Here is a 57149-nt window from a genome sequence, read left to right as displayed (position 1 = left end):
GATTGCCGAATCGATCCAGCGCCGCTTCGACGACCTGGACTACCTGTTCGACATCGGTGAACTGGACCTGAACATCTCCGGTTGCATGAACGCCTGTGGTCACCACCACGTCGGCCACATCGGCATCCTCGGGGTGGACAAGAAAGGCGAAGAGTTCTACCAGGTGTCCCTTGGTGGCAGTGCCAGCCGTGACGCCAGCCTGGGTAAAATCCTTGGCCCGTCCTTTGCCCAGGAAGCCATGCCTGACGTGATCGAAAAACTGATCGACGTGTACATCGAACAACGTACCGAAGACGAGCGTTTCATCGACACCTATCAGCGTATTGGCATCGACCTCTTCAAGGAGCGCGTCTATGCAGCGAATCATTAAGAACAACGAGGTCGTCGACGAAACCTGGCACCTGCTGCCCAAGGATTTCAACATCGACGAGATCAGCAACTGCGACGACCTCATCGTCCCCCTGCAGCTGTGGCGCGAACACAGCCGCATGCTCAAGGCCCGCGATGGCGGCCTGGGCGTCTGGCTGGATGCCGATGAAGAAGCCGAAGAAATTGGTGAAGACGTGGAGCAGTTCAAGGTCATCGCCTTGAACTTCCCGGCGTTCACCGACGGCCGCAACTACTCCAACGCCCGCCTGCTGCGTGACCGTTACGGTTTCAAAGGCGAACTGCGGGCGATTGGTGATGTACTGCGCGACCAGTTGTTCTACCTGCATCGCTGCGGTTTTGATGCGTTTGCAATTCGTCCCGACAAAGACCCGTACGAAGCCCTTGAAGGTCTCAAGGACTTCTCGGTGACCTATCAGGCCGCCACCGACGAACCGCTGCCGCTGTTCCGTCGCCGCTGATGGTCAAACCTTGAACCCCTTTCAGGGGTTCAAGGCTCCTTCCTGTAATGAGTCAAAGACTGGCCCGCTCCTCCAGCGCGTTGAAAGCTGCCATCGGATGATCGAACCGCCCGCTGCTGCGACTTAGTCGACTCCACATTTCGTCCGAAGTACCCGCCTCCTCCAACAATCGCCAGACCCTTGTCTGTAGCGACAAGTAACTGATTTGAAAGTCGGCCGTCAGACTCAATCTGTCCATGACGGCTAAAAACCGAGTGCCAGAAGGCTTGCCCGCCAGTTGCTGCCAAAGCGCAAGCCGGGACTGTTGCAACGCTGCGTCACAGTCTCGTAGCCATACTGTCGGCGATCCATAGTCGGCACCGGGCGCGCCCAGCCATAAATTGATTCCTGTTGCCTCTCGATGACTGATCAGCCGGCGAAGCGTGTCTTCGTCGGTCAGCGGATTCCCCCATAGCAGCACGCGATCGTCTGCAACCGCCTGGTTTATGACCGCGGGAGGAACTCGGGTGATCTGGTTATCACGTAAATCCAGGGACGTCAGATAAGGCTCATCCTTGATACCGATCGGGCATCGGCTGATGTAGGTATTTCTCAGGTTGAGCTGACGTAGATCGTTCAAGCCCAACACCAAAGGGGGCACACCCAGCGGGTTGTCGCTCAAGTCCAGCGATTGCAGGCGAGTCAGGTTACGCAGCCGGGACGCGGCGCTTTCACTGAAAACCAACTGTGTAGCACTCAGGTTCAGCGAGCGAAGGTGTTTCAATTGTTCGATGGCGGGCGGCAGCGAGTGACCTGTATCTCCCGCCACGAAGTAGTGACGCAAGTCCACGTTTTCCAGATTCAATATCTCAAGGTTTGGAAAGCCCTCGAGAAACCCGTTCAAGCTGTCTTCCTCGGTCAGATGGAAGCCCTTCATCAACAACTCGGTCACGTCGTCGAACCGCACATTCAACGCAGGCAATCGGTGATAATTTTCAAAGTTCATATCCAGCGTGGTATTTGGGGAGCCACCACGCTTTTGCCATACGGCGACCAGTTCTCCAGAGAGTTCCGTCCTCAGGGTTCGCTCGTCCTCCATTTCGTCCATCAGCAGCTGGACGTTGTAGGTCGAGATTTGTGCAGGGCTAAAGCCCTGCGCCGCCTCATCGCCAGCAACCAGAAAAGGAAGGTCCATGTCATCGACATCCTGGGGAACCTGATCTATCCAACCGCTCAAATCCGTGTTGAGTTGCTGTAATTGCTGGTTTAACCCATCGATGTAGGCTTGCGCAGCATTACCCGCTCGTTGCAGGGCTTCATCGGCCTGCGCAACAGTGAAGTCGGGATAAATATCCATGAGTTGCAACCTCATCATCTCGTGGGTCAGGGCGGTGCCTTGGGAGGTCGACGGATAACCTCCACCCCTCAGCCCCCGAGCCTCGAACGACAGCCCGCTGTCCATGCGTTGCAACCCGAGCAGGGTTTGCGACCGAGGCAGCGCCACTGCACCGATCTTGAGTCGTAGCTCATTGGCGGGGTCATCGGATATCAGGTGCAGGGACGAGCGTTCGTCGTCTGACAGGGCTCCGAGGATCGCCTCGTAGAGGTCAGATTGCCTGCCTTGCTGTTGATAGCGATCTCCATCCCTGATGATGCTTCGACAGTGAGCGTCATCGAGCGAACCACTGCGATCCAGCACCTGGCCGGCAGGCGAACGGTCAAGAATGTCTATTCGAAGATCTCTGGGCCATCCCGGCAGATGCTGGAGCGAATGCAGTGCCAGCGTGTCTGTCTCGGGATTGTGGAACGAGCGAAGGTAAAAGCCTTCGTAGGCACGATTGAGCCGGACATGTTGTTGATACTGCCGGGTCTTGCTGTCCAGACGCTTGATCACCTGCCTGACCTCGACAGCATCTGGCGCCTTGCGGACATCTACGCCGTAGCGGTCGAGCATTTGCTCAATGGCGCTTTTTGGCAGCCCTGGATACTCCCGCTGAAACAGCCGGACCCACTCATGCTCCGATTGCTGCAGCGAGGCATAACGACTGCTGAATAACCCGGTTTTCCCGGCCCCAACCAATTCCTGATCGAGTTTGAAGCGACTGATCGTGTCGGCCAGCAATGGCGTCGGGGGCCGACCGGTGTGTATCAAGCGCAGCAGGTCGTCATCGACCGCACTGACCTTGCCGATCTGCGTCAGGACTTCATCGCTGAATGACGCCACCGAGGGGCCGATGCCGCGGATCAGTTCCAGCCGCGACAGACCGGAAGGCGCTGCCACACTTTCCTGCGTCGAGGTGACGACGATGTGTTCACCTCGTGAAAGCGTCTCGGACGCTGCGCCTTCAACTCGGACATCCCGCCCCGCGCCTGCCAGTGGCAGCGCATTGAGCAAGCCAAATACCGTGCGGGTGATGCCCTCTTCGCGCTGGCTCGACGTGTCACCGTTCACGGCTTGATCCAGCCCATAACCGGCGTCTATGAGCCCGGCCAGCGCCAACAACCCCTCTCCCCCCGGCACAAACAGGGCCAAAGGCCCGAACCGGTTTATCCATTGCACCACCGGTTCGACAACCGCGCTCAAATTGTCGCGGTTGACTTGCGCGTCGTCCCGGATGGTTTTGACGCTTTCCCGGGCGGCCTGCTTCATGGTCAAAACCAGCTGTGCAAACGGATCGGTCGCGGGTGGCTGATCGTCGAAACCGATGTACTCGGCGGGATCCCAATAACCATCATTGTTGAAGAACCCGGCATTGCTGGTCAGCCAGTGCTTTCGGGGGTAAATCCCCATGCCGTCCAGCGCCGTCAGTACGCCGGCGTGGAACGTGCCGTCCTGTCGGTCATCGTCGGCAAAATGGGCAGCCAGTGCCTGCTTCGTGGCACCGGCATGGCTCTGTTTCACCACCCATTGGTGCAACTGCGAAACGTCGGCGAAGTCATGCAAGGGTGAAGAGTTGCCCGGGATGTACATCAACACCCGGGGGCTGGCGGCGACACGAAAGGTCCAGATGTCGATTGCGGTGTAGCGATAGAGTGTTAATCGGCTGGCCGTGACCCGAGGTGGAATTCGGGTCGGCGCTCGAAGCGCTTCGATTGTCAGCGTTTCCCACGCCTGATCCACCGGCAAACCTGCGGCCTGAAAAGCGAGCGCCAGGCCTTTTTCACTCAGGCGTTGTTCATGCCGCTGCAGCCAGGCGCTCATGAGAAATGCGGCTTTGACCGATGTCCTCAACGCATAGGGTTTCGGCGCAAAGAGCGTCTCGTCGGACGGCCAGGCCTTATCGAGATAGGCCTTGTACAAACCCGGCAAATCCAGCTCCCAAACCCACTGTTTGAAGTCGGCGGGTTTAAGCGGATTTGCGTTGCCGGCCCATAGGTTTGCGCCTTTGTTTGGCGATAAATGCCTTCATAAGTCTGGTGATTGCCGCTGCCGTGGTCAGCGAACTCATCGACATTCTGCACGATCCGGACAGACGGCCCGATGTCCGGTGGTGTGTATAGGCCGAACGCGGTTTCCGCGAAACGTCCGTCACCCACGGTCTGATAATTGGACAGCAGCGCCTGTAACAGCGCCTGCGAATGTGCCACTTGCCCCTGTTGAATGCCGTCCTGGGCAGGATGCCCCTTGTAGTTGTAATCGAGCGTAACCAGCAAGGCTGTCTGCGGATCAATGTCCGCTCCCCACTTTTCCTTGATCAAGTGTGCGCCAAATTGATCAGGGGTTTGCGGCAGTGCGATGTTCACGGCGGCGGCGAGTTCGCCACGCATTCGTAACATTGGCGACGGGCTCGGGCCAGCATCGTTTTGGTCAGGGTGGTCGGTCATGTGCAATCCGTTGCAATCATTTGGAACACCACCCTACCCAGCCTTCAATCAATCGGATGCAGGAGCAAGTCGACAGCCGGCTTAGGAGATTTCGTCACCTCAGGAAGGAATTTGCACGGATCTGAAGCCAAAAAAAACCGGGACTTGAGCCCCGGTTTTATTTGTTTAAAACGATGATGGGATGTCGATTACCAAAAGCGTTGCTGAGTCAAACGGCTCCACCAGGTCAGCAAAACACGATCGACCGAACCGCTGGCGGCCATGCCGATGCGCTCTTGCAAACTTTTGCGCTCGGAATAGTGCAGATGAAAGAGCTCCGCATTTTTTGCCCGCTCGGCAAGGTATTCATCGCTGGTTTTGAGTTCGTCGACCAGTTGTTTGTCGAGGGCCGCGACACCGAGCCAGATTTCACCGGTGGCCACTTCATCAATGGCCAGTTGCGGGCGATAGCGCGCGACGAAGTTCTTGAACAACTGATGGGTAATGTCCAGGTCTTCCTGGAATTTTTTCGCGGCCCTTCTCGGTGTTTTCGCCAAACACAGTCAGGGTGCGTTTGTATTCACCGGCGGTCAGCACTTCGAAGTCGATGTCGTGCTTTTTGAGCAGGCGATTGACGTTGGGCAGTTGGGCCACCACGCCAATGGAGCCGAGAATCGCGAATGGCGCACTAATGATCTTCTCGCCGATGCAGGCCATCATGTAGCCGCCGCTGGCCGCGACTTTGTCGATGCAGATGGTCAATGGCACGCCAGCATTGCGGATGCGCGCCAGTTGCGAGGACGCCAGACCGTAGCTGTGAACCATGCCGCCACCGCTTTCCAGGCGCAGCACCACTTCATCCTTGGGCGTGGCAAGGGTCAGCAGCGCGGTAATTTCGTGGCGCAGATTCTCGGTGGCCGACGCTTTGATATCACCGTCGAAATCCAGCACGAACACGCGCTGTTTGGTCTCGGGGGTTTTCTTTTGCTTTTTCTCGGATTTGGACTGGGACTTGCGAAGGGCCTTGAGCTGGTCCTTGTCGAGCAAGGTTTGCTCCAGGCGTTCGCGCAACCCTTTATAGAAATCATTGAGCTTGCTGACTTGCAAATGACCGGCCGACTTGCGCCGCCCCTTGCTGCGCAACGCCGCAAAACTGGCCAGGACCACCAGAATGGCGATCACCAGTGTCACGGTCTTGGCCAGAAAACTGGCGTACTCAGACAAAAACTCCACAGTGACTCCTTCATTACTAAGCGCGGCTTGAACACGCGCGGGATACCTCCAGCATACCCATGCGCCAGCCCGGCGACCAGCCGTGCAACCTCTGGTAACAGGCCCGTAACGGCCATTTCAAACAAGCGTATGTTTTTTCATTGACAGCTCCGCGCCATCCTCATAACCTCGCCAAACCTTCAACGTACCGGGACGACGCGGACGTGGGCAGTATCTATTTGATTCGACATGGCCAGGCCTCCTTTGGTGCAGACGACTATGACGTCCTGTCGCCGACCGGTATTCGCCAGGCGGAAATCCTCGGCCAACACCTGGCCGAGCTGGGTATCAGCTTCGATCGCTGCCTCTCGGGCGACCTGCGCCGTCAGCAGCACACTGCCAATAGCGCGCTGGAACAGTACGCCGCATTGGGCCTGCCGGTGCCGACCCTGGAAATCGATTCCGCCTTCAACGAGTTCGACGCCGACGCGGTCATTCGCGCGCTGCTGCCGGCCATGTTGGAAGACGAACCCGAGGCTCTGGACGTCCTGCGCAATGCCGCGCAAAACCGCGCCGAATTCCAGCGCATCTTTGCCCTGATCATCGAACGCTGGCTCACCGGCACCTATGACACACCGGGCCTGGAAAGCTGGCTGGGCTTCGTTGAACGCGTACAGGCTGGCTTGCAGCGAATCCTGGAAAGCGCCGACAGCACCCAGAAAATCGCCGTGTTTACCTCCGGTGGCACCATCACCGCCCTGCTCCACCTCATTACACAAATGCCGGCCAGACAGGCATTTGAGCTGAACTGGCAAATCGTCAACACCTCGCTCAACCACTTGAAGTTCCGTGGTCGCGAGGTGGCTTTGGCTTCCTTCAACAGTCATGCGCACCTGCAGTTGTTGAAGGCCCCGGAACTCATCACGTTTCGCTGAGTCCGGATTATTGTGACCCTGGCTGTAATCACCCAGCTCTAATTACCCAAGAAAGGATCGAACCATGACCTCCGTAGCTGATGCCGTACAAGCAATGAAAGCCAAGTTCAACCCAGCCGCTGCTGCCGGTCTGGACCTGGTTTTCGGTTTCCGCATCGACGACACCAAGAACTTCTCGTTGATCGTCAAAAACAGCACCTGCGAGCTGCAAGAAGGCGAAAACCCTGACGCCCAGGTCACTCTGGTCATGGACGGCGAAACCCTGGAAGGCATCGTTGACGGTTCGACCGACGGCATGCAAGCGTTCATGGGCGGCAAATTGCGCGCTGAAGGCGACATGATGCTGGCGATGAAACTGTCCGAGCTGTTCCCGAGCTAAGACTGCGCTCCCGACCTTCGGGAGCCCGTCTCGCTACCAACGAATCCCGTCCCTTGTGGCGGGATTCGTCGTTTTCCGCCCCGAGAAAACGGCTACCTGCACATTCACCGTCTATATTCCTTGTGGCCGCATGCGTCAGGCAGCGGCTGATTGCCCCTCGACCCAATTGCGCGGAGCACGGCCATGACCCCGCCTGACGGCTCTGACGGTTTTAACCGCCGACGTGTACTGCAAGGCCTTTCGGCAGGCGCTGTCGGTGCCTGGATCAGCCCGTTATTCGCAGGGAGTAAAACCATGCCCGACGCCCCGGCCGACCTCATTCTGTACAACGGACGCCTGCACACCGTCGATCGCAAAAAACCCCAGGCCAGCGCCGTCGCAATCAAGGACGGGCGCTTCGTGGTGGTCGGCAGCGATGCACAGGCCATGGCCCTGCAAGGCCCCGGTACGCACATCGTCGACCTGCATGGTCGCACGGTGATTCCCGGTCTCAATGACTCGCACCTGCACTTGATCCGTGGCGGCCTCAATTACAACCTCGAACTGCGCTGGGAAGGCGTGCCGTCACTGGTCGATGCCTTGCGCATGCTCAAGGACCAGGCCGATCGCACCCCCACGCCGCAATGGGTACGGGTGGTCGGGGGCTGGAATGAATTTCAGTTCGCCGAGAAACGCCTGCCGACGATTGATGAACTGAACAAAGCGGCGCCGGACACACCCGTGTTCGTCCTGCACCTCTACGATCGCGCCCTGCTCAACCGCGCCGCGCTGAAAGTGGTCGGTTACACCCGCGACACTCCGAACCCGCCTGGCGGTGAAATTGTTCGTGATGCCAACGGTGATCCCACTGGCATGCTGATCGCCCGGCCCAACGCGATGATTCTCTACTCCACCCTGGCCAAGGGGCCCAAGCTGCCGCTGGAGTATCAGGTCAACTCGACCCGCCAGTTCATGCGCGAACTCAATCGCCTCGGCGTCACCAGCGCCATCGACGCCGGCGGCGGTTATCAAAATTATCCGGACGACTATCACGTCATTCAGCAACTGGCCAAAGACCAGCAGCTCACGGTGCGCATCGCTTACAACCTGTTCACCCAGAAACCCAAGGAAGAACTGACCGACTTCAAAAACTGGACCAGCACTTCGCACTACGGCCAGGGTGACGATTTCCTGCGGCACAATGGTGCCGGGGAGATGCTGGTGTTTTCGGCGGCGGACTTTGAAGACTTCCTCGAACCGCGCCCGGATCTACCGCAAACCATGGAGCAGGAACTGGAACCGGTGGTCCGGCATCTGGTGGAACAGCGTTGGCCGTTCCGCCTGCACGCGACGTACAACGAATCCATCAGCCGCATGCTCGACGTATTCGAGAAGGTCAATCGTGATATTCCTTTCAATGGTTTGCCATGGTTTTTCGATCATGCGGAAACCATCACCCCGCAGAACATCGAACGGGTAAAAGCCTTGGGCGGCGGCATTGCGATCCAGGACCGCATGGCCTTCCAGGGTGAATACTTCGTCGACCGTTACGGCGCCAAGGCCGCTGAACATACGCCACCGATTGCACGCATGCTGGCTGAAGGCATCCCGGTCGGCGCGGGTACCGACGCCACGCGCGTATCGAGCTACAACCCGTGGACCTCACTGTATTGGCTGGTCAGCGGCCGCACCGTCGGCGGATTGGAGCTGTATCCCCAAGGCTTGAGCCGCGATACGGCACTTGAGCTCTTTACCCACGGCAGCGCCTGGTTTTCCTCGGAACAAGGCAAGAAGGGGCAAATCAAAGTCGGGCAATTGGCCGACCTGATTGCGTTGTCGGCGGACTACTTCCACATCGAAGATGAAGCGATCAAATGGATCGAGTCGGTGCTGACCATTGTCGACGGCAAGATTGTGTATGGCGTCCAGGAGTTCGAAAAGCTCGGGCCACCGCCGATCCCGGTGGTGCCTGAATGGTCACCCGTCACCAAGGTGCCGGGGCACTGGAAACCCGTGGCACCGCTGGCGGCGCAAGTGCATCAATGTGTTGGCGCTTGTGCAGTGCATGCCCATAGCCATGAACGTGCCCGACTGTCGAGTGCGCCGGTCAGCGACTTTCAGGGATTCTGGGGAGCGTTTGGCTGTTCGTGTTTTGCGTTTTAAGCGCAGACTCGCCACCGGTGAGGTGTAAACCTACAATGGCCGCACCTTCCCCGTCGGCCGCCCCATGGACATTGATCTCGCCCGCACCTTTCTGGAAATCGTCCGCCACGGCAGCCTCGCCGCGGCGGCCGAGAAGCTTCATGTCACCCAGACCGCGATCACCGCACGCGTGCAGAAACTTGAAAGCCAGCTCGGTAGCACGCTGTTTGTGCGCAACCGCGCCGGCGCGCGCCTGACGCCCAATGGCGAGGCCTTTGTGGTGTACGCCAATCAACTGGTCGAAACCTGGGAAGCGGCGCGCCGGGACTTGCCCTTGCCTGAAGGCTACCGCGATGTGCTGCACATCGGTGGCGAGGTCAGTCTGTGCAACCCATTGATGCTCAGTTGGGCCGGCGAGCTGCGCGAGAAGATTCCCAGCCACGCCCTGCGCATGGAAATCCGCGACGGCGAAAACCTTCTACGTCAGCTGGAACTGGGCGTGCTCGATGCGGCGCTGGTCTATCAGCCAGAGTACTGGCCGCGCCTGCAAGTCGAGCAGGTACTGGAAGAAAAACTGGTGCTGGTGCGCTTGGCGGGCAAGCCCGATCCCTACGTGTACATCGACTGGGGCCCGGATTTCCGTCGCCAGCACGATGCGGCCCTGCCGGAAAAAGCCAAAGCCGCCCTGAGCTTCAACCTCGGCCCACTCGGTTTGCAGTACATCCTGGAAAACGGTGGCAGCGGCTACTTCCGCACGCGCGTGGTCCAGAGCTATCTGGAAAGCGGTGTACTGGAAATCGTGCCCAAGTCCCCGGAGTTCAGCTACCCGACCTACCTGGTGTATTCGCGCGATCGTGACTCGGCAACCCTGCAACAGGCATTCGATTTGCTGCGCGAAGTGATCCAGTCCGATGAAGACTGGTCGCAGCGCTGGAATCCGCTGACCTGAACACACCGGATCATGGCGTTTGTGTCCTGTAGGTTGCTCCAGCCTCTGCGGGCAGATCAGCTAATCTGCTGGTTATAACAATAACCAGAGGTGACCGCAGTGAGGCAGACCACCCAGGCATTCCGAAGCCGCTATCGCGCCGACATTCATCCGCTGTACAACCCCTGGCTGCACGGCGTCTTTGTGCTGGTGTTCGGATTGCTGGCCATCGGCGGATTCTGGAGCACCGTGCATCAGGTCAAGCCACTGGAATGGCTGGCGGTGCCGATTACGCTGTTGTTTTTCAACCTCGGTGTGTATGGGGTGCACCGACATCTGGGCCATCACAAAAAGCGCTTTGCGCGGATGTTCTACGCCCGCCATGCCGGCGACCACCACAGCTTTTTCGCCCCCGGCCACATGACCTATGACAGTGCCCGGGACTGGCGGGTGATCCTGTTTCCAGCCTGGCTGATCGTGGTGCACACCGTCGTCATCACCCTGCCCCTTTGGTGGCTGCTGGCGCAGTTCGACAGCAACGTCGCCGGTCTGGTCGGCGGTTGTCTGGTCCTGGGTTACCTGACCTATGAAGTGTTTCACGCCTGCGAGCACTTGCCGCCCGGCAACCCGATCACGCGTCTGCCGTGGATTCGCCAGATGCGCCGCCTGCATGAACTGCATCACCGCCGCGAGCTGATGCAGGAGCGCAATTTCAACATCGTGTTTCCGCTGATGGATTACCTGTTCGGCACCCTCTACTGGGAACCGGATCAGCCCTCCCTGCCCTTTTCGAGAACGCCCATGACCCGCATGCAGCACCAGATCGCTATCGCTGGAAATCCGATGGACGTGCTCGCCTATGCCAGCACCGTTACCCGTTGGCCGGAGTGGCATCCGTCTTCCCTCAAGGTTGACGGTCCGGCCGGCCCGCTGCACGCTGGATCGCGGTTTGAGGAAGACATCCGGGCTGGGGGTCGCGACGGGCATTTGAGTTGGGAGGTCAACGAATACCTGCCGGGACGCCGCTGGAGTGCCTGGGCGCAGGGCGATCACGGCTTGTCGCTGACGGTGACTTACGAATGCGCAGCGGACGGTGACGACACGCAATTTATCCGCACGCTGGATTATCAATTCGCCGGCCTCGGAATGCGCATTGCCAATCACTTGCTGCTCAAACGGCGCATCGAACGTGAATCCGCCGAATCGATGCTGGCCTTGCGAGAGATGGCGCAAAAACAGCTGACCGCCGCCGGAGCCCACGCGTGAGCAGAATCAAGTTTCGACATGGACTGTTGCTGTTACTCATTGCCCTTGGCGCCTTCCTGTTGCTGTGGCCAACCAAGGTAAAACCGGTCGCTTGGAACCCGCCACCGGCCCCTTCCCTTACCAGCGGCGTCTACGCCGACAATCAGCGCCTCAAAGGCGTGGAGCGTGTCGGTCCGGCCGACATTGCGGGGCCGGAAGCCCTGTTGCTCGAGGGCGATACGCTGATCACCGGCTTGCATGACGGTAAGTTGATTCGTACGAGCATCGACGGCAAAGACACCAATGTGCTGGCCGATACCGGTGGCAGACCCTTGGGCCTGGCGCGCCACCCCAATGGTTTGCTGGTGATCGCGGACGCCGTTAAAGGGCTGCTGTCCCTGGACGCTCAAGGCCGGTTGATTCCGCTGTCCACTACGGCGGGCGGCGTGCCTTTTGGTTTTACCGATGACGTGACCATCGACAAGTCCGGGCATTACGCCTATTTCAGCGACGCTTCCAGCCGCTGGGGCTACGGCAAGGATGGCGAGGCGATCATCGAGCACGGAGGCGATGGCCGTTTGCTGCGGTATGACTTCCAGACCGGGAAAACCGACGTGCTGCTGGACAAGCTCGAATTTGCCAACGGTGTGACACTGGGGCCGGACGACGCTTTTGTACTGGTCAACGAAACTGGCGCCTACCGTATCAGCCGCTTTTGGCTGACCGGGCCGAAAGCCGGCACGCATGACCTGTTTATCGACAACCTGCCAGGGCTGCCGGACAACCTCGCGTTCAACGGCCAGAACCGCTTCTGGGTAGCGCTCTATGCACCGCGCAATGCGCTGCTCGACCGCACGGCGCCTCACCCTCACGTGCGCAAAATGATTGTCCGGGCGATGACGCTGCTGCCTAAACCGGTGGAAAAGCGCGCCTTCGCCCTAGGGCTGGATCTGGACGGCAAGGTGATTGCCAACCTGCAGGACGCCAGCAGCGGTAACTATTCACCGATCACGACGGTGCGTGAGTATGGGGACTGGCTGTACTTCGGCTCGCTGAAGGCCACAAACATGGTGCGACTGCCGCTCACCACTGCCCTCCAGAAATAACAAAAATCAATATGTGGGAGCCGGGCTTGGCCGCGATGGCGGCCAGCCTGATACATCAATGTCGCCAGTGCCGTCGCCATCGCGGGCAAGCCCGGCTCACACAGGGTTTTGTGTGGGTTATTCGGAATCTGGGGCGTCAGCGGTTTCGTCGTGCTTGCGCGCAGTGTCGTCATCCTCTTCATTCGGATGGGTCGTGATGCGGTTCGGGCTCAACGGCTGGGGATGCGTCGGAATCGGGTCATAGCCGCCCTGCTCTTCGCTGGGGTATTTGGCTTTGCCGGGGATAGGGGGACGGGTCATAAGGCACCTCTCAGGGAGTCGATAACGATGACTACTGACTTTCGAGGTGCCGGTTTTTACGTCGTTCCAAATTTTGCGTCACCGGTCGTCGGTGGCTCGATTCGGCGCCTCAGGACTTCGCCTGCAATTGTGCGACGATCTTGTCCTTGACCTGCACGCGCTTCTCCTTGAGCTTCTTCAGCACATCATCGCTGGGCGCATCGGATGTCGCGGTCTCGGCCTTCACCACATCGGCGTCCGCCTGGGAATATTTGTTGATCAGCGAATCCAGTAACGGATCCTTGGTGCGTTTTTGCTGGATCTCTTCCTTTGAAAGCTTTAAGTCCTGATACAGGTCATGGGACACCGGCATGGAACACCTCCGTTTGATGATCGGTAGCAAACGCGATCAATTGCGCTTACCAACTATCAGAATGGCCTCGGATACCGGGTTCTGTCGACCACCTGTCAGACCAGCGGTGCCCGTTCGTCGTCCTGTCGCAAATACGGTAAAGCCTGAGCAAAGGAGTTCAACCATTAAGGACGGTGCGAACCATTCGGGTAAGCGCTTGGGGCCCGTAGGGCTTGCTCAGCAAATGCGTGTCGGGGCTGAGTAGGTGGTTGCGCGAGATAATGTCGCGGGTATGGCCCGAGGCGAACAACACCGCCACCGGGGGAATTTGCACTTTGGCCCACGCGGCCAGGTCCGCGCTTTTGATCAGGCCAGGCATGACCACGTCAGTGAAAATCAACTCCACGGCCGCCCCCTCCAGCAAGATCTGCATCGCCTGGTCGCCGTTGGCGGCCGTCAAGACGTGGTAACCCTCTTCGCACAACAACTCCACCGCCGAGGCGCGTACCGCTTCGTTGTCTTCAACCACCAGAATAGTTTCATGGCCGCCGCGGTGCTGCGCATCAAGCGGCGTCGTTTCGCTGGGCAACGGGCGCAGGCTGCGTGGGAAATACAACTGAACCCGAGTGCCCTGCCCCTCAGTGCTGGAAATCTCGATGTGCCCGCCGCTCTGTTTGACGAAACCGAACACCATGCTCAACCCCAGCCCCGTTCCCTGGCCATCGGCCTTGGTGGTGAAAAACGGTTCGAAGGCCTGGGCAAGCACCTGCGGTGGCATGCCGATACCGGCGTCTGTCACCGAAACGCAGACGTAGTCGCCGGCAACAATGCCCTTGCCCGCACAAAACGTTGAGTCGAGGACGATGTGTTCGGCACTCAGACCGATGGTCCCCTCACCTTTCATGGCGTCACGGGCATTGATTGCCAGATTGAGAATGGCGTTCTCCAGTTGATTGCGATCAACAAAGATGTGCCAGGGATCCTGCGGGGCACTGACGTTGATCTGAATGGTTTCCCCCAACGCCCGCTGCAACAGCTCCGCGAGGCCGTCGAAAATCTGCCGTGGATGGCACACCGCGGGTGACAGTGGCTGGCGACGGGCGAACGCGAGCAATTGCGAAGACAATTTTGCGCCACGTTCGACGGCGGCAATCGAGGCATTGACCCGGCGCTGTACGTTGGCATTGTCCGGTTCATGCCGCGCCAGCAAGTGCAGGTTGCCGGCGATCACCTGCAACAAATTATTGAAGTCGTGGGCGACGCCACCGGTGAGACCGCCGATGGCTTCGAGTTTCTGTGATTGGCGAAGTTGCTCTTCGGCGGCCAGCCGCGCGTCGACTTCATCCGCCACACGTTGCTCCAGGTTACGCGTGAACCTGAGCAACGAATCTTCGGCAGTCTTGCGTTCATGGATGTCGATCAAGACGCCGGGAAAGCGGAACGGCTCGCCCTGCTCATTGAACTCGCAACCGCCGCTCGCCTGCACCCACAGGTAACTGCCGTCCGGGCGCAGGACACGATATTCGGCATTGAACGACTCACCGGTTTCTACCGATTTATTAACCTGCTCCTTTACCCAACCGAGATCGTCGGGATGGATCTGCGCTTCGGCAACCTCCGTGGGCAGGTTGCTCAGGTCCTGATCGGCGGGATAGCAGAAGGTGCGGGCAAAGCGCTCGTCGCCAGACAGCTTGTTGGCCTTGATGTCCCAGACGAACGAACCCAGCAAGGCTCCGGCATTGAGCGCCAGGCGAACCCGTTCGTTGTCGGCGCGATAGGCATCTTCGGCGGTCTGGCGGCGGCGTTCGGACATCACATGTCCCGTGGTCTCGACCACCATCGCCATGACACCGGCCGGCTTGCCACTATCGTCGGCCACCGGGCTGTAATAGAGGTCCAGCCAGACGTCTTCGGGAACGCCGTCGCGCAGCAACACCAGTTCTTTATTGCTATAGGACAAGGTGCCGCCCGCCAGGCAGGTATTGACCACATGCCGATTGAACTCGGCGACTTCCGGCCAGCCCATTTCCACCGGGGAACCCAACAGATAGGGATGGCGGCCACCGGCGAATCGGGAGTAGGCATCGTTGTAGATCATGTACCCGGCGCGGCCCCACAGCATCACCATCGGCAGGGGTGAAGCCAGCATCAATTGCACAGAACTGCACAGGCTTGCGGGCCAGGTGTCGAGGCTGCCCAGTTCGGTCTGGCACCAGTCGAAGGCGCGAATACGCCCGGCCATTTCACCGTTCCAGCCAGCACACCCGTGGCTTTCGTCTAGAAACTGCATCGATTGGCTCTATCCCGGTCATTGACACCCGTTTGTTTCGAGCATTGCGCACGCAATTCGTTTCATAGAGGTATAGCTGATTCAAATCCTCCGGGCACTTGTGGCGAGGATGCCCCTCTAGCCAAAGGTCAGCGGAAATCCCGGCTGTGCACGGTGATGCCGTCGAGCAATGCACTCAGGTCGCTCAAGCGTCCGGCAATCAGGTGGCGGACCTCGCCTTCCTTTTCCCAGCGGCCATCGACCTTGAGCAGCTGCGAGCCGACCAGCACCTGGCGTTGCCGCTCGGCCAGGTCGCGCCAGACCACCACGTTGACATTGCCGAACTCGTCTTCCAGGGTCACGAACGTCACGCCACTGGCAGTGCCTGGCCGTTGCCGCCCCGTCACCAGGCCCGCGATGCTGACCGGCCGCCCGTGTTCCACCGCCATCAGCTCTTGCGAACTGCGGCAGCGCCGGGCTTTCAGTTCACCGCGCAGCAACGCCAGCGGATGCGGCCCCAGAGTGGTGCCGACACTGGCGTAATCCGCTTGCAGGTCTTCGCCGACCGTGGGTTTGGGCAATGCCACCGCGTCCTCCTCCTGACTTGGCAGGCCGGCAAACAAACCGAGTTGCTTTTGCACCCCCGCCACCTCCCAGCGAGCACGATGCCGGTCACCGGCCAACCCCCGCAACGCACCGGCATCGGCCAGTTGTTCCTGGGCGCGGGCATCGAGCCGTGCGCGCTGACCAAGGTCGGCGATGTCGACAAACAGCCCACGCGAGCGCGCCACTTCAATACGCTGGGCATCGTCTTCGCGAAAGCCCTTGATCATCCGCAACCCCATGCGAATCGCCGGTTGCGCGCCGGTGATCGGCTCCAGGCTGCAATCCCAGTCACTGGCGCGCACATCCACCGGGCGAATCTGCAAATGATGCCGGCGTGCGTCCTGCAGAATCTGATCCGGGCTGTAGAACCCCATCGGCCAGCTGTTGATCAGCGCACAGGCGAAGGCCGCCGGTTCATGGCATTTCAACCAGCAACTGGCGTAGGTCAGCAAGGCGAAACTGGCGGCGTGGGACTCGGGGAACCCGTAGCTGCCAAACCCTTTGATCTGTTCGAATATCTGCGCGGCGAATTCGGCCGTGTAGCCGTTTTTCATCCCGGCGGCCAACCGATCCTTGTGCGGCTCCAGCCCGCCATGGCGTTTCCAGGCGGCCATGGAACGCCGCAACTGATCGGCCTCGCCAGGGCTGTAGTCGGCGGCGACAATGGCGATCTGCATCACTTGTTCCTGGAACAACGGCACGCCAAGGGTGCGTTTGAGCACCTCCTTCAATTCTTCGGAGGGATAGCTTTCGGGTTCTTCCTTGTTTCGACGGCGCAGATACGGATGAACCATTCCGCCCTGGATAGGGCCGGGGCGAACGATCGCCACCTCGATCACCAGATCATAGAACTTGCGCGGTTTGAGCCGGGGCAACATCGACATCTGTGCCCGGGATTCGATCTGGAAGACACCGATGGTGTCGGCACGGCCAATCATGTCGTAGGTGGCCGGGTCCTCGGACGGGATCGTCGCCAGGCTCAGGTCAAGGCCTCGATGGCGACGCAGCAGATCGAAACAACGGCGGATCGCGCTCAGCATCCCCAGCGCCAGAATATCCACTTTGAGCAACCCGACCGCGTCCAGGTCGTCCTTGTCCCACTGAATGATCGTGCGCTCGGCCATGGCGGCGTTTTCCACCGGCACAAGGCTGTCCAGCGGTTGCTCGGAAATGACGAAGCCACCGGGGTGCTGGGACAAGTGCCGGGGGAAACCGATCAACTGTTGTGTCAGGCTCAGGACTCGACGTAGCACCGGGCTTTCGGGGTCGAACCCGCCTTCGAGCAGGCGCTCCACGGGCGGCGTTGCATCACTCCAGTGGCCGCAGCAATCGGCCAGGGCGTTGATCTGATCCGGCGGCAACCCCAACGCCTTGGCCACGTCACGCACCGCGCCGGCCGCGTGATAGGTGCTGACCACCGCCGTCAACGCCGCGCGCGTACGGCCGTAACGCGCAAACACGTACTGCAAGACTTCTTCGCGACGTTCGTGCTCGAAGTCCACATCAATGTCCGGCGGCTCGTTGCGCTCCCTGGAGAGAAAACGCTCGAACAGCATGTTCATCCGGTCCGGGTCGATCTCGGTGATGCCCAAGGCGAAACACACCGCCGAGTTGGCCGCCGAGCCCCGGCCCTGACAGAGAATCTTTTCGCGCCGGGCGAAAGCGACGATGTCCTGAACCGTCAGGAAATAGCTTTCGTAGCCCAGCTCGGCGATCAGCTTCAGTTCCTTGTCGATCAGCCCGCGCACCTTCTCGCTCGCCCCTTCGGGCCAGCGTTCGCGAAGGCCGCGCTCGGTCAGTTCGCGCAGCCAGGACGCGGCGCTGTGCCCTTGCGGCACCAACTCCCGCGGATACTGATAACGCAACTGGCCAAGGTCGAAGGTGCAGCGCCGGGCAATGGTCAGCGTTTCATCGAGCAAGGCTGGCGGGTAGATCGATTGCAACACATCAAGGCTGCGCACATGCCGCTCGCCATTGGGGTGAAGCCGCAGCCCGGCCTCGGCCACCGGCAGGTGATGACGGATGGCCGTCATGGTGTCCTGCAAGGCGCGGCGGCCACGGGTGTGCATGTGCACATCGCCGCTGGCCACCGCAGGTATCCGCAACTCCCGCGCCAGGGTCAACAGCGCCTCCAGGCGCCGGGTATCGTCCTGGCCGCAATGCAACTGGACGCTCAGCCACAGGCGTTCGGCGAAGGTCTGTTGCAGCCAGAGGCCCGGTTCGACGTCATCGACAGCGTCTGGCACCCACAACGCCAACAGCCCCGGCATCGGTTCGCTGAAGTCTTCGCGCAGCACGTGGTACTGGCCTTTCTGCGTGCGGCGGCGCGCCCGGGTAATCAGGCGACACAGGGTCTGATACCCCTCAAGGCTCTCCACCAGCAGCACCAGTTTCGGGCCGCCCTCGATGCGGATTTCGCTGCCGATAATCAGCGGCAGCTCCACCGACTTGGCGGCTTGCCAGGCGCGGACGATGCCGGCCAGCGTGCATTCATCGGTAATCGCCAACGCTTGATAGCCGTGCTTTTTGGCGCGTTGAAAGAGTTCAAGGGCACTGGACGCGCCGCGCTGGAAGCTGAAGTTCGACAGGCAGTGCAACTCGGCATAGTCGATGCTCATGCAAACCAGCCTTGCAGCCACAGAGGACCGCTCTCGCCGACCGCACGATAAGCCCAACCCTGCTGGCCGGAACGGGTTTCGATCAGGTAGTAGTCGCGGCGCACGTCGTCACCGTCCCACCAGCCCGACTCGATGCGTTCCGGGCCCATGAGGATGCGCGTCGAACCTTCGTGGATCGCCTGCGGTTCCGTCAGCAACCAGCCCGGACGCAGCACACCTGGCAACCCCGTGCAGCGTTGGTTGTCGGCCCGCGCCTGCCACGCGCACTCCGGCCGGTGGTCGGCCTGAAAGCGTAAACCCTGCACCGCCTCATCCCCGAGCCGCGCACGCAAGCGTTCGCGCAGTTGCTCCCACGGCAAGGACTGCTGCGGCCGGTCGTCGAACAGTTCCTGGCGCTGGGGAACGAAGCTGGGCAAGTCTTCGGCGCACAACCGAAAACCGCGCACCGGGGCCTCGACCTGCACCTGCTCCAGCCGCCCCCGGGCCAGTTCGAAGAGCATCGCCGGATCGCGCTCGGCGCTGAGCAGGCCTACCTTGATCACCGAGTCCGGCAAACCGGCGTGTTCCAGGTGCAGGTCGAAACGCTGCACGCCACTGTCCCGACCGCAGAGAAATGCCGACAGATCACCAGTCAATCGGCGTAACGGGAACAGCAGCGCCTGATGCGACTGCACGTCGAAGTTGAGCTCGATGCGCACGTCGAAACGGTCCGGCGGCAGGTAGAACGCCAGGGCCAAGCGCCGCTCACCGAACAGCGCGTCCAGGTGCTTGAGCACCTGGGCTTCGAAACGCCGGGCCAGACTTTGTCGTGGCAGCGCCTGCACCTGACTCAAGGTGCGCAAGCCCATGCGCGACAACGCCGTGGCCACTGCGGGCTCCAAGGCGATGCGGTCGACGGGCAATTGCCCGAGATGGTGCTGCAAGGCGTCGTTGTCCGGCACCACCAGCCCGTCATACACGTTGGCCAGTACCCGCGCAGCCACCGGGTTGGGCGCCGCGACAATCCGATGGCGAAAACCCAGCTCGCCGAGCTCGGCGCGCAACCGCGCCTCAAACGTTGGCCAGGGCCCGAACAGCCCCAGGCTGGATTCGATTTCAAACACCACGGCACGCGGGTAATGGACGCTCACCTGGGAGCTGAACCGATAGGCCCACGCCGCCAGAAACTGTTGCCAGTGCTCGATCTCGGCGGCGTCGTATTCGGCCGTGGCAAAGCCTTTGCTCAAGGCTTGCGCGGCGGTCATCGACTGGCCTGGGCGCAGGCCCAATGCCCGCGCCGAGGCGTTGACCGCTTGCAACACCCGACGCTGCGCCGGGCCGGTCAGCAGGGCCAGCGGCGCCTCGGGATCGGGGCGCTGACGCAGCACCGCGTCCAGCGCCAATTGCGGGAAGAGAATACAGACCCAGCGCATGGCAACCTCAATGCCCCACGGGGAAGGCAATCGGCGCCGAGCGCGCCAGCCCGCCCCGGCACTTGAGCACGCGCAATTGCGCGGGGTTGGCGTCGATGGCGATGCGCAGGGCGGCGGGCGACGGGTTGATCGCTTCATGGAGCGAGCGGTAGGCGAACGCCAGGGTCGAACCGGTTTCCGCCGCCACCTGCAAGCGACGCAACGCCCGGTCATCGGCCTTGTGCGGCCAGCACAATACGGCGCCGCAACTGCCTGAACGCAGGCATTGCTCCGCGGCCCACAAGGCATCGCGCTCGCTGGCCTGGATGATCGACAACTGGCGCAGATCGACCCCGGCGTTCTGCCACGCTTGCGGATACGGCACATACGGCGGCGCCACCAGCACGATGCGCTCGCCCGCCGCCGACAACCGCGCCAGCGCTGGCCACACCAGTTGCAATTCACCCACCCCCTGCCCGGCCAGGAGGATTTCGGTCAGCGCCGCTTCCGGCCAGCCTCCGGTGGGCAGCGCCGCATCCAGCGCGGCATGCCCGGTGGGTTGCGGGCTGACGGCCGGTGGCGCAGGCCGGCCCTTCCAGACCTGGCCGCCATTGAACAGCGTATCCAGCGCAACGACGGCGCCCATCACCCTTGCCTCACCAGACCGCAGAACACCCCTTCGATGGCGAGGTCCTGACCGGGCTGCACGATGATCGGCTGATACGCCGGGTTGCGTGGCAACAGGCGAACCGTGTCGCCGACCCGCTCGAAACGCTTGATGGTGACTTCACCGTCCAGCCGCGCCACGACGATCTGGCCGTTGACCGCCTCGGGGTTGCGCCGCACGCCCACCAGATCGCCATCGAGAATGCCGTCCCCGATCATCGAATCGCCCTGAACCCGCAGCATGTAATCCGGCACCCGCGAAAAGATTGCCGGGTCGAGCAGCAAACGGCTGTGCACCTCGGCGTCGGCACCGATGGGCGCACCGGCCGCCACCCGGCCGAGTACCGGAATGTCCAGCAACTCGGGGCGCGCCGGTTGCCCGAGCAGGCGAATGCCACGGGCCTGATGCGGGTTGACCTCGATGAAACCGGCCTCGGTCAGCGCCAGCACATGCTTGCGCGCCACGCTGCGAGAGGCAAAACCGAACGCCTCGCTGATTTCAGCAAGGCTCGGGGACTGACCGTGCTCCGCGATTCGGTCGCGGATAAACGTCAGGATGGCGGTACGACGGGGAGTAAGGTTTGTCATGGAGTACATTTGTACTCTTTTGGCATTTCCATGACAAGGACTTGTAGGCGCCGTGTAGGAATTATGTGTAGGAGCCCTGTAGCAGCTGTCGAGTGAAACGAGGCTGCGATTGGGTCTGTAGAAGATCGCAGCCTCGTTTCACTCGACAGCTGCTACAGGGGCCCGGTCAGTGTGTAAATGAAAACTCAACTGCCGCCGTCTTCATTCAAGCCGCGAGACGCCAGAAAACCTGCGATGTAGTCGATAAACGCCAAGACCTTCGCGGTTGCCCGGCGGTGGCTCGGGTACACCGCCAGAATGTGCGGGCCAAAGCTGTCCGGGTCGATGTCATAGTCGGCCATCAGCCGCACCAGCCGGCCGTCGGCAAGGTATGGCGCGGCGCTCCACAACGGCGTGTGCAGCAAACCGCGCCCGGCCAGCGCGTTGGCCAGCAACAGGTCGTAATTGTCGCTGCGCAGTCGCGGTGAAACCGGTTGAGGCAGGCTCAGACGCTGCCCGTCGCGTTCGACCCACCAGAATTCGCGACTGAGCAACGGATGGCGGTACAACAGCCATTCGTGGTCATCCAGGGTTTGTGGGGTGACAGGCAGCGTTTTACGCGCCAGATAAGCCGGGCTGCCACACAGGGCCAGGCGATTACTGCCGACAACGCGAGCAATCAGCCCCGGCAAGTCGTCGTGGCCTTCGCGCAAGGCGAGGTCGTAACCGCTTTCCAACAAATTGACGAACTCATCGCACAAGTCCACTTGCAGATTGATCTGCGGGTATTGCTCCAGAAAGCCGCCACACACTTGATCGAGAAACGCCTGTCCATAGGCCAGCGGCGCGGTGATTTTCAGATTGCCGCGCAGGCCATGCTGCAATTGCTCGATTTCCTCACCCGCCTCCTCCAGCCGCTGCAACACCTGGCGCGCGGTTTCCAGATAAAGCCGCCCGGACTCGGTCAACAGAATCCGTCGAGTGCTGCGCTCGAACAACCGGGCGCCGAGCTCGGCTTCCAGGTGATTGACCGCTTTGGTCAGGGCCGACGGGGTTTTGCCCAGCTGCTCGGCGGCACGGCTGAAGCTGCCGAGTTGCGCCGTGACCACGAACATTTTCAACGCACCCAGCTTGTCCATACTTTTTCCATTCCGGCAAAAACGTTTTTCGTGAGGAAGGCGTTCTGCTGCGCACAAGCAGCCACTAATCTGGCCATCAGACGCAATAACAAGGAAACATTCAATGAAAAGATTCATCCCGAATCTATTGATGGCCGCAGTGAGTTTTGCCTCGATGGAAGCCATGGCAGCCACCGACCTGGTGCTGATCAATGGCAAGATTTTCACCGCTGACCGCACCCAACCGAAGGTGCAGGCGCTGGCAGTACAAGACGGCAAGGTGCTGCAAGTGGGCAGCGATGCGCAGATCAAAGCCTTGATCACACCGGAAACAAAAGTGGTGGATCTGGGCGGTAAAACCCTGATGCCCGGTCTGATCGACACCCATTCCCATGCGATTTTCGGCGGCCTGGAAATGGTCGTGGCCAACATGGAAGACGAGGTGGTCGAGCTCGACGAACTGGAAAAACGCCTGCGCGGCTGGCGTGACGACGGTAAGGCCAAACACGGCGATGTACTGACCGTGGCCGGCATGAGCTCGGTTTACTGGGCGCAGGCCGAGGCCCTGGGCAAGAAATTCAACACCGGTGAATGGGCCGATGTGCCCGTGGTGTTCACCGGCAGCGACCACCACACGGCCTGGGCCAACGACTTCATGCTCAAGCGCGCCGGTATCGACGCCGCGTTGCTCAAGTCATTGCCCGCCGCCGAAGTCGACACCATTGGCAAGCGCGCCGATGGCACCCCCAACGGTTTCCTGGTGGACGCCGGTTGGGACCGGGTGTCCTCGAAAATGCCGGTGCCGAGCACCGCCGATATGCTCAAAGCCGCCCAATCGGCCGTGCGCTACAACAACAGCTTCGGCATCACGGCGTGGATGGACCCCGCCGCCAATGCCGCGCCCGGCGAACCGCTGTTCGCACTCAAACCCACGGAAAAAACCGTTGGCGTGCTCCCGGCCTATAAGGCGCTGGCCGAAAGCGGTGACATGAGCGTCCACGTGGCCGCCCTGCTGGTGGCCAACTCGAAAAGCGTGCCGGCCGATCTCGATACGCTGGACAAGGTTCGCCAGCAATTCCAGGGCATCCCGAACCTGACCCTGCCTGGCGTGAAGATTTTCGCCGACGGCGTGATCGAATTCCCGGCCCAGAGCGCGGCAATGATCGACCCTTACAGCAACTCGCACAAACAAGGTGAATTGCTGATCGATCCGAAGCATTTCGGCGAACTGGTCAGCGCCATCGACCAGCGCGGCTGGCTGGTGCACATCCATGCGATCGGCGATCGCGCGGTGCGTGAGGCGCTGAACGGCATCGCTCAGGCACGCAAGGATCGCCAGAGCGGCGTGACGCACTCGATCACGCACTTGCAAATCGTCAATCCGAAAGAGTTTGCGCGGTTCAAACCGCTCAACGTCATCGCCTCGATGCAACTGCTGTGGGCCTCGGCCGACGACTACACCACGGACATGATCAAGCCTTACGTCAGCGCCCTCGCCTTCCGTTACCAATACCCGGCGCATTCGCTGCTCAAACAAGGCGCGACGATTTCGGGCGCCAGTGACTGGCCGGTGTCCTCGCCCAACCCGTGGAACGCCATGGCCCAGGCCATCACCCGCGTCGGTCCGCTGGGCGTGTTGAATGCCAAAGAAGCTGTCGACCGCGAAACGATGTTCTACGCCTACACCGCGAACGCCGCGCGCACCATCGGCCTGGAAAAACAGATCGGTTCGCTGACCCCAGGCAAGCAGGCTGACTTCATCGTGCTGGACCGTGACGTTTTCACCGTCGACAACAAGGCCCTGCACGACACAAAAGTGCTGCAAACCTGGTTTGCCGGCCGCGAAGTCTACGCCCCCACCCTCTAATAAAAATCCACGGTCACCCCTGCCCGACCCCGCGCTCAACGCCGGGGCCCGGCGCAGCTTTGCGTAAAAAAACTGCCCATAAAACAATCACAACATCGGGACTTTATTCATGAAAGCTTTCACCCTGTTCGCCCTCGGATCCCTGAGCCTGCTGCCATTGAGCAGCCAGGCCATTGTCCTCAATGATGACTTTTCCGTACTGGTGGACCTGACCCTGGCGAGCGATTACCGCACCCGCGGCATTTCACAAACTCAGAATGATCCCGCCGTGCAGGCCGGCGTGACCCTCACTCACAGCACGGGGTTGTACGTGGGGGCCTGGAGTTCGAACGTCGACTTCGGTGGCGGCCTGAAAACCCGCCAGGAAATCGACTACTACGCCGGCTGGTTTTGGGAAGCCACCGAAGACGTCAACCTGGACATCGGTTACCTCAAGTACTCATACCCGAAAGAAAGCCAGTTCAACCAGAGTGAGGTCTACAGCATTCTCAGCGTCTACGGGGTGAAGTTCGGCGCCTACTATTCCGACGATGCGCCGGGCATCGAAAGCGAGCAGAACTCGCTGTACACCTATGTCGGTTACGAAACCCAATTGCCATACGACACGGGCCTGAAACTGCGCTACGGCAACATGGACTTCAAGGACCCGCACCTGTACTCAAGTTCGGGCCACGCCGAAGATTCGTACCGCGAATGGGAAGTCAAACTGACCCACGAACTGGCTGGCGTGGTGCTGGGCTTGAGCTACGTCGACACCGACCTGTCGAAAAGCCAATGCGCCAGCAACTGGGGGTTTGACGACGTGTGCAGTGCGACCGTAGTGGCGAGTGTCAGCAAGTCCTTCTGACTGCGCACATCCCCCCTGTGGGAGCGGGCTTGCCCGCGATGAGGCCATTACATTCAACATCTATACCGAATGTCAGTCCGCCATCGCGGGCAAGCCCGCTCCCACATTAAATTTCAATAGACTCGCAAATGAGTTGTGCCAGGTAGGGCCACGGGTATATCCCGCGTTCGTGGCCGTCGCTGAACACCAGTTGCAGGCCATAACCCTGGGCATTGAGTTCAACCACACGAATGCGCGGATCAACCTTCACCGTCAGCCCTTGCAGCCGAAACGCCCGGCACTGCGAGCACGGGCACTGACGCCGCAACTCGGCATGTCCCAGCCACTGTTCACGCCCATCCGGCCAGTTCAATCGCAGCTGCTGTTTCCCCTGGGAATTGACCACGGCCAACGGGTTCATTGCAGTTGACTCAAGGCGATGCGCACGGCTTTGCGCACTTCCGGGTCGCCGTCGTCTTGCGCGGCCTGCAAGGGGGCGATGGCGCCTTTGTCGTTCAATTCGCCAAGGGCCAGCGCCGCTTCCTTGCGCAGGTTGCTGATGCGGTGGCCGAGGGATTCGATCAGTGCGTCGAGGGCCGGGGCGTAACGCAAGCGGCCGAGGCTGCGGGTGGCACGCAGGCGGACTTGCCAGTAATCATCGCTCAGGGCTTCGACCAAGGCGTCGCCGGCATCCCTGTGACCGACTTTGCCCAGTGTGGTCGCGGCTTCTTCGCGCACTTGCCAGGCGTCGTCCTGTAATGCCTGGCAGAGCGCCGGCAGCACTTGCGCGTCGGATGCCAAACCGAGGGCCCCGGTGGCGGCGCGGCGGACTTCGGTGTCCGGGTCCTGACTGGCCAATCGGGCCAGGGCCGGCAAGGCATCGAGTTGTTTGAGCCAGCCGAGTACGCCGACTGCTTCGCGCCGGACACTGGCGTCCTCATCGTTCAACGCCACGATTGCAGCACCGGCGGCATCAGGAAACCGCAACTCACGCAACGCCCTGAACGCGGCAATGCGCACGCTGATCGCGGCATGCGCCGTCCATGGCAAAATCACCCTGCCCGCCGCTTCGCTTTTGAGCAGGCTAAGGCTTTGTGCAGCGGCCGATTGCACGGTCAACGAGGGATCGGTCAGCGCCTGACACAGCGCTTCGACCACGGGTTCTTCCTCCCAGGCTTCGAGCAAGCGGGCGGCCTCGGCGCGGACTTCTTCGGTGGGGTCTTCGGCCAGTCGATTCACCAGCCACAGTAAGCCATCCGGTTCTTCAAGGTCGGCCAGTTCAATCAGCGCGATGCGGCGCACGCCGGGATCGTCATCGGTCAGGCGCGGTTGCAGGGCAAGGATGTCGTCGTTATCGGTTACATCGAATAGAGAGGTCATAGGGCAAATCGCGGCAGTTTTTTTTCAGGAGGGAGTCCGAGAGGGTTCAGGCGCGGTAGCTGCCGACCGTCTTCGTGACGCAGTAATTCGAGGCAATGGCGCTTCAAGCGGGAAAATTCGGGGCTAGTCACCAGTTCGGTGGTGCGTGGCCGAGGAAAGTCGAGACGCACGTCTTCGATGATGCGGCCCGGTCGAGTGCTCATGACCAGCAGGCGATCGGCGAGGAACAGCGCTTCGTCGATGTCGTGGGTGACGAACACCACGGTGGTGCGGATCCGCGTCCAGATGTCCAGCAGCAGTTCCTGCATGTTCAGCCGAGTCAGCGCGTCGAGCGCACCGAAGGGTTCGTCCATCAGCAACAGGCGCGGGCGATTGATCAGCACCCGGGCGATTTCCACCCGTTGCTGCATACCGCCGGAGAGCTGATCCGGCCAGCGTTCGGCAAAACCTTCCAGCCCCACCAACGCAAGAATTTCATCGGCGGCGCGATGCCGTTCGGCCTTGCCGATGCCACGCATTTTCAGGCCGAAGGCGACGTTGTCACGCACGGTTCGCCAAGGAAACAACGTGTGATGCTGGAACACCATGCCGCGCTGCGGCGACGGGCCCGACACTGGCGCACCATCGACCTTGAGACTGCCGGCACGCGGTTGCAGGTGCCCGGCCAGTGCGCCGAGCAATGTCGACTTGCCGCAACCGGACGGCCCGAGAATGCACACGAACTGCCCGGCTTCAATCTGGCAATCCAGACCTTGCACGGCTTCGAAAGCGTGTGCGCCGTCGCCGAGAACGATAGACAACTGGCGGATGTCGATCCGCCCTTCCGGGGTTTGCATCACGCTCATCAGGCTTTTCCTCGTGGTCGGTGCCAAGGCGTGAACAGCCCGCCGAGGCGTTTGATCAGCAGGCTGCTGCCCATTCCCAGTACACCGATCAGCAACATCCCGACCACGATGTCGGCATAGTTCTGGATGGTGTACGACTCCCAGGTGTAATAGCCGATGCCGTATTGGCCGGAGATCATTTCGGCGGTGACCAGGCAAAACCATGAAGTGCCCATGCCGATGGCCAGGCCTGTGATGATGCTTGGCGCGGCGCCGGGCAGGATTACTTCCAGCAGGATCGCCCGCCGCCCTGCCCCCAGGCTTCGGGCCGAGGCGATCAGGCGTGGGTCGACGCCTTCGACGCCATGCACGGTGTTGAGCAAAATCGGAAACAACGCCCCGGTGAAGGTGATGAAGACCATCGACAGTTCCGAGGACGGGAACATCAGGATCGCCAATGGAATCCAGGCAACGGCGGGAATCGGGCGCAGGACCTCCAAGGGTGGCAGCAGCACATCCTCGGCCCATTTCGAGCGGCCGATGGCCAGGCCCAGGGCGATGCCGACGATCAGCGCGGTGAGGTAACCGGCGAAGACCCGGCTGAGGCTGCTGCTCAGGTGTTGGGCGAATTTGCCGGAGTCGCCGAGGCTCAAGGCAGCGTTAATGACTGCCAAGGGTGTTGGCACATTGGCGAAGGTGACCAGGCCGAGGTTCCAGTGGCCACTGGCGGCGAGTTGCCAGAACAGCAGGCACACCAACAGTGAAATGGCCCTGGGGAGCCAGCGTAAATAGGATCCGTACACAATAATTCCTCTCCATCGAGATCCCTGTGGGAGCGGGCTTGCCCGCGATGAGGCCTGATCAGTCAACATTGACGTTGTCTGACCCACCGCTATCGCGGGCAAGCCCGCTCCCACAGGGAATTGCACTGTTCTGAAATTAGCGTGCGGCAACGGCCTGGGTGGTGGCTTCGCTGAAGTCGAGGACTTTGCCGCCCTGGGCCGTGGCGAACTGCTGGGCTTGGCCTTTGAGCAGGAAGGCGCTCAGCTGCCCTTGCGCATCACTGGCAAACCACGCCTGATCCGCCAGCAACTTGATCCCGCTGTCGCTCGCCTGGGCATACACCGCGCGGATGTTTTTGCCTTCCTGCTTGAGGCTGGCCAAGGCGCTGAATGCCGCTTGCGCCGAGGCGTATTGGCGGACTTTCGGCTCTCCGCGCACCCAGATTTCCGCCACATGGCTGACGTCAGTGATCGCCTTCCCGTTCGCTGCATCCACGGCTTTCAGAGGTGTCTGCGCGTAGTTGGCCAGTTGCGCGGTGTAGTCGAGGTTCGACGCCTTGAAGGCGGCGCGGATGTATTGATCGTCGATAAAGGTGTTTAGATCGAGACCGCGATCCGCCTTCTTCAACAGCTTGAGGGTGTCGATAGCGGTGCCGACCGCCTGACGGTATTCCGGCTTCCAGCTCAGGTCGCGGGTTTGCACGCCCAGCGGCCCGTGGAACAGGTAATTGACCTCGGCATCGACCCCGGTGACTTGGGCGATCAACTCGCTGTACTTCTCCGGCTCAGCGGCGAGCAACTGATTGGCCTCGATGCTCGCCCGCAGATAAGCGACGACAATTTCCGGGTATTTTTTGGCATACGCCTGATCCACCAGCGCGCCATGAAACGTCGGCGCATTGGCCTGGGCACCGTCGTAAATCTTGCGGGCGAAACCACGGCTCGGGAACAGTTCGGCGAACGGCACGAAGTCCGCATGTGCGTCGATCTTCCCGGCCTGCAACGCCGAGCCTGCGACTTCTGGCGGCTGGGCGATGATGTTCACGTCTTTGAGCGGGTCCCAACCCTGAGCGGCCACCGCGCGCAGCAACATGCCATGGGCCGTCGAGGCGAACGGAACCGAGATGGTCTTGCCCTTCAACTCCGCCAACGACTGCACGCCCGAGGCGCTCGGCACCACGATGCCGTTGCCGCTGCCCTTGATACTGCCCGAGAGCACGCTGATAAACAGGCTGTGCTTGCCGGCGGTTTCGAACGCCACGCCGTTGAACGAGCCAGGGAAATCGGCCATGGCGCCGAAGTCGAGTTTTCCGGCGACCATCTCGTTAGTCAGCGGTGCGCCACTGGTGAAGTTCTTCCACTCGACCTCGTATTTCGCGTCTTTGTACTGGCCGTCGTGGGGCAGGTATTTGTCGAGCAGCCCGAGCTCACGAATCAACAGTCCGCCAGCGGCGCAATTGATCGTGGTGTCCTGGGTGCCAATGGCAATGCGGATGGTTTCGGCCGACGCCGACAGGGTGAATGAGGCCAGTACCAGACCGGCTAAAGCTGCACGCAACAACATAGGTGTTTCCCCTCGAATCATTTATAGGATGTTCGTCTCCGCCACGATCAGGGCGTGGTGGGAAACGAGGGGTGGTTTGAAGCTGGCGTCCGGTGGTGGCCGGATGGCTTTTGGGTTGTCTGGGGGGCCTCATCGCGGGCAAGCCCGGCTCCCACAGTGATTTGTGCTGAATCCAAAATTTTGCAGACACCAAAGAAACCTGTGGGAGCCGGGCTTGCCGCGATGGCGTCCGACCATTCAGCGCAACAGGTAAGGAATTTCAACTTTCACAGCGCCAGTCGGACAGTCCTTTTCGCACGGCATGCAGTACCAGCATTCGTCGAAGGCCATGTAGGCTTTTTGCGTGGCCGGGTTGATCGCCAGCAGGTCCATCGGGCAGACGTCGACGCACACGGTGCAGCCTTTGTGGGCGATGCAAAGATCCTCATCGACCGTGACGGGCGCGTTGGAGCGGAAGAAGATTTCCTGGGGTTGATAGGCCATTTTCGGTCTCTCTCTTGTGTGTAGCTCAGGCCGCAAAGGCGCCCACGCGCAGCCGGTCGTAGGCCTGCATTTCATCGACGTCCAGCGCGATGATGTAAGGTTCGACGGCTTTCTTGAAACTGCTCATCAAGCCGTTTTCATCCTTTTTCAGGTGGCAATGGCAGAACCAGTCGCTGTCGTTGCGTTGCGGGTGATCGACGCGATAGTGGTAAAGCCCCCAGCGGCTTTCAGCACGGAACAGCGAGGCCCTTGCGGCCATTTCGGCGCAATCGCGGATCATGCTGACTTCCATGGCACGCATCAGTTCGTGGGCGTTGTGGGCTTTGATCTGATCGAGATCGCGCTGGATATCACTGAAGCGTTGCAGGCCGATCTGCATTTTCTTGGTCACTTTCGGCGGTTGCAGGTAGTCGTTCACAAAGCGCCGCAGCTTGTACTCGACTTGCGCGGGTGGCAGACCTTGTTCGCGGTCCAGCGGTGCGTAAACCCTTTGTTTCTCCGTCTCGATTTGTTGGGCATCGACGGCTGAGAACTCGCGCCCGGCGACGAAATCCGCCGCGTTGGTGCCGGCAAACCAACCGTAAGTGAACGCACCGAGCATGTAGTTGTGCGGCACTGCCGCCATATCACCCGCCGAGTACAACCCCTTCACCGAGGTCTCCGCCCGCTCGTTGACCCACACGCCCGACGCCGAATGCCCGCTGCAAAAACCGATCTCTGAAATGTGCATCTCGACCATCTGCGTGCGGTAGTCAGTGCCACGATTGGCATGGAACTGGCCGCGACTCGGGCGTTCGTTGCTGTGCAGGATCTCTTCGATGTTCTGGATGGTTTCCTCGGCCAGGTGATCGAGTTTGAGGAACACCGGGCCGTTGCCGCTTTCGAGTTCCTGGTGGAACTCCCACATCATCTGGCCGCTCCAGTAGTCGCACTCGATGAAGCGCTCGCCCTTGTTATTCGCGGTGTAGCCGCCCAACGGACCGGTGACGTACGCGCAGGCAGGGCCGTTGTAATCCTTGATCAGCGGGTTGATCTGGAAGCATTCCAGGTTCGCCAGTTCGGCCCCGGCGTGATACGCCATGGCGTAACCGTCGCCGGCATTGGTCGGGTTTTCGTAGGTGCCCATCAGGTAGCCCGAAGCCGGCAAACCCAGACGTCCGGCGGCGCCGCAGCACAGGATCACCGCTTTGGCCTTGATCACATGGAAGTCGGCGGTGCGGCAATCGAACCCCATCACGCCGTTGACCGCGCCCTCTTCATCCGTCAGCAATCGGGTGCAGACCAAGCGATTGGTGATGCTCACCCGCGCCCGCTTCAACTGCCGGTACAGGACTTTCTTGATGTCATGCCCTTCCGGCATCGGCAGCACGTAGGCGCCCATGTGATGGACTTTTTTCACCGCGTAGTCGCCGGTTTCGTCCTTCTCGAACTTCACGCCCCAGCGGTCTAGCTGCTCGATGGTTTCAAAACTGTGCGTGGCATAGGCGTACACCGCGGCCTGATTGACGATGCCGTCATTGGCGATGGTGATTTCCTTGGTGTACTGCTCCGGCGTCGAGTGGCCGGGAATGATCGCGTTGTTCAGGCCGTCCATGCCCATGCTGATCGCGCCGCTGCGTTTGACGTTGGCCTTGTCGATCAACAACACGCGCAAGTCGCGGTTGCGCTCCTTGGCCTTGATCGCCGCCATCGGTCCTGCGGTGCCGCCGCCGATCACGACGATGTCGTATTCCTGTTCGAGGGTGCTTCTGGTTGTAGAGCTGCGCGTCATGCCTGTGCCCCTTTTTGCCGGTCGATTCGCAAGCGGTACTGGAAGGCATCGCCGCGGTAGTAAAGGTGTTCGAAGTCCACCGGCCGACCGTTTGCATCGTGGGTCAGTCGTTCGATGCGCATGATGGGCGAGCCCGGTTCGACGTTCAGTGCACGGGTCAGATCGCTGTCGGCCAAGACGGCATCAATGGCCAGGTCGGCGTGTCCGAGGGCCAGGCCGCAGTCGTTTTCGAGGATCAGGAAAATGTCGCGGGTGACCAGATCAGCCTTCTCCAGGCGTTCGCCGAGGGCTCTGGGCAGGTAGGTGATTTCCAGCGAAATCGGTTCGCGGTTGATCAAACGAACCCGTTTGATCTGCGCCACGATTTCACCTTCGGCCACCTCTAAACGCTCGGCGACGAGTTTGTCGGCGGCGATGAATTTGAAACTGCGCAGGCGGTTGATCACCTCATAGCCGCGACCGGTCATGGATTCGGCCAGGCCTTGCAGGGTGCTGACGTTCTGGAAGGTTTTCGGTTTGGCGACGAAGGTGCCTTTGCCGTGGATCTTGAAGATCAGCCCTTCCTTTTGCAGATCCCCCAGGGCCTGGCGCACGGTGATGCGGCTGACTTTGAACAACGAGCCGAGCTCGCTTTCGGAAGGCATCTGGCTGTCTTGCGGGTATTCACCGTCGAGGATGCGAGCGCGCAATATGTCCCGCAGTTGGGTATGCAACGGGATGCTGCTCAGGGATAGAACGTTATCAGTCATGGCAGATCACTTGTTATAACGAGTTATAACGTGATCTTAGAGAGCCTGCAGGAGGATTGAGAAATACTGTTTGAGCATAAGGTTAGATGCGTCGGACACACCCGAGCCTCTGTAGCAGCTGCCGAGCCTGCGAGGCTGCGTCCGGCTGCGTAGCAGTCGTGAAATCTGATGACTCAGTGTGTCTGGCTAACCTTGCATGCAGGGTTTGCGACTGCTGCGCAGCCGGACGCAGCCTCGCGGTGCTCGGCAGCTGCTACATCGACTTGGTTCAGGTGCGCTTGAGGATCTGGTCCATCACCCAATCGGTTTTCAACGCTTCCCCGGCGACTGCCGGGTGCTGCGTGTCACCCCGAATGTGCGCGTTCATGCCCAGCACGTGGTGCCACTGGATGTGTTCGTGATGGTCGATGCTCAGGCTGAGTTGCTCATCCGCATCAAGTTGCACCGGGTGCTCATCGAACACCGAGAAACGGATCCGCCCCCGGCTGCCGATCAGCTCGACGCGATCCTCGCGCCGATCCGCCACGAAGTTCCAGCAACCCATGCCCGTCGCCCCCGAGGCAAACCGCCAACTGGCGCTGACTGCATCTTCGGCGGCATACAACCCGGCCTGTCGCGCGGTGAAACCGGCAACGTCGGTGATGTCACCGAGCAGGTACTGAAACAGGTCAAACCCGTGGCTGGCGAGGTCGGCGAAGTAGCCGCCACCGGCAACACGCGGGTCCGTGCGCCAGTTGTCCGTGCCGGCCAAATCAACCGGCGACGCTGCTTTGGTGAGTGTCCAGGTCAGGTGCCGGACCTCACCGATTCGCCCCGCATCCAGCCACTGCCGCACTTGCTGAAAGCGCGGCAGCGAGCGCCGGTAGTAGGAAACGAACAGGTGCAATCCGGCGTCGGCAAAGACCTTTTGCATCTCGCGACTTTGCCCGGCATTCAGCGACATCGGCTTTTCGACGCAGCAATGTTTGCCGGCAGCGGCCACCAACAGGCTGTAGGCGTGATGACTGTCTGGCGGCGTGGCGATGTACACCGCGTCCACCTCGGGATCGTCGATCAGTGCTTGCGCGTCGGTGTACACCCGGGCGATGCCATGGCGCGTGGCGTAATCCGTCACCGCGTCCAGGCGCCGCCCCATCACCGCCATCAGCGCTGAACCGGGGGCCTTGTAAAAGGCTGGCCCGCTCTTGCGCTCGGCGACACTGCCGCAACCGATCATGCCCCAACGCACCACGTCCATCATCACGTCCCGAGGGTTAGCCGATGCGCAAGGCGCGCAGGTCCAGGCGACCGTCCTTGAGCGGCGGGCACCAGTAGTAGCCGCCCGTGATCGGGCGACTGATGCGGTACAAGCCGTCGGTGATGCCGTCTTCCAGACCGCTCATGCGCCGCAGTTGCGCTTCAAAGGCGTCGAGGGAAAAGCCAAACGCGAGGAACATCAGGCCTGCGCGATCACCTTCGATCCATGGCATTGAACGACGGACCACGAACGCCTCAGGCGCGAAGCTTTCCTGGGCTGTGCGCTTGACGTGGGCCGAGACCGGCGCGTCGTCGAGTTCTTCGTTGTCGCTCAAACGACGGCCCATGATGTTGTCTTTCTCATGGGACGGCATCGCATGGAAGCCCTTGAGGTCATGCTGCCACTGCTGGATCGCGGCAAAGCTGCCACCGACCAGGCCCTCAGCGCCCTCACCCAACAGGGCGGCGGCGACGGCGGCTTCGTCGTGCGGGTTTTCGGTGCCGTCTTCGTAACCGGTCAGGTCGTGGCCGCTCATGTGGCGAAAGGTTTCGTTCATCTGTACCAGGCGCAAGGCCGGCGCCAGAGCGGCTTCGATGGCCTGGCTGCGATTGAGCAATTCGCCACGGTCGACGCCGTGCAGCCAGCACCACAATGCGTGTTGCGTCGACGGGTTATCGACGCCAACACCGGTCAACGCCGGGAAGGCTCGCAGGCCGTCAACCTGCGCGTGCAACGCCTTGACCAGCGATTCGCCGAAACCGACGACAGCCGATTTCCCGTCCACCAGTTGCATCAAGTTGTCGAGCGCGACTGGCAATGCTTCGGCGCATTCGAGGGCGAAGAACATATGGCGGGCTTGAGGCGGAACGGGGGTGGCGAGAATGCCCGGCTGGTAATAACTCATATGAACTCCTTGAAAAGAGCATGGAGTTTAACCGGGGATGAGCATTTATGTGCAGTCTCGTGTAGCAGCTGACGAGCAGCGCGAGGCTGCGTTCGGCTGCGAAGCAGTCGTAATTCCTCTGTGCAAGGTGTGCCTGACACACCGCACTGCCTGGTTTCACGACTGCTTCGCAGCCGAACGCAGCCTCGCGCTGCTCGTCAGCTGCTACAGGGGGTCGAGTATCGGGGTTTCGTTGCGGAATGCGCTCGGGCTCATGCCCGTCCAGCGCTTGAAGGCGCGACGAAAGCTGCGCACGTCGCTGTAGCCGACTTCCTCGGTAATGCGTTCGATGGACATGTCCGGGTTGGCCAGCAGGCTCATGGTGCGGGCCTGACGTACTTGTTCCAGCAGCGTTTCGAAGGTCAGCGCGTGTTCGGTGAGGCGGCGGCGCAAGGTGCGGCTGCTCATGTTCAGGTCGCTGGCGATTTTCTCGATGTGGCTGCCCTCGGTCAGGTCCCGGGCAATCGCCCGTTCCACCGCTTGGATCAAGTCCATTTTCTGGTGCACTTGCGCCGCTTCCAGTTCGAGCAATTGCACCGCCTGACGCAGGGCCAGGGAATGGTGATTGGGCAAGTGAACATCCAGCCAATGCGCAGCGATCACCATGCGGTTTTGCAGACAACCAAAGCGCACATCCGGCCCCAGCAGGCGCGAATACTCGCCGAGATAGTCCGGCGCGGCGTGCATGAACTCCACCGCCATCGGCTTGAAATCCGCCCCGACCAGCGCCCGGCCATACACCAGCAAACTGGCGAAAAACTCCTCGACCGCAAACAGCTGCACGTCGGCGAACGGCAAGCGGCATTCGACGTCGACAAATACCCGGTCACCCGCCTCCTCCACGCTCGACACGACAATGCCGCCAGAGGTGTGCTGATGCCGAATGCCCAGCTCAAAGGCATCGCGCAAGGTCTTGCACAGCGACAGCACATGCCCCAGCAACCCCAGCGTGCCGAGCACATTTTGCGCACCCACCCACAACCCCAGCCCTTGATTGGGCAAAGCCTTGAGCGCGCGTTGAATCATCGCCACGGCCTGGCGATAGGAAATCCGTTGTGCCGGGTCCTGAAGATCTTCAAAGGTGAAGCCCAGCCCTCGGCACAGGTTGTCGGGGTTGACGCCCTGTTGCTGCGCGACTTCGGCCAGGGTTTGCAGGAGAAACGGCGACACCAGCGCCAGTTCAAAGGTGGGATCGATCACTTTCATTTGCATGGGGCTATACATTCCGGGTCGAGCTGCATTCTTATTTTTGTTACCGGTTATGTCGAAGGAAGTTAGCACAGGGTTCAAAGGCTGTCCGCAGAAGCCCCCCTAAATGGCCGCCAATACCCTGCCTTGCAAGGCGCAGACAGCTTATTTCTATGTTGCGGCCCTCGTATGGACGCTGGACAGCCCGCTAACAATAATAATGAGTACCCCCATGATCCTGACCCGCACGACACTTCCCCTACTGGTCATTAGCCTGGCCGGCGTCTGTGCCCTTCAACCGGCACTGGCCACCGAGGCTGGCGTGGACAACATCGGCCCCGGCACCGACGGTTTTTTCATGTTGCCGCTGTCGCCCGACAGCCTTCCGGACAACATGCTGGCGTTCAACCTCTACTACAACCACTACACCTCCACGAAGCTGAACATCAGCTCGCTCGGCGGCAAGGTGCCGGACGTTGATATCGAATCCACGGCGGTCATTCCGCGCCTCGATTACCTCAGCCCATTGCGGGTATTTGGCGGCCGGCTGGCGGGCTACATCGCACAGCCGTGGCTCAAGCAGGAAGTCGCGGTGTTCGGCTTGCACGACACCCGCGAGGGCATGGGCGACACCACGGTCGCGCCGATCATTCTCTGGGACATGGGCCCGAACCTGACCCTGGGCGCGGCCGTGGAAGTCACCGTGCCCACCGGCGAATACAGCGTTGATCGCCTGGCCAACACCAGCAACAACTTCTACACCTACAAACCGTTGTTCTCCTTCACTTGGCTGCCGACGGACAGAACCGAGGTGTCGATGAAGACCACGTACAGTTTCAACGGGAAAAACAAAGACACCGATTACAAGTCAGGGCAGATTTTCCACTTCGACTATTCCGCCAGTTTCAAAATCACCGACGACCTGATGCTCGGGTTGAATGGCTACTACCTCAAGCAAACGACCGACGACAAACAGTTCGGCCACACCGTGCAGTTCAATGGCCAGGACGTGAACGACGGGGTGCGCGGGCAGGTGTTTGCGATTGGTCCGGCGTTGCACTGGACCTTTCTTAAGTACGCCAGCGCGGAGATTCGCTGGGCCAAGGAGTTTGATGTGGAAAACCGGCCTGAAGGGGAAATGCTGTGGGCCAAAGTCAGCATTCCGTATGCGTTCTGACTGAACTGACGCCTTCGCGAGCAAGCCCGCTCCCACATGGACAACGCTGCACCCTGTGGGAGCGGGCTTGCCCGCGATGGCGGCGGCACATACACGGAAAATCCTTCAGGAATACACCGACCAGGTGTCGACGATCCGACCACCCCGCACCGCCAGCAAATCCCCAAACTGCAACAACACCGACTCCGTCTGGGTCGGGCGCAAAAACACCTGATCCTCAACCCCAAGCCCCACCGCTGCCGAACCATTGACCATTTCCTGATTCGAGCTGCGGCCATACACCCCGTTACTCTGCAACCCCGAGGGCGACTCGAACTCCGCCATCCAGTTGCCTCCATAGATAAAAAAAGTCTCGCGCTGATTGGTGTCCCACCAGGAAAACAGCCTGGACTTGTCATCCAGCGCCGGAATCTCCACCGCCCCGGTGCTTTTCAACACGGGCGTGGCGATGTACGCCGCAGGCACATGCTCCACCAGTGACGGCAGGTCATAGTGAGTGGGCTTGAGCATCGCCGTGCCCACCGACACTTCAGTGCTGAGCTGTTCGTGTTCATGCATGCGATAGCTCGGGCTGCCGGCCGTATTGAGGGTCAGCCCGTCGTGCCACAAACCGGGGTATTGCTGACGGGTGAAGTCGACGCAGCGGTTGTAAATCACCATCACCTTGGCAAACAGTTCTTCGGGCGAGCCCAGAATCCCCGGCACGCCCATGCCCACGAACGGGTCGTAGCCCATGAACCCGGCAAACTCCAGGTGCTGCGGGTTCTGGCTGATCAGCGTCAGCATCTGCCCGAGTACCCCCACCTCCCTGACACCACCGCGATGCAGCCCGACATCCAGCTCGATGTTCACCCGCAATCGCGTACCCAAGCCTTGGGCCAGCGCCAGGTATTGCTGCAAGCGTTCCGGCGTATCGAGCAACCACTGCAATTGCTTCGCCGGGTCGAAAGGCCCCTTGTGCGACTGATAAAATAGCTGGGCCGAACGCGCCGGCAGCGGCTTGCCCAACAGAATGTCGGCCTCGGGAAACTGTACCGCGTCATGGTTGAGAAACGGTTGATGAAACGACATCAAGCGTTGCGTGCCGGCGCGCTTGGCGATGTAGGCCAGCAGCCCCGGCGCCGGCAGTGACTTTTCCACCAGTCGCAGGTGCTTGCCACCACGTTTGACCGACAGCATCACCGCATCGATGTTGTGATCGAGTCGGTCAAGGTCGATCAACATCACTGGCCGCATGGGCCCGTGATCCTTGAGTTCGGTGTTCAGCGCACGGAAATAATCACTGTACGGCGCGCCCCGATCACCCGGCCGCAACCAGGTGCCGACACCTGCCAACAACACGCCGACACCGGCGGCTCCCATCAAAAAATGACGCCGATTGACCGCCATCAGCTCACCCCCAAAATCGATGACAAATGCGCATTGAGGAATTTCCCGCTGGGGTCCAGCGCCTGCCGGACCTGAATAAAGTCCTGCCAGCGCGGGTACAGCGGCTGCAGGGTTTTCGCGTTGAGGGTGTGCAACTTGCCCCAGTGCGGCCGGCCGTTGTACTTCCAGAAAATCGGTTCGACGGCGGCAAAGAAATTGTGATGATCCATCTGGTAATGCTGATGGACCGAAATCGAGCAACTGTCGCGCCCCTCGAACATGCTCAAGGGAATGTCGTCGGCTTTGACGTAGCGGTACTCAATCGGAAACCAGGTGCGCAGGTCTTTGTCCTGAATCAGCTTGAGAATCTCGCGCAGGCACGCCGGGCCGTGTTCGGCCGGCACCGAATATTCCATTTCGTTGAAACGCACCGTGCGCACGTTGGCGTAGATGTCGAACGAGTCGCCTACCCGGTCATCGAAACTGGCGAGGTGACGCAGGTTATTGAGCATCGTGCGGCGCAGGTCCGGGAAGTCGCTGCCGTACTTGTCGATCTTCTCGATCAAGGTCACGAACTCGTTGCCGCCCTCCTCATCCGCCGGGATCGGCGGTGTGGCCGGGTCGGTGGTTTCGTTCAGGGCGATCGACAAGGCGTAGTCGGAATGGGTCACGACGAGCATTTCCCAGTGCTGGTTTTCCCGGGTGTTTTTGTCGAGGTCTTCCAGCAACTCTTCGGTCTTGGCGATCCATTGGCGCTCCCTTAACCGATACGCCGGGCGGTTTTGCAGGCGAATTTTCGTGGCCACCCCAAGCGCGCCGAGCGACACCCGCGCCGCGCTGAACACCTCTGGATGACGCGTGCTGTCGCAGTCCAGAACCTCGCCCGTGGCGGTCACCAATTGCAGGCCACAGACGTGGGCTGAATAGGATTGAAAGTTCTTGCCGGTGCCGTGGGTCGAGGTGGAGATCGCGCCCGCGAGGGTCTGGTAATCGATGTCAGCCATGTTTTGCAGGGCCTGGCCGATGTCTTTGAGCGGTGTGCCCATGCGCGACATCGGGGTGCCGGCGGCGAACTCGGCTTGCAGCGTTTTCGCGTCGTGATCGAGCAAACCGGTGAAATAACTCAGCGACAGCAAGGTGCCGTCGGTGGGCACCAAGGCGCTGAACGAATGCGCCGAACCCACCGGGCGAATCTTGCCGGGCGCCTGGCGCACCACTTGCGTCAGCTCATCCAGATTCTTTGGCGCCAACCGCGCCGCCGGCAGAGCAACTCTGGCCCCCCGACCAGTTGCGCCAGGGAATCAGCCGCGGCGCGCGCAGCAGTTCGGCCAGCGCAGGCGTTGAGCCGAGCGCAGTGAAAGCGCCAATGACGCTCGCCCGTTGCAACAACTGACGCCGTGTCAGGTCCATCGTCATGAATCGCACCCTGCCGTTCTTATTGTTGGATTTGCTGGCCGGACATAAAGGCAATCAGCGCCAGGAACTGTTCTTGCGAACACTGCATGCACATCCCCATCGGCGGCATGCCGTTGAAGCCGTTGATCGCGTGATCGAGCAGCGTGTCGGCGCCTTGCAAGACTCGCGGTTCCCAGGCTTTCGTGTCGCCGGTCAGCGGCGCCCCGGCCGCCGGGTTGGCGTGGCACAGCTTGCAGCTGTTGTCGTAGACCTGCGCCAGCTCGGCGTCGGCGGGCCTGGCGGTGGCCGCTTCGCTGCGGGTTGTCGGGTTTTTCGGCTCTTCGCCACACCCCGCAAGCAACGCCGCGAAGACGCCCCCCACCAAGGCAAAACAAAGGCTAGGCTTTTCAGTGAATCGGCTTGCCCGCATGGCGGTCCTCTCATGGGGTGCCCGGACAGCCGGGTGCACCTTTTTTATTGTGATCAAGCACAGGTCAACACTAAGGCACCCCGCGTGGGCGGGTTGAGGGCATTGGGGGCCAACAAAGGGGGCTTCTGAGGCCATGACCGAACACGTTGGTAAATTCGCGGTTAATCACGCTGTGCGGCAAAACGCTGAGATGAGTCATGACAAGCGAGGCCGAGGTCTGCTAAAACGATTCATCACTGCATCACCCAATCCAGAGGGGGTAGCGACATGACCACAGCCAACATTCTCGACAACCTGTTCCCGAGCCACGCCGACATCCCGGAAAAGTACCGGCTAGACGGCCAGACCGAGCAACGTGAGTACCTGGTCGATGGCGAACTGAGAACCTGGAACGGGCCGCTGGCCCAGGTCCGCAGCCCGGTGTACCTGAGTGGCGCCAATGGCGACGAGCAAGTGATCCTCGGCAGCACACCGTTGCTTGACGCCGATACCGCGCTGGTCGCCCTGGACGCCGCCGTCCGTGCGTATGACCGTGGTCAAGGCCTGTGGCCGACCATGCGTGTGGCCGAGCGCATCCAGCACGTCGAAGCCTTTTTAGGACGCATGCGCCAACAGCGTGACGCGGTGGTCAAGTTGCTGATGTGGGAGATCGGCAAGAACCTCAAGGACTCGGAAAAAGAGTTCGACCGCACCTGCGACTACATTGTCGACACCATCAATGCACTCAAGGAACTCGACCGCCGCTCCAGCCGTTTTGAACTGGAACAGGACACCCTCGGCCAGATCCGCCGCGTCCCGCTCGGCGTTGCACTGTGCATGGGCCCTTACAACTACCCGCTCAATGAAACCTTCACCACGCTGATTCCGGCGCTGATCATGGGCAATACCGTGGTGTTCAAACCGGCCAAGCTTGGCGTGTTGCTGATTCGCCCGCTGCTGGAAGCGTTCCGCGACAGCTTCCCGGCCGGCGTGATCAACGTGATCTACGGCAGCGGCCGCGAGACTGTCAGCGCCCTGATGGCCAGCGGCAAGATCGACATATTTGCCTTCATCGGCACCAACAAGGCCGCCAGCGACCTGAAAAAACTCCACCCCAAACCACACCGTTTGCGTGCGGCGCTGGGCCTCGACGCGAAAAACCCTGGCATCGTCTTGCCGGAGGTCGATCTGGACAACGCGGTGAGCGAAGCGGTGACCGGCTCGCTGTCGTTCAACGGTCAGCGCTGCACCGCGCTGAAAATTCTCTTTGTGCATGAGGACGTGGTCGAGGCGTTCATCGAAAAATTCAACGCCAAACTCGCCAGCCTCAAACCCGGCATGCCGTGGGACAGCGGCGTGGCGCTGACGCCGTTGCCGGAGTCGGGCAAAGTCGATTACCTGCATTCGCTGGTGGCGGACGCCGAAAGCAAAGGGGCCAAGGTGGTCAACCCCAATGGCGGTCAAGCCCGCGCGTCGTTCTTCTACCCGGCGGTGCTGTACCCGGTGACGACGCAAATGCGTGTCTATCAGGAAGAACAGTTCGGCCCGGTCATCCCGATTGTGCCGTACCGTCATCTGGACACCGTCATCGATTACGTCCTGGAGTCAGACTTCGGCCAGCAACTGAGTATTTTCGGCACTAACCCGGTTGCGGTTGGTCGGCTGGTGGACACGTTCGCCAACCAGGTCGGGCGCATCAACCTCAACGCACAATGCCAGCGCGGCCCGGACACCTTCCCGTTCAACGGCCGCAAGAACTCCGCCGAAGGCACGCTGTCGGTGCATGATGCATTGCGGGTATTTTCGATCCGCACGCTGGTGGCCACCAAGTTCCAGGAAACCAACAAAGACTTGATCAGCGAGATCATCAGCGGACGGAGTTCGAGTTTCCTGACCACCGATTACATTTTCTGAGGACACCGAGCCTGAGTACGTTCAGCCATCGACTGCCACCGCTGTTGCGCCGACTGCTACGGCCGTTGCTGGACCCGTATCGGCGCTATCGCCACGCCAGACTGATCCATGCAGTGCGGGTATCGCTCGGGTTGCTGGCGACGATTTTGCTGACCACCGGCATCCATCTGCCCCACGGCGAATGGGCGTCGGTGACGATGCTGGTGGTGATCGGGGGTTTGCAGCATCACGGCAACATCGGTAAAAAAGCCGCCGAGCGGGCCATTGGCACCTTGATCGGGGCGGGCGTCGGCCTGGTGCTGGTCGCGCAACAGGCCTGGCTCGGGATGCCCTGGCTGACCTATTTCGCGATGTCGGTGGTGTGCGGATTCTTTTCGTATCACGCCATCGGCAAGGGCGGTTACACGGCGTTGCTGGCGGCGATCACGGTATTTATCGTCGCGGGGCACGGCGACAACCCGGTCACGGATGGCCTGTGGCGCGGGGTCGACATTCTGATCGGCATCGCCTTGGCGTTGGCGTTTTCCTTCGCGCTGCCGCTGTATGCGGTGTTTTCCTGGCGCTACAACCTGGCCGATGCCCTGCGCGATTGCGCGACGATCTACGGGCGCATCATCAATGGCCAATCGGTCAGCGATGACGAACACCTCAAACTCATGGGTCGCCTGAACTCGGTGATGGTGCAATTGCGTTCGCTGATGCCGTCGGTGTCCAAGGAAGTGAAGATTTCCATGACCGAACTGGACGCTATTCAGCGCAACTTGCGGATGTGTGTCAGTACCCTGGAAATCCTCGGCAACACCCGACCGGATGCCAGCGAACCGAATGCCGTGGCGCAGTTGCAATCGGCGATGACCGAGGAACATCGGCACATTCGCGTGCAACTGATCGGCATGGCGCGGGCCTTGAAAACCGGCGCATCCCAACGTCTGAGCCGCCCCGTCGACCTGCCAACTGCGTCAAGTCTTGAGGCACCGGTTTACAGCCCGTTGGACGGTTACCGTTTGTTGACCCGCCAGTTCGCCGCCAACATCGGCGAGATGCGCCAGCGCCTGGCAAAAACGGCCCCGCGCTGGAACATCTGACACCTACTGCGCCGCCAACTTACGTTGTTTGAAGCCCCAGCCCTGCTGCATTCCGGCGGCGGCCAGCAGAATCGCCACCACGCCAACCCATTGCAGCGGCTCCAGACGATGGCCGAAGGCAAACCAGTCGACAAAAATCGCTGCAATCGGGTAGATGAACGACAACGCCCCGGTCAGTGCGGTCGGCAGTTTTTGGATCGCGCCGTACAACAGCACATACATCACGCCGGTGTGAACGATGCCCAGCGTCACCAGGCTCGCCCAGGCAGCAGGCGCTTGCGGCAGCGCTGAAAAGTGCGCGAACGGTGCCAGCAACAGCACACCAGTGCAGACCTGGATCAACGCGATCAGATGCGGCGGCGTACCGGTCAGGCGTTTGATGATCAGCGCGGCAATCGCGTAAAGGAAGGCCGCGCCCAATGCCAGGCCAATCCCCATCAGGTAATCATTGCCGTCCTCGCCCGACCCGCCATGAGCGCTGACAATCGCCAGCATCCCGAGAAAGGAAATGCCCAGCCAGAACAGTTTCTGCAGGGTGATTTTTTCATTGAGGAACAACGCGGCCAGGCCCACCAACATGAACGGCTGAACGTTGTACACCGCCGTACCAATGGCAATCGAGGCGCGCGAATACGAGGCAAACAACAGCACCCAGTTGCCGACGATCGCTACGCCACTGAGCACGGCCAACAGGAACGTGGTGCGGGTCAGAATGCCGGGGCGCAGAAAGCCGAAAGCCGCGCAAATCAGCAGCAAGGTGCCGGCGCCAAACAGGCAACGCCAGAACACAACGTCCAGCACCGGTTGCCCGGACACCAGCACGAACCAGCCGATGGTCCCGGAGATCAGCATGGCGGCGCTCATCTCGAATGAGCCGCGACGTATTGTTTTGTCCATCATCAGACTCCTGTGTTTGAGCGCAAAGTATGCCAATCCATCCGTGGGCTTCTCCAGCGCAAAAAACAGGCTAGACTCGGTTTCTGCCTTTTTTATCAAGGCGTTTTTGTTTAATTGCCTTACGAGGATTGCCATGACCGACGACATCGACCAAGTGCTGATCACGGCATTGATGGAGGACTCCCGGCGCTCACTCAAGGCCTTGGCGAACATCAGCGGCCTGTCCTCGCCCAGCGTCGCGGAGCGTCTGCGCCGCCTTGAAGAACGGGGTGTGCTCAAAGGCTACACCGTTGAAATCGACCCGAAATGCTTCGGTTATCAACTCCAGGCCATCGTGCGGATTCGCCCGCTGCCGGGACAGCTGCAAGAGGTGGAGCGGCAAATTCAGGCCATTCCAGAGTTCACCGAGTGCGACAAAGTCACCGGCGACGACTGCTTCATCGCGCGCCTGCACGTGCGCTCGATGGAACAACTGGACACCCTGCTCGACCGCCTCAACACCCACGCCGAAACCAACACGGCGATCGTCAAGAAAACCCCGGTGAAACGCCGGTTGCCACCGATGGCCTGAGTGAAGTTTGCGCCTCACTGGCGTAGATTGGGGTTTTCCGGCGAAGGATTGGCGGCATGAAAATTCAGGCAATGCTACTGGCAGCGCTGATGCTGGCGGGGTGCGGCACGATTCAATCGGCCTTGCGCGGTGACGAAGTGGCGGCAAACAGTCTCAAGGAACAGAAGAGCTATTGCGGCGCCATTCCGCGGATCTACAGCGGTGTCAGCTATGATTTTTGCAGTTTGAATGCGCCGCTGAAAAAGGGGCTGGATGCACAAGATCACACCGATGCTCCAGCCATTGTGTTGATCGACGTGGTCATGTCCGGCGCGCTCGACACCTTGCTACTGCCCTACACCATCTACCGCCAACAGACCGATGGCAGCATTATCATTGCCGAGTAGCCCTGGATTTCAGGCAATAAAAAACCCGCCTAAGCGGGTTTTTTACTCAAGGCCTTCGATCAATCATCGCGGCTCATGATGCCGAACAGCTGCAACAAGCTGATGAACAGGTTGTAGATCGATACATACAGGCTGATGGTCGCCATGATGTAGTTACGCTCGCCGCCATGAATGATGGCGCTGGTCTGGAACAGAATGCAGACCGAGGAGAACAGCACGAAACCTGCGCTGATCGCCAATTGCAGGCCGCTGATCTGGAAGAAGAAGCTCGCCAGCGTCGCACCCAGCAGTACGAAGAAGCCTGCCGTGATGAAACCGCCCAGGAAGCTCATGTCCTTGCGGGTAATCAGCACGTAGGCCGACAGACCACCAAACACCAGCGCCGTCATCGCGAACGCCGAACTGACCACTTCAGCGCCGCCCTGCATTCCCAGGTAACGGTTGAGGATCGGGCCAAGCAGGAAACCCATGAACCCTGTCAGGGCAAAGGCAGAAACCAGGCCCCAGGCCGAATCACGGAGTTTGTTGGTGAGGAAGAAAAGGCCATAGAAACCGATCAGCACCACGAAAACGTTCGGGTAACCGACACGCATCTGCTGAGCGACAAACGCCATCACGCCGCTGAATGCGAGGGTGAGAGCGAGCAAGCCGTATGTGTTGCGCAGGACGCGGCTAACCTCTAGCTGCTCAGCCTGCACGCTGTTATTAACTGCGTAATCCTGTTCGCGCATGGCGACACTCCTGTTGGTTTGAAACGTTCAGTCGCAAAGATCATAACAGACGCTCTGTAACAAGCTACGTAGAGAGTTTGACAGTGTGTTTCATTCAGGTATTATGGCGCCCGCAACGCAAACGGAGGTGTGGCCGAGTGGTTTAAGGCAACGGTCTTGAAAACCGTCGACTGTAACAGGTCCATGAGTTCGAATCCCATCGCCTCCGCCATATTTGTACCGACAAAGCCCTGATTATTCAGGGCTTTGTCGTTTCTGGGGTTTGGTGCAACCCATAACCGCACACGTTTCATTGCAATGGCGAAAAGGCCGCGGGCAGATAAATCGTCGAGCGCATGTCACGCAGTTGCGGACCAGAATTCTCGGGTGGCCAGACACCGTCCTCCACGGCTTGAGTCCGCACTTGCAGGCGCTGTTCCAGGGTTGACCATGGCCAGATGTGCAGGTAGCGCGGCAAGGCACCGTCGGTGGCATAAAACGCCGCATACACTGGCGAATACTGCTCGGCCGTACGCGGTTCCACGGCCTTTATCCAGCCATCGAGTGTCGGCTGCAGCCCGGAACTGACCAGGTCATACACGCGCATTTCGTAATACGGCCCGTGTTTTCCGGCGCTCAGGGGATTGAGGAACGGGAACAAGCTGTAGTTTTCGATTCGCAGGTCGGTGATAAAGGCGTTGATACCGAATGCTTCGCCTTCCAACAGGAAGCGCTCGCGCTCCGCTTGCCGCAGACTTTCGTCGGCATAGCCGCGCAGCACGGCAATTTGATTCAGTTGGCCGATTTCCGACGCCCAACACCCCATCAGCGTGCCGCCCACCCCGGGCTTGGCCAGCGCGGCCTCGATGCAACCCAGCGCATCTGCAACGGTTCGCACACGCACCGTAAAAGTAATCAGTTCAAACAATCGCATGACGTGCTCCGCTCATTCGTTGCCATTAGCCTAACCCGGAGCCTCCAAGGCGAATATTGAGCCGAACCCCTTGGGGTACAGCGATCACCTTAGTGTTCTAGGTAGTTTCTTTATGGCAACAGTCAGCGGACAAGCCTCACGCAGCAAGTACGCCCATCACTCGATGCGGCGTACTCGCCTGTCACTCAATGCGGCGCGCGGGGGATTGTCTTGAGCAGGTCTTCGGGACTGATGTAACCAACGACCGGTTCTGCGACACTGCCCGGCAGTGGCAGGTCAAGGATGTGGCCCTTGATCTTGCCGATGACGTGCATTTCGCAAGGTTTGCAGTCGAACTTCAGCGTCAGCACCTCGTCACCGTGCACCAGTTGCATTGGCGCGACCTTGGTGCGCACACCGGTGACGCCTTTGGCTTGCTTGGGGCACAGATTGAAGGAAAAACGCAGGCAGTGCTTGGTGATCATCACCGGCACTTCCCCGGTTTCTTCATGGGCCTCAAACGCTGCGTCGATCAACTTGACGCCGTGGCGGTGATAGAAGTCCCGGGCCTTCTGGTTGTAGACGTTGGCCAGGAAGGACAAGTGCGACTCCGGATACACCGGCGGCGGAGTGGTTTCGGCCTTGCGATGACCTCTTGGGTGAGCGAGCAGACGGGCCACGGTCAACGCCTCAATCACTTCGCGACGCAAGGCTTTGAGCTGCGAATTGGGAATGAAGAACGCCTCGGGTGCAATCAACTCGATGGCGGTGGCGTGATAGTCAGTGGTGCCCAGTTGACCGAGCAGATCGCGCAGTTGCTCCAATGCCTGCTCCGGCTTGTTGGCCAGACCGAACGGACCGTCCAGCGACAAGCTGGCGCTGACACCCTCCTCGCTCGTGGCGGTCAGTTGCAGGCGCTGCTCGTCAAGACGTGCCACCCAACTCAAACCGATACGACGCTCGGCAGAGGTCTTCTGCAAGGCTTGCTGCCAGTTATGGTCAAGATTGCGGCTCAGTGGATGGTTGGGGCGCAACTTGAACATCCCATCCGGCATCTCGTTGGGTTCGACACGGTAGCGATAGCGCTTCTGGCCCTCTTCGAGGAACTCACCCTTAGGCTCGGCGATGTTGGCGCGAAAGCCCACCACCTCGCGCTTGATCTGCACATTGAGGCCGTCGCCATTGGACAGCGGCTCAAAGGTCACCACCTGCAAATCACGCTTGCCCACCTTCTCCACCACGCCCACCGACAAGCCAGTGAAGGTCGGTGAATCGAAGGCGCCGATGTCGATCTTGCGCTCACTGACGAAGTAGTCGGTGCTGCCACGGTGGAAAGTCTTGTCCGGGTCGGGCACGAAGAAGTGTGCGGTGCGGCCGCTGGATGCCCGCGCCAGGTCTGGACGATCTTCAAGCACGTCGTCCAGACGCTGACGGTAATAGGCTGTGATGTTCTTCACATACCCCATGTCCTTGTAGCGCCCTTCGATCTTGAACGAGCGAACACCGGCTTCGACCAACGCACGGATGTTGGCGCTCTGATTGTTGTCTTTCATCGAGAGCAGGTGTTTTTCGTAGGCGACGACGCGGCCCTGGTCGTCTTTGAGGGTATAAGGCAAACGACAGGCCTGGGAGCAATCGCCACGGTTGGCGCTACGACCGTTCTGTGCGTGGGAAATATTGCACTGCCCGGAGAACGCCACACACAACGCGCCGTGGATGAAGAATTCGATCGCCGCATCGGTCTCGTCGGCGATGGCGCGAATCTCTTGCAAATTCAGCTCGCGGGCCAGCACCAGTTGAGAGAAGCCAGCCTGGTCAAGAAACTTTGCCCGCGCCAGTGTCCGAATGTCGGTCTGGGTACTGGCGTGCAGTTCGATCGGCGGGATATCCAGCTCCATCACGCCCAGATCCTGAACGATCAACGCGTCGACGCCCGCATCGTACAACTGGTGGATCAGCTTGCGCGCCGGCTCCAGTTCGTTGTCATGCAGGATCGTGTTGATCGTGGTGAACACGCGGGCGTGGTAGCGACGGGCGAACTCCACGAGTTGGGCAATATCGCTGACTTCGTTGCAGGCGTTGTGCCGGGCGCCGAAGCTCGGGCCACCGATGTACACGGCGTCGGCACCATGCAGGATGGCCTCGCGAGCAATGTTCACGTCACGGGCGGGGCTGAGCAGTTCCAGGTGATGCTTGGGCAGAGACATATTTTTTATCTGGTTTGTCACGGTCGAGGTGCGCATTGTAGCGGCCAAAAGCTGGATGGGCACGCGTCAAGGGTTTCGGTGCTGACAGGCAGTTGTCAGCTGTTATTCACGAGCGCCCTGGCCACAGAGGTTGGCGGAGCAAGACCAGCCTGCCCGTGGGGCCTCATGCGCCCTACCCCGACATGCCCAACGTACCGAACCTGCAAGACATAACCCCAAACTTTGTGGATGCTGATCGGGAATTCATCAAAAACAGGCACGATGATCCGAAGGCAATCAAAATGAGTTTCGATTACGAAGGGTTGCTCATCGGATTCCCGCAACGTCGCTTGATTTAGTGGCAAGTAGCCGCTACTTCTTAAAGTACTGAAACGCTACTACGACAGGGGAAAGCCGATGCCTAGATTCGTTGTTGTTCCCTCAATACCAAAGGAAACAGGATCAGCACGCAGCGGATCACGCTTCTATTGCACCACCGCTCCTATAGATTTCGACATCTACGACAACGAAGGTAAGTGCAGGCTAAAAATCTGCTATCCGACCCGGATGGAAGCCAACGCAGAATGCGAACGGCTGAACGCTGAACTCATTGAAACCCTGCAGGCTGAATATTCCAGGGTCAGCTCGTCATGGTCTTCGACGGCATGACCGGGAGACCTGTCGCAGGCATCGGATGCGTTCGATACCAGTGGTGGACCCGTCTGCGCTAAAAAACCCACTTCAAGAGAACATGAGAAGCGATCCAGGGAGATGCCGCGGCTACCCCCCATGCAATCAGTGCAGAGACGGACAAGTAAGCCGCAAAAAACTTGATGATTGCTGGCCTTCCCATTGCACCTCCCTCCTATAACCGCTCAGAAGCTGCATTTTTTGACTCAGTTGAATGCTCGCGGTTCCATGCCGTATGTCGTGGGGCTTACATCGCCGTCCTGACGCGTTCTGGATCCAAATCAGACCCACCACGACGCAATGCCCGTCAGTTCGGCGCCCTCCTCAGTCTGCGCTAAGTTTCGTTGCGTACCTTCTCCGCTGCGCACTTTCAGCGCTGCTCAGGAGAGGCTATCCACATGAATTCCGCCACAGCCGGTTGGCTCAATAAAGTGCCCGAGGTGACGCTGTCGTTTTGGGTGATCAAGATTTTGTCCACGACCGTGGGTGAAACCGGCGCGGACTTTCTTGCCGTGGACGCCGGTTTCGGCGCCGGTTGGACCAGCATCGGCATGGCGACATTGCTGGCGATTGCGCTGTTCTGGCAAATGCGCACCAAAGCCTATACGCCATGGATCTACTGGCTCACCGTGGTGCTGGTGAGCATCGTCGGTACGCAGATTACCGACATTCTGACCGACATCCTGGACGTCAGCCTCTACACCAGCACAGCGGTGTTTTCCGTATTGCTGGCGGTCAATTTTCTGGTCTGGTACCGGATCGAGCGCAGCCTGTCGATTCGTGAAATTGTCACGCCACGGCGGGAGTTGTTTTATTGGGCGACGGTGCTCTGCACGTTTGCCCTGGGGACGGCGGCCGGCGACCTGGCCACTGAAGCCCTGGGCCTGGGTTTCACCCTCGGCATCGTCATCTTCGGTGCGCTGATCGCTGCCACACTGGCAGCCTGGCGCATGGGCGGCAATGTGGTGCTGACCTTCTGGATTGCCTACATCCTGACCCGACCTTTCGGCGCCTCCCTGGGCGACTTGCTGACGCAATCCAAAACCTATGGCGGCCTCGGCATGGGGGCTACCTGGACCAGTGCGATCTTCCTGAGCGTCATCCTCCTGCTGGTGGTTGCCGCCCAGATCAGCGTCGGCACGCGTAAATCAGTGACTCAGTAACGTTTAAACGCCAATCAAGGAATCTTCATGCGCCACTTTCAAACCCTTATTCGTCACGCCGCGATCGTCTCGTCCATCTGCCTGCTGAGCCTGGCCAGCGGTTGCTCCAAACCGGCTGACAAACCCAATACAGGCGTCGCTTCCAGTTCGATGAGCAGCACAAGCCAGTCAGGCACCAAACTGGGTGACCTGTCAGAGTTTCGTAACATCGCCGCCGATGTGACCGCCCTTGTCGACAAAAATGACCTGCCTGGGGCCAAAGCCCGGATCAAGGACCTGGAAACGTCCTGGGACTCCGCCGAGGCCGGCATCAAGCCTCGGGCCGCCAGCGATTGGCATGTCGTGGATAAAGCCATTGACCATGCACTCGACGCCTTGCGCGCCAGCAGCCCGAAACAGGCTGAATGCAAAGCCACAATGGATGACTTAATGAAGGCCTTCGACTCGATGAAAGGCAACGCCTGACCGGGCCCGCTAGCCGCCGTCATCCGGCGGCGGACAAACCCTGGTGCAGGTGCTTCAATACAGGCGCGACGGTCATGACCGCCGCGCCTTTTTTACGGAGCAGGACATGCGGATATTGCTGGTCGAAGACGACCCGATGATTGGCGATGCCATTCAGGGCGCCCTGAATGATGCGAGCTATGCCGTCGACTGGGTGAAAAACGATCTCACCGCGCTCACGGCGCTGGAGGCTCAACACTATGACCTGGTGCTGCTGGACCTCGGTTTGCCGGGCAAGGACGGGCTGGATGTACTCGACAGCATCCGTGGCCGCAAAAACCCGGTGCCGTTGCTGATCATCACCGCGCGCGACAACCTCGAAGATCGCCTGCGCGGCCTCGACGGCGGTGCCGACGATTATCTGGTCAAACCCTTCGAATTGTCAGAGTTGCTCGCCCGGATGCGCGCGGTATTGCGGCGCAACGGTGGCAACGCCCTGTCCGTGCTCGACAACGGCGTGGTGGCACTGGACCTGATATCCAAGCAAGCCAGCACCGAACAGGACCGCGATGTCCAGCTGTCCAGTCGTGAGTTCGCCCTGTTGCAAGCCCTGTTGATTCGGCCCGGCGCGATTCTCTCGCGTAGCGAGCTCGAAGACCGCCTCTATGGCTGGGGCAACGAAGTGGAAAGCAACGCGGTGGAATTTCTGATTCACGCGTTGCGGCGCAAGCTTGGCAACCATGTCATCAAGAACGTCAGGGGAATGGGATGGATGGTTTCAAAAAGCGCTTGAGTGACTCGGTACAACTGCGGCTGTCCGTCACGCTGTCGCTGGCCATCCTGATCGTTGCTGTCGTGGCCGGGTTTTTTGCGTTCGTCTCGGCGTTCGACGAGGCCCACGAAATGCAGGACGACACCTTGCGTCAGGTGGCCGTGCTGGTTGATCGCCAACACATGACCCCGCGCTATCCCGTGGGCAATAAGGTCGACGATGACAACGAAGAATCCAGGGTAATCGTGCAATACCTGGCCGACGGCAGCAAAGCCCTCGGCAACGATGACGCCACGCTGCCGCTGCCCTTCCCCACGACATTGGCCGATGGCCTGTCGACGTTGAATGTCGCAGGCGAGGATTTTCGTGTCCTGGTCAAGACCACCACCCAGGGCGAACGTATTGTCGTCGCTCAGGAAACCGGTATCCGCGACAAGGAGGCTCGCGAAAGCGCCTGGCGCAGTCTGCTGCCGTTTTTGATCCTGTTTCCGGTGCTGTTGCTGGTGGTCGGCGATCTGGTGCGCAAGCTGTTCCGCCCGATTGCCACGCTCTCGACCGAAATCGACCAGCGCGACGAGCAGGCCCTGCACCCTATCGACGAACACCATTTGCCAACGGAAGTCCGTCCTTTCGTGGTGGCCATCAATCGCTTGCTCGAGCGCGTCGCGCAGTCGATGGACGCCCAGCGCCGCTTTGTCGCCGACGCCGCCCATGAACTGCGCTCCCCCATGACCGCCCTGTCCTTGCAAGCCGAGCGACTGGCCGCCACCGACATGCCGGCACCCGCCCGCGAGCGTTTGTTGCCCTTGTCACTGGGCATCGATCGCAGCCGAAAACTGATCGATCAACTGCTGACGCTGGCCACTGCACAATCAGACTCCCATCGAGCGCAGTCCGCCGTTTGCGTGCATGAAATCTATCGGCGGGTACTGGAAGATTTATTGCCACTGGCAGAGCGAAAGCACCTCGACATCGGTGTGGAGAGCATTGAAGACGTACAGGTGATTATCAACGAAACGGATCTGGTGATCCTGGTGAAGAATCTGGTGGACAACGCCATCCGTTATACCCCCGACGGCGGGCGTATCGACCTGTCGGTTGAGCGTGTGCAAGGGCTGGTGATGTTGCAGGTCAAGGACTCGGGGCCGGGAATTTCCCTGCTGGAACAAACGCGGGTATTCGATCCGTTTTATCGCAGCCTGGGGACCGATGAAGCGGGTTCCGGGTTGGGGTTGTCGATCGTCAAGGCAATAGCAGACCGCACGGGCGCGCGGGTTCAAATGGGGTATACGGATGAGATAAACAAAAACGGATTGTGTGTGTCGGTATGGCTGAGCGCCGGTAAACAATAGGAAGGGAGCGCACCATTACAGTGCGACTGCAGTGGCAAAAAACCGAATCCTCAACTAAGGTCTCTACGCAATCAAATGCCCCTGCTTATGGATTGGGTTGACTGATCAAGGAGAGATTGATGACGTCCGTTCGCAACGCCGAAAAAACCTATCGCGCCTGGTCGAGCCCGATCCTGCTGGAGCTCAAGGCGCGAGAACACCAAATGGATCCCGCCTCGCGCCAGGCACTCGAAAACATTCTGGTTGAAAGACGACTGATAGACCTCGGTCATCCGACAGGCACGGATCGACGTAAAACCGGGCGCACTCAACAGGACAAACCTCAGTGACCCGCGTGCGTCTCGCTGAGTCCCTGTCCGTTTTTGTTCGCGCAATCAGAAGTCCGAATCCGAAGGGAACTGGCACTACGCCATTAATGTCGTAGTGGCAGCACCTGGAGGATTGGATGACTCGCACTCGCTACTTTCAAATCACGTACTGCCTCAATGATGAGCGGCATACTTTTGTGCAGTCGGACACGCACATGCACCCCGCAGACGCTTGGTATTACGCCTGCCTGCATTCAGGGATTGGGCTTTCGTATGGGCAAAATCACGATCAACAAAACGACGCGGCGCTTCGAAGCCATGCGCAAGCAAAAGGTTTGACCGACGTCAGCTGGGTAAAATTACCCGGTTGACGAGACCGGAACGCGCCCTTTCAACTTACAAACAGTTCTTCACTGCCTTGCGCATCGCGTCGGACTTGGCCCAAGGTGGCCCCTGATACAGCGAAACCCGGCTGCCGTCCTTGTACTTGACGATGTCCAGCACTTCATCCGCCGTGATGATGCTCGGCGCCTTGATTCGGTAGCCGTTGGAAATGCCGACCTGAGTCGTATTCGAAACTTCTTTCTGCCACACCGGCAAGATGCACGCGGCCAGCTCTTTTGGCGGCTTCTTACTGTATTTGCTGACGTTCGGTTCACCCGGCACCACCGACGCCGGCAATGAACAACCCGCCAGCATTGCCAGCGTTACTCCCCCAATCAACATCCGCATGACGCATCCTTATCCCGTAAAAACGCGAAATGTAACGCTTCGCCGTCCGGACATCCATCTATTGCACACAACTTAATGCGCGGCATTGTTTTCATTGGGGGACTGGATAGGTTCTTTCGTTCAGATAGGCCATCCACCGTTCATACGCCTCATGCTGCCATTGCGTGACCCGATCCCACTCCGGGCCGCTGAACTGGTGAGCCGAAATCAGCTTCATCATCTCAGTGGTGGCGGCATCCAGATCAACAATCAACTCCTGGGCGTGAAATCTGAAATCGTCGGTATTGCTCATTGGGGGTGGCCTCGCCCTGGTGAAATGGCACTGACCTTCGTACGACATCCACCTGGGCCTCTTGCCCTCATTTTCCCGACCAATGGACCCACCTCCTGCCTCACGGACGAACAAACGCCGCATCGGGCCAAATCGGACTAATCTTTCTTGGCGAGACATGCAGGAGATCGTCATGTGGCTTAACAAAGACGAAAACGAACTTCGCCGTGCCCTGCAAGGCATTGCGTCGGATTTGAGGTGGTCGGCGGTAGAACTGCTGCGAATTGAAAAACAGCTGCGCCTGGCCGGTAATGACGTAGATGCGCAAGCGATTCTCAGGTTGTGTGCGTTGTTTCAGGGTGATGAAGAACGACTGGCGGGCTATGCCGAAGAAGTCAAAGCGAAGGTGATCAGCCGAACGAAAGCCCACTGACAGGAGCGTTGCAATGAACAAGCCTTTGTTCACGCTGGTGGTTGTACTGGCGGTGGGTGGCTGCAGCACCGAGGAACACATCTACGGTGCCCAACCGCTGGTCGCCAAGGTCGAGACGGGAATGAACAAGGATCAAGTGCAGCAAATTGGCGGTCAGCCTGCCTCGATTACCGACCGCACGGTGGTACCTGGCACCTGTTTTGATTACCGGTTAACGCAGGCTGGCCAGCATCAACCGTACAGCATCAGTTTCGATGGCAACGGCCAGGTCGACCACAAAAGCTTTATGACCTGTGCGGAGTGGAGTCACGCCCAAGAGAGGGCGAGGGAACCTACCCGCTCGGGTGGCGGCGGCTACTGATCGAACGTGGACGGCCAAACCTGCTAGCCGGAAACCGGCTTGTTACAGGTATCGCGCCATTTATCGGCGAAGGCATTGATTGCCTCGTTCTTTTGCTCTTGAGAACCGCGAACGGGCAGGCTGTATGCGTCGTTGATTAACATGGCGCCCAATTTGTCATGGTCCGGGTTGCCCGATTTTACTGCCAGCAAACTGGCCTTTGACTCATCATTCTGACGAGACTGCATGATCGATCCGGCCAATACACGGAAGACATCGCACACGTGCGGAGTCGTTTGTATTTCGCCGAGAGTCTGCGCTTGAGCCGCGTTCGTGCAAGCCAAACCGAGTGCAGACAACACGAGCAGGGACATCCAGCGCCCTTTCAACATGGGTTCTTCCTTGGAGTGAAAGCGGCCACCCTATCACTCAAATGTCGCGTTTCAAATCCTCCATCCTCGGTTCCGTGACAAAAAAAGCCCCGGGATTCCGGGGCTTCAAATGGGCTGTCATTCGGATTTCTGACTTGGCGCTCGTGTCGCTCTTGCCCTATAGGCGGGAAGCGACGCGGCATACGCCAGTGCTTCTTCCCGGCTGCTAAAAGCTCCCAGCCGATCACCTTGGGTGCACACCCGCCAGGGGCCGTTGTTCACACTGAGTACTTCATAACCGTTCATGCGCATTTTATTCAGCATCGGAACGCTCATGGTCACCTCCTGTTCGGCAGTGAGAATTGACGATTGACCTGATTACCTTACACCTGACCTTTGTCCAGGTGCCAACCAGACGTCGCGCCAGTTTTCCAGCACCCGATGGCACTTTACGCGAAGGCCATCGCTCTAACCCTTGAAACAGGGGGCTCGGCCCGAATGTTGCATTTTGATGTCTTTTTTGTGACAGCGACTATCAGGTAACGAATGAAAGTACGTGCAACGGTTATTTGCGAGCAGGATCGGCATGTTCTGCTGGTGCGCAAACCCAGGTGTCGCTGGAGCTTGCCCGGCGGGAAAGTCGAGCCCGGCGAAACGACAGGCGGCGCCGCCCTGCGTGAACTTGAGGAAGAAACCGGCCTTGGCGCCGACCACCTGTTGTACCTCATGGAACTGGAGTCCGGCAGCACCCGCCACCATGTCTATGAAGCATCGGCACCGAACCTTGAGCAGGCCCGGCCACAAAATGAAATCGTCGACTGCATCTGGCATCCACTGGAGACGGTCGACAACCTGAGCACCAGCGATGCCACTCGCCAGATCATCAAAGCATTTCGGCGTCGCCTGTAAGCGTATTCAGGCCAGGGCCGTCGCGGCCTTGTCGATGAACGCGGCAACCTCGACCGGCATTGAGGCCAGCGACGCATGACCGGCGTTCAAGGTCAGGATCTCCCTGGCATTCAGCCGTCCAGCCATCCATTGCTGATTTTGCGGCGCGATCATCCGGTCATCGCTGGAGACCTGATACCACGACGGTTTGTTCTTCCAGGCCACGGTGCTGATGGTGTCGCCGAAGGTGCTGGCCAGCGGTGCTTTCTGGGTGATACCCATCACCAGGCCTTCGGACGCAGGTAAGTCCTGGCAAAAACTCTCGTGATACAACTCC

General features: G+C 60.0%; 54 protein-coding genes, 1 tRNA gene and 3 pseudogenes (2 of these 58 running past the window's edge). 25 read left to right on the top strand and 33 right to left on the bottom strand.

The genetic code is table 11. The annotated features are described in order from the left end of the window. On the top strand, nt 1-370 hold the end of the coding sequence (locus AB4N76_RS27570; protein ID WP_046027461.1) for a nitrite/sulfite reductase. Its footprint begins 1289 nt before the window's first position; 370 of the gene's 1659 nt are visible here — the last part of the coding sequence; the start codon falls outside the window, past its left edge; the stop codon is at nt 368-370. Then, nucleotides 354-848 carry a DUF934 domain-containing protein gene (locus tag AB4N76_RS27565; RefSeq protein WP_046027462.1) on the top strand — a complete coding sequence of 165 codons (495 nt, stop codon included), beginning with the start codon at nt 354-356 and terminating at the stop codon, nt 846-848. Before AB4N76_RS27570 ends, AB4N76_RS27565 begins: the two co-directional genes overlap by 17 nt. Before the next feature lie 52 nt (nt 849-900). Here the strand turns inward: AB4N76_RS27565 and AB4N76_RS27560 are convergent. Together AB4N76_RS27560 and sohB are read right to left on the bottom strand one after the other, a co-directional pair. Continuing rightward, nucleotides 901-4652: pseudogene (locus tag AB4N76_RS27560) on the bottom strand (leucine-rich repeat domain-containing protein). Nucleotides 4653-4840: 188 nt separating this feature from the next. Continuing rightward, nucleotides 4841-5864, bottom strand: a pseudogene (sohB, locus tag AB4N76_RS27555) (protease SohB). Nucleotides 5865-6067: 203 nt separating this feature from the next. Here sohB and AB4N76_RS27550 point away from each other — a divergent pair. From AB4N76_RS27550 to AB4N76_RS27525, 6 genes are all read left to right on the top strand, one after another. Continuing rightward, on the top strand, nt 6068-6778 hold the full coding sequence (locus AB4N76_RS27550) for a histidine phosphatase family protein (RefSeq protein ID WP_077430256.1): 711 nt from the start codon (nt 6068-6070) through the stop codon (nt 6776-6778). A gap of 64 nt (nt 6779-6842) precedes the next feature. Then, on the top strand, nt 6843-7157 hold the full coding sequence (locus tag AB4N76_RS27545) for an SCP2 sterol-binding domain-containing protein (RefSeq protein ID WP_007976511.1): 315 nt from the start codon (nt 6843-6845) through the stop codon (nt 7155-7157). A 294-nt stretch (nt 7158-7451) separates the two neighbouring features. After that, entirely contained in the window at nt 7452-9299 is a 1848-nt protein-coding gene (locus tag AB4N76_RS27540) for an amidohydrolase (RefSeq protein WP_460164647.1), read from the top strand. Nucleotides 9300-9363: 64 nt separating this feature from the next. Next, nucleotides 9364-10227, top strand: coding sequence for a LysR family transcriptional regulator (locus tag AB4N76_RS27535; RefSeq protein ID WP_046027466.1), 864 nt, complete (start codon nt 9364-9366; stop codon nt 10225-10227). Between the two features lie 99 nt (nt 10228-10326). Then, nucleotides 10327-11472 (top strand): sterol desaturase/SRPBCC family protein, encoded by a 1146-nt coding sequence (locus AB4N76_RS27530; RefSeq protein WP_077430257.1) that lies wholly within the window; start codon nt 10327-10329, stop codon nt 11470-11472. Further along, nucleotides 11469-12557 carry an SMP-30/gluconolactonase/LRE family protein gene (locus tag AB4N76_RS27525; protein WP_046027468.1) on the top strand — a complete coding sequence of 363 codons (1089 nt, stop codon included), beginning with the start codon at nt 11469-11471 and terminating at the stop codon, nt 12555-12557. Before AB4N76_RS27530 ends, AB4N76_RS27525 begins: the two co-directional genes overlap by 4 nt. Before the next feature lie 117 nt (nt 12558-12674). Here AB4N76_RS27525 and AB4N76_RS27520 read toward each other — a convergent pair whose 3' ends face one another. The 8 genes from AB4N76_RS27520 to AB4N76_RS27485 form a co-directional block, all read right to left on the bottom strand. Then, nucleotides 12675-12857 (bottom strand): hypothetical protein, encoded by a 183-nt coding sequence (locus tag AB4N76_RS27520; protein WP_046027469.1) that lies wholly within the window; start codon nt 12855-12857, stop codon nt 12675-12677. A 109-nt stretch (nt 12858-12966) separates the two neighbouring features. After that, on the bottom strand, nt 12967-13209 hold the full coding sequence (locus AB4N76_RS27515) for a DUF465 domain-containing protein (protein ID WP_046027470.1): 243 nt from the start codon (nt 13207-13209) through the stop codon (nt 12967-12969). A gap of 157 nt (nt 13210-13366) precedes the next feature. Beyond that, complete coding sequence (locus tag AB4N76_RS27510) at nt 13367-15478, bottom strand: hybrid sensor histidine kinase/response regulator (RefSeq protein ID WP_046027471.1); 2112 nt, start codon at nt 15476-15478, stop codon at nt 13367-13369. Between the two features lie 128 nt (nt 15479-15606). Then, on the bottom strand, nt 15607-18702 hold the full coding sequence (locus AB4N76_RS27505) for an error-prone DNA polymerase (RefSeq protein WP_460163809.1): 3096 nt from the start codon (nt 18700-18702) through the stop codon (nt 15607-15609). Next, on the bottom strand, nt 18678-20093 hold the full coding sequence (locus AB4N76_RS27500; RefSeq protein WP_046027474.1) for a Y-family DNA polymerase: 1416 nt from the start codon (nt 20091-20093) through the stop codon (nt 18678-18680). Before AB4N76_RS27500 ends, AB4N76_RS27505 begins: the two co-directional genes overlap by 25 nt. A gap of 7 nt (nt 20094-20100) precedes the next feature. Next, nucleotides 20101-20718 carry a translesion DNA synthesis-associated protein ImuA gene (gene imuA / locus AB4N76_RS27495; protein ID WP_109784698.1) on the bottom strand — a complete coding sequence of 206 codons (618 nt, stop codon included), beginning with the start codon at nt 20716-20718 and terminating at the stop codon, nt 20101-20103. After that, nucleotides 20718-21335: a transcriptional repressor LexA gene (lexA, locus tag AB4N76_RS27490; protein WP_046027479.1), complete on the bottom strand. Its 618-nt coding sequence runs from the start codon at nt 21333-21335 to the stop codon at nt 20718-20720. Before lexA ends, imuA begins: the two co-directional genes overlap by 1 nt. 176 nt (nt 21336-21511) lie before the next feature. After that, entirely contained in the window at nt 21512-22444 is a 933-nt protein-coding gene (locus AB4N76_RS27485) for a LysR family transcriptional regulator (RefSeq protein ID WP_046027480.1), read from the bottom strand. A 103-nt stretch (nt 22445-22547) separates the two neighbouring features. Between AB4N76_RS27485 and AB4N76_RS27480 the strand changes: the two genes are divergently transcribed. Together AB4N76_RS27480 and AB4N76_RS27475 are read left to right on the top strand one after the other, a co-directional pair. Continuing rightward, entirely contained in the window at nt 22548-24290 is a 1743-nt protein-coding gene (locus tag AB4N76_RS27480) for an amidohydrolase (RefSeq protein ID WP_046027482.1), read from the top strand. Between the two features lie 109 nt (nt 24291-24399). Next, the gene (locus AB4N76_RS27475; protein WP_460163808.1) at nt 24400-25137 is read left to right on the top strand and encodes a TorF family putative porin; all 738 of its coding nucleotides are present in this window, start codon (nt 24400-24402) and stop codon (nt 25135-25137) included. Nucleotides 25138-25243: 106 nt separating this feature from the next. On the opposite strand, the gene AB4N76_RS27470 is transcribed toward AB4N76_RS27475, so the two are convergent. The 11 genes from AB4N76_RS27470 to AB4N76_RS27420 form a co-directional block, all read right to left on the bottom strand. Further along, nucleotides 25244-25537, bottom strand: a complete 294-nt coding sequence (locus tag AB4N76_RS27470; protein WP_046027484.1) for a DUF971 domain-containing protein — start codon at nt 25535-25537, stop codon at nt 25244-25246. Further along, nucleotides 25534-26496, bottom strand: coding sequence for a HEAT repeat domain-containing protein (locus AB4N76_RS27465; RefSeq protein ID WP_046027485.1), 963 nt, complete (start codon nt 26494-26496; stop codon nt 25534-25536). The genes AB4N76_RS27470 and AB4N76_RS27465 overlap by 4 nt, the downstream gene beginning before the upstream one ends. Beyond that, nucleotides 26493-27341: an ABC transporter ATP-binding protein gene (locus AB4N76_RS27460; protein ID WP_460163807.1), complete on the bottom strand. Its 849-nt coding sequence runs from the start codon at nt 27339-27341 to the stop codon at nt 26493-26495. Before AB4N76_RS27460 ends, AB4N76_RS27465 begins: the two co-directional genes overlap by 4 nt. Beyond that, nucleotides 27341-28123 carry an ABC transporter permease gene (locus tag AB4N76_RS27455; protein ID WP_046027488.1) on the bottom strand — a complete coding sequence of 261 codons (783 nt, stop codon included), beginning with the start codon at nt 28121-28123 and terminating at the stop codon, nt 27341-27343. Before AB4N76_RS27455 ends, AB4N76_RS27460 begins: the two co-directional genes overlap by 1 nt. Nucleotides 28124-28259: 136 nt before the next feature. Next, complete coding sequence (locus tag AB4N76_RS27450) at nt 28260-29666, bottom strand: ABC transporter substrate-binding protein (protein WP_460163806.1); 1407 nt, start codon at nt 29664-29666, stop codon at nt 28260-28262. A gap of 237 nt (nt 29667-29903) precedes the next feature. Further along, on the bottom strand, nt 29904-30149 hold the full coding sequence (locus tag AB4N76_RS27445; protein WP_007946457.1) for a 4Fe-4S dicluster domain-containing protein: 246 nt from the start codon (nt 30147-30149) through the stop codon (nt 29904-29906). 25 nt (nt 30150-30174) lie between these two features. Next, nucleotides 30175-31920: a fumarate reductase/succinate dehydrogenase flavoprotein subunit gene (locus AB4N76_RS27440; RefSeq protein WP_460163805.1), complete on the bottom strand. Its 1746-nt coding sequence runs from the start codon at nt 31918-31920 to the stop codon at nt 30175-30177. Further along, a complete protein-coding gene (locus tag AB4N76_RS27435) occupies nt 31917-32669 on the bottom strand; it encodes a GntR family transcriptional regulator (RefSeq protein ID WP_109784689.1) in 753 nt (250 codons plus the stop codon). The genes AB4N76_RS27440 and AB4N76_RS27435 overlap by 4 nt, the downstream gene beginning before the upstream one ends. A 268-nt stretch (nt 32670-32937) precedes the next feature. Beyond that, nucleotides 32938-33906 carry a Gfo/Idh/MocA family protein gene (locus tag AB4N76_RS27430; protein WP_077430260.1) on the bottom strand — a complete coding sequence of 323 codons (969 nt, stop codon included), beginning with the start codon at nt 33904-33906 and terminating at the stop codon, nt 32938-32940. 16 nt (nt 33907-33922) lie between these two features. Then, on the bottom strand, nt 33923-34810 hold the full coding sequence (locus AB4N76_RS27425) for a Dyp-type peroxidase (RefSeq protein ID WP_046027496.1): 888 nt from the start codon (nt 34808-34810) through the stop codon (nt 33923-33925). Nucleotides 34811-35014: 204 nt separating this feature from the next. After that, on the bottom strand, nt 35015-36061 hold the full coding sequence (locus tag AB4N76_RS27420; protein ID WP_046027497.1) for an AraC family transcriptional regulator: 1047 nt from the start codon (nt 36059-36061) through the stop codon (nt 35015-35017). Nucleotides 36062-36269: 208 nt separating this feature from the next. Here AB4N76_RS27420 and AB4N76_RS27415 point away from each other — a divergent pair, with 208 nt between their 5' ends. Then, nucleotides 36270-37214, top strand: a complete 945-nt coding sequence (locus tag AB4N76_RS27415) for a SphA family protein (protein ID WP_046027499.1) — start codon at nt 36270-36272, stop codon at nt 37212-37214. A 105-nt stretch (nt 37215-37319) separates the two neighbouring features. Here the strand turns inward: AB4N76_RS27415 and AB4N76_RS27410 are convergent, their stop codons facing one another. The 3 genes and pseudogenes from AB4N76_RS27410 to AB4N76_RS27400 form a co-directional block, all read right to left on the bottom strand. Continuing rightward, nucleotides 37320-38528 (bottom strand): DSD1 family PLP-dependent enzyme, encoded by a 1209-nt coding sequence (locus tag AB4N76_RS27410; RefSeq protein WP_460164646.1) that lies wholly within the window; start codon nt 38526-38528, stop codon nt 37320-37322. Nucleotides 38529-38602: 74 nt separating this feature from the next. Then, nucleotides 38603-39998 (bottom strand): annotated as a pseudogene (locus tag AB4N76_RS27405) (D-arabinono-1,4-lactone oxidase). Nucleotides 39999-40017: 19 nt separating this feature from the next. Beyond that, nucleotides 40018-40407, bottom strand: a complete 390-nt coding sequence (locus tag AB4N76_RS27400; protein WP_046027503.1) for a c-type cytochrome — start codon at nt 40405-40407, stop codon at nt 40018-40020. A 267-nt stretch (nt 40408-40674) separates the two neighbouring features. Between AB4N76_RS27400 and AB4N76_RS27395 the strand changes: the two genes are divergently transcribed. Next, on the top strand, nt 40675-42300 hold the full coding sequence (locus tag AB4N76_RS27395) for an NADP-dependent glyceraldehyde-3-phosphate dehydrogenase (protein WP_077430263.1): 1626 nt from the start codon (nt 40675-40677) through the stop codon (nt 42298-42300). 41 nt (nt 42301-42341) lie between these two features. Then, nucleotides 42342-43385 carry an FUSC family protein gene (locus tag AB4N76_RS27390; protein ID WP_077430264.1) on the top strand — a complete coding sequence of 348 codons (1044 nt, stop codon included), beginning with the start codon at nt 42342-42344 and terminating at the stop codon, nt 43383-43385. Between the two features lie 3 nt (nt 43386-43388). Here the strand turns inward: AB4N76_RS27390 and AB4N76_RS27385 are convergent, their stop codons facing one another. Continuing rightward, complete coding sequence (locus tag AB4N76_RS27385) at nt 43389-44282, bottom strand: DMT family transporter (RefSeq protein WP_077430265.1); 894 nt, start codon at nt 44280-44282, stop codon at nt 43389-43391. Between the two features lie 133 nt (nt 44283-44415). On the opposite strand from AB4N76_RS27385, the gene AB4N76_RS27380 reads away from it, so the two are divergent. Together AB4N76_RS27380 and AB4N76_RS27375 are read left to right on the top strand one after the other, a co-directional pair. After that, nucleotides 44416-44853, top strand: coding sequence for an Lrp/AsnC family transcriptional regulator (locus AB4N76_RS27380; RefSeq protein ID WP_046027511.1), 438 nt, complete (start codon nt 44416-44418; stop codon nt 44851-44853). Between the two features lie 56 nt (nt 44854-44909). Then, a complete protein-coding gene (locus AB4N76_RS27375; protein WP_046027512.1) occupies nt 44910-45239 on the top strand; it encodes a YceK/YidQ family lipoprotein in 330 nt (109 codons plus the stop codon). Nucleotides 45240-45298: 59 nt separating this feature from the next. Here the strand turns inward: AB4N76_RS27375 and AB4N76_RS27370 are convergent, their stop codons facing one another. Next, nucleotides 45299-45970, bottom strand: a complete 672-nt coding sequence (locus AB4N76_RS27370; RefSeq protein ID WP_027923729.1) for a Bax inhibitor-1/YccA family protein — start codon at nt 45968-45970, stop codon at nt 45299-45301. Between the two features lie 123 nt (nt 45971-46093). Between AB4N76_RS27370 and AB4N76_RS27365 the strand changes: the two genes are divergently transcribed. After that, nucleotides 46094-46181: transfer RNA gene (locus AB4N76_RS27365), tRNA-Ser, on the top strand. A 78-nt stretch (nt 46182-46259) separates the two neighbouring features. On the opposite strand, the gene AB4N76_RS27360 is transcribed toward AB4N76_RS27365, so the two are convergent. Continuing rightward, nucleotides 46260-46883 carry an NIPSNAP family protein gene (locus tag AB4N76_RS27360; RefSeq protein WP_046027514.1) on the bottom strand — a complete coding sequence of 208 codons (624 nt, stop codon included), beginning with the start codon at nt 46881-46883 and terminating at the stop codon, nt 46260-46262. A gap of 185 nt (nt 46884-47068) precedes the next feature. Further along, nucleotides 47069-49069: a peptidase U32 family protein gene (locus AB4N76_RS27355; protein WP_046027515.1), complete on the bottom strand. Its 2001-nt coding sequence runs from the start codon at nt 49067-49069 to the stop codon at nt 47069-47071. A 1067-nt stretch (nt 49070-50136) separates the two neighbouring features. Between AB4N76_RS27355 and AB4N76_RS27350 the strand changes: the two genes are divergently transcribed. The 6 genes from AB4N76_RS27350 to AB4N76_RS27325 all read left to right on the top strand — a co-directional run bounded on the left by AB4N76_RS27350 (nt 50137) and on the right by AB4N76_RS27325 (nt 54148). Beyond that, entirely contained in the window at nt 50137-50901 is a 765-nt protein-coding gene (locus tag AB4N76_RS27350; RefSeq protein ID WP_046027516.1) for a COG4705 family protein, read from the top strand. A gap of 27 nt (nt 50902-50928) precedes the next feature. After that, nucleotides 50929-51366, top strand: a complete 438-nt coding sequence (locus AB4N76_RS27345; RefSeq protein WP_077430268.1) for a hypothetical protein — start codon at nt 50929-50931, stop codon at nt 51364-51366. Nucleotides 51367-51472: 106 nt separating this feature from the next. Continuing rightward, complete coding sequence (locus tag AB4N76_RS27340) at nt 51473-52138, top strand: response regulator (RefSeq protein WP_460163804.1); 666 nt, start codon at nt 51473-51475, stop codon at nt 52136-52138. Further along, nucleotides 52114-53469, top strand: a complete 1356-nt coding sequence (locus AB4N76_RS27335) for an ATP-binding protein (protein ID WP_460163803.1) — start codon at nt 52114-52116, stop codon at nt 53467-53469. The genes AB4N76_RS27340 and AB4N76_RS27335 overlap by 25 nt, the downstream gene beginning before the upstream one ends. Nucleotides 53470-53588: 119 nt before the next feature. Beyond that, entirely contained in the window at nt 53589-53798 is a 210-nt protein-coding gene (locus AB4N76_RS27330) for a hypothetical protein (RefSeq protein WP_046027520.1), read from the top strand. Nucleotides 53799-53914: 116 nt separating this feature from the next. Next, on the top strand, nt 53915-54148 hold the full coding sequence (locus tag AB4N76_RS27325; RefSeq protein WP_046027521.1) for a DUF6555 family protein: 234 nt from the start codon (nt 53915-53917) through the stop codon (nt 54146-54148). Between the two features lie 25 nt (nt 54149-54173). On the opposite strand, the gene AB4N76_RS27320 is transcribed toward AB4N76_RS27325, so the two are convergent. Continuing rightward, entirely contained in the window at nt 54174-54509 is a 336-nt protein-coding gene (locus tag AB4N76_RS27320; protein ID WP_046027522.1) for a hypothetical protein, read from the bottom strand. Between the two features lie 91 nt (nt 54510-54600). Next, on the bottom strand, nt 54601-54801 hold the full coding sequence (locus AB4N76_RS27315) for a hypothetical protein (RefSeq protein ID WP_046027873.1): 201 nt from the start codon (nt 54799-54801) through the stop codon (nt 54601-54603). Nucleotides 54802-54973: 172 nt separating this feature from the next. On the opposite strand from AB4N76_RS27315, the gene AB4N76_RS27310 reads away from it, so the two are divergent. Continuing rightward, a complete protein-coding gene (locus AB4N76_RS27310) occupies nt 54974-55213 on the top strand; it encodes a hypothetical protein (protein ID WP_046027524.1) in 240 nt (79 codons plus the stop codon). A gap of 13 nt (nt 55214-55226) precedes the next feature. Continuing rightward, nucleotides 55227-55574: an osmotically-inducible lipoprotein OsmE gene (osmE, locus tag AB4N76_RS27305; protein WP_046027527.1), complete on the top strand. Its 348-nt coding sequence runs from the start codon at nt 55227-55229 to the stop codon at nt 55572-55574. Nucleotides 55575-55597: 23 nt separating this feature from the next. On the opposite strand, the gene AB4N76_RS27300 is transcribed toward osmE, so the two are convergent. Both AB4N76_RS27300 and AB4N76_RS27295 read right to left on the bottom strand, forming a co-directional pair. After that, complete coding sequence (locus AB4N76_RS27300; RefSeq protein WP_046027528.1) at nt 55598-55945, bottom strand: hypothetical protein; 348 nt, start codon at nt 55943-55945, stop codon at nt 55598-55600. A gap of 117 nt (nt 55946-56062) precedes the next feature. Continuing rightward, entirely contained in the window at nt 56063-56260 is a 198-nt protein-coding gene (locus AB4N76_RS27295; RefSeq protein WP_077430272.1) for an SPOR domain-containing protein, read from the bottom strand. Between the two features lie 210 nt (nt 56261-56470). Here AB4N76_RS27295 and AB4N76_RS27290 point away from each other — a divergent pair, with 210 nt between their 5' ends. Next, nucleotides 56471-56833: an NUDIX hydrolase gene (locus AB4N76_RS27290; RefSeq protein ID WP_046027530.1), complete on the top strand. Its 363-nt coding sequence runs from the start codon at nt 56471-56473 to the stop codon at nt 56831-56833. A 6-nt stretch (nt 56834-56839) separates the two neighbouring features. Here AB4N76_RS27290 and AB4N76_RS27285 read toward each other — a convergent pair whose 3' ends face one another. Next, a protein-coding gene (locus tag AB4N76_RS27285; protein WP_046027532.1) for an alpha/beta hydrolase crosses the window boundary here: on the bottom strand, nt 56840-57149 show its 3' portion. Its footprint extends 383 nt past the window's final position; 310 of the gene's 693 nt are visible here — the last part of the coding sequence; its start codon lies off the right edge, out of view; it ends in the stop codon at nt 56840-56842.

It is taken from the genome of Pseudomonas sp. S2_F03, from assembly GCF_054668335.1.
This window is presented reverse-complemented; position numbering and strand designations above follow the sequence as displayed.

Bases quoted from the DNA above. Each gene is read 5' to 3' on its own strand.
- AB4N76_RS27320 (WP_046027522.1), bottom strand. From the start codon at position 54,509: ATGCGGATGTTGATTGGGGGAGTAACGCTGGCAATGCTGGCGGGTTGT.
- AB4N76_RS27545 (WP_007976511.1), top strand. From the start codon at position 6,843: ATGACCTCCGTAGCTGATGCCGTACAAGCAATGAAAGCCAAGTTCAAC.
- AB4N76_RS27430 (WP_077430260.1), bottom strand. From the start codon at position 33,906: ATGGACGTGGTGCGTTGGGGCATGATCGGTTGCGGCAGTGTCGCCGAG.
- lexA (WP_046027479.1), bottom strand. From the start codon at position 21,335: ATGTACTCCATGACAAACCTTACTCCCCGTCGTACCGCCATCCTGACG.
- AB4N76_RS27370 (WP_027923729.1), bottom strand. From the start codon at position 45,970: ATGCGCGAACAGGATTACGCAGTTAATAACAGCGTGCAGGCTGAGCAG.
- AB4N76_RS27470 (WP_046027484.1), bottom strand. From the start codon at position 25,537: ATGAACCCGTTGGCCGTGGTCAATTCCCAGGGGAAACAGCAGCTGCGA.
- AB4N76_RS27395 (WP_077430263.1), top strand. From the start codon at position 40,675: ATGACCACAGCCAACATTCTCGACAACCTGTTCCCGAGCCACGCCGAC.
- osmE (WP_046027527.1), top strand. From the start codon at position 55,227: ATGAACAAGCCTTTGTTCACGCTGGTGGTTGTACTGGCGGTGGGTGGC.
- AB4N76_RS27540 (WP_460164647.1), top strand. From the start codon at position 7,452: ATGCCCGACGCCCCGGCCGACCTCATTCTGTACAACGGACGCCTGCAC.
- AB4N76_RS27425 (WP_046027496.1), bottom strand. From the start codon at position 34,810: ATGAGTTATTACCAGCCGGGCATTCTCGCCACCCCCGTTCCGCCTCAA.
- AB4N76_RS27355 (WP_046027515.1), bottom strand. From the start codon at position 49,069: ATGTCTCTGCCCAAGCATCACCTGGAACTGCTCAGCCCCGCCCGTGAC.
- AB4N76_RS27415 (WP_046027499.1), top strand. From the start codon at position 36,270: ATGATCCTGACCCGCACGACACTTCCCCTACTGGTCATTAGCCTGGCC.
- AB4N76_RS27460 (WP_460163807.1), bottom strand. From the start codon at position 27,341: ATGAGCGTGATGCAAACCCCGGAAGGGCGGATCGACATCCGCCAGTTG.
- AB4N76_RS27450 (WP_460163806.1), bottom strand. From the start codon at position 29,666: ATGTTGTTGCGTGCAGCTTTAGCCGGTCTGGTACTGGCCTCATTCACC.
- AB4N76_RS27335 (WP_460163803.1), top strand. From the start codon at position 52,114: ATGGATGGTTTCAAAAAGCGCTTGAGTGACTCGGTACAACTGCGGCTG.
- AB4N76_RS27485 (WP_046027480.1), bottom strand. From the start codon at position 22,444: ATGGACAAGCTGGGTGCGTTGAAAATGTTCGTGGTCACGGCGCAACTC.
- AB4N76_RS27300 (WP_046027528.1), bottom strand. From the start codon at position 55,945: ATGTTGAAAGGGCGCTGGATGTCCCTGCTCGTGTTGTCTGCACTCGGT.
- AB4N76_RS27315 (WP_046027873.1), bottom strand. From the start codon at position 54,801: ATGAGCAATACCGACGATTTCAGATTTCACGCCCAGGAGTTGATTGTT.
- AB4N76_RS27375 (WP_046027512.1), top strand. From the start codon at position 44,910: ATGAAAATTCAGGCAATGCTACTGGCAGCGCTGATGCTGGCGGGGTGC.
- AB4N76_RS27345 (WP_077430268.1), top strand. From the start codon at position 50,929: ATGCGCCACTTTCAAACCCTTATTCGTCACGCCGCGATCGTCTCGTCC.
- AB4N76_RS27310 (WP_046027524.1), top strand. From the start codon at position 54,974: ATGTGGCTTAACAAAGACGAAAACGAACTTCGCCGTGCCCTGCAAGGC.
- AB4N76_RS27330 (WP_046027520.1), top strand. From the start codon at position 53,589: ATGACGTCCGTTCGCAACGCCGAAAAAACCTATCGCGCCTGGTCGAGC.
- AB4N76_RS27325 (WP_046027521.1), top strand. From the start codon at position 53,915: ATGACTCGCACTCGCTACTTTCAAATCACGTACTGCCTCAATGATGAG.
- AB4N76_RS27520 (WP_046027469.1), bottom strand. From the start codon at position 12,857: ATGACCCGTCCCCCTATCCCCGGCAAAGCCAAATACCCCAGCGAAGAG.
- AB4N76_RS27480 (WP_046027482.1), top strand. From the start codon at position 22,548: ATGAAAAGATTCATCCCGAATCTATTGATGGCCGCAGTGAGTTTTGCC.
- AB4N76_RS27380 (WP_046027511.1), top strand. From the start codon at position 44,416: ATGACCGACGACATCGACCAAGTGCTGATCACGGCATTGATGGAGGAC.
- AB4N76_RS27535 (WP_046027466.1), top strand. From the start codon at position 9,364: ATGGACATTGATCTCGCCCGCACCTTTCTGGAAATCGTCCGCCACGGC.
- AB4N76_RS27565 (WP_046027462.1), top strand. From the start codon at position 354: ATGCAGCGAATCATTAAGAACAACGAGGTCGTCGACGAAACCTGGCAC.
- AB4N76_RS27295 (WP_077430272.1), bottom strand. From the start codon at position 56,260: ATGAGCGTTCCGATGCTGAATAAAATGCGCATGAACGGTTATGAAGTA.
- AB4N76_RS27340 (WP_460163804.1), top strand. From the start codon at position 51,473: ATGCGGATATTGCTGGTCGAAGACGACCCGATGATTGGCGATGCCATT.
- AB4N76_RS27510 (WP_046027471.1), bottom strand. From the start codon at position 15,478: ATGCAGTTTCTAGACGAAAGCCACGGGTGTGCTGGCTGGAACGGTGAA.
- AB4N76_RS27500 (WP_046027474.1), bottom strand. From the start codon at position 20,093: ATGCGCTGGGTCTGTATTCTCTTCCCGCAATTGGCGCTGGACGCGGTG.
- AB4N76_RS27515 (WP_046027470.1), bottom strand. From the start codon at position 13,209: ATGCCGGTGTCCCATGACCTGTATCAGGACTTAAAGCTTTCAAAGGAA.
- AB4N76_RS27400 (WP_046027503.1), bottom strand. From the start codon at position 40,407: ATGCGGGCAAGCCGATTCACTGAAAAGCCTAGCCTTTGTTTTGCCTTG.
- AB4N76_RS27290 (WP_046027530.1), top strand. From the start codon at position 56,471: ATGAAAGTACGTGCAACGGTTATTTGCGAGCAGGATCGGCATGTTCTG.
- AB4N76_RS27475 (WP_460163808.1), top strand. From the start codon at position 24,400: ATGAAAGCTTTCACCCTGTTCGCCCTCGGATCCCTGAGCCTGCTGCCA.
- AB4N76_RS27445 (WP_007946457.1), bottom strand. From the start codon at position 30,149: ATGGCCTATCAACCCCAGGAAATCTTCTTCCGCTCCAACGCGCCCGTC.
- AB4N76_RS27435 (WP_109784689.1), bottom strand. From the start codon at position 32,669: ATGACTGATAACGTTCTATCCCTGAGCAGCATCCCGTTGCATACCCAA.
- AB4N76_RS27420 (WP_046027497.1), bottom strand. From the start codon at position 36,061: ATGCAAATGAAAGTGATCGATCCCACCTTTGAACTGGCGCTGGTGTCG.
- AB4N76_RS27350 (WP_046027516.1), top strand. From the start codon at position 50,137: ATGAATTCCGCCACAGCCGGTTGGCTCAATAAAGTGCCCGAGGTGACG.
- AB4N76_RS27385 (WP_077430265.1), bottom strand. From the start codon at position 44,282: ATGGACAAAACAATACGTCGCGGCTCATTCGAGATGAGCGCCGCCATG.
- imuA (WP_109784698.1), bottom strand. From the start codon at position 20,718: ATGGGCGCCGTCGTTGCGCTGGATACGCTGTTCAATGGCGGCCAGGTC.
- AB4N76_RS27360 (WP_046027514.1), bottom strand. From the start codon at position 46,883: ATGCGATTGTTTGAACTGATTACTTTTACGGTGCGTGTGCGAACCGTT.
- AB4N76_RS27440 (WP_460163805.1), bottom strand. From the start codon at position 31,920: ATGACGCGCAGCTCTACAACCAGAAGCACCCTCGAACAGGAATACGAC.
- AB4N76_RS27465 (WP_046027485.1), bottom strand. From the start codon at position 26,496: ATGACCTCTCTATTCGATGTAACCGATAACGACGACATCCTTGCCCTG.